Annotated in this window: 59 protein-coding genes and 2 tRNA genes (2 of these 61 only partly in view); 41 read left to right on the forward strand and 20 right to left on the reverse strand. The window is 41.7% G+C overall.

The window, feature by feature from the left end; genetic code table 11:
- Positions 1-1439, forward strand: the 3' portion of a protein-coding gene (locus MKO06_RS15915; RefSeq protein WP_241552250.1) for a M14 family metallopeptidase. The gene continues 316 nt to the left of window position 1, outside the view; only the last 1439 of its 1755 coding nucleotides appear in the window; the start codon falls outside the window, past its left edge; its stop codon occupies positions 1437-1439.
- Here the strand turns inward: MKO06_RS15915 and MKO06_RS15920 are convergent.
- On the reverse strand, positions 1407-2030 hold the full coding sequence (locus MKO06_RS15920) for an NUDIX hydrolase (RefSeq protein WP_241552251.1): 624 nt from the start codon (positions 2028-2030) through the stop codon (positions 1407-1409). The two genes, MKO06_RS15915 and MKO06_RS15920, sit on opposite strands and share 33 nt — an antisense overlap.
- A gap of 8 nt (positions 2031-2038) precedes the next feature.
- On the opposite strand from MKO06_RS15920, the gene pyrE reads away from it, so the two are divergent.
- On the forward strand, positions 2039-2686 hold the full coding sequence (pyrE, locus tag MKO06_RS15925; protein WP_241552252.1) for an orotate phosphoribosyltransferase: 648 nt from the start codon (positions 2039-2041) through the stop codon (positions 2684-2686).
- Positions 2683-3075, forward strand: a complete 393-nt coding sequence (locus MKO06_RS15930; protein ID WP_241552253.1) for an SRPBCC family protein — start codon at positions 2683-2685, stop codon at positions 3073-3075. Before pyrE ends, MKO06_RS15930 begins: the two co-directional genes overlap by 4 nt.
- 40 nt (positions 3076-3115) lie before the next feature.
- Here MKO06_RS15930 and MKO06_RS15935 read toward each other — a convergent pair whose 3' ends face one another.
- The gene (locus MKO06_RS15935; RefSeq protein WP_241552254.1) at positions 3116-3847 is read right to left on the reverse strand and encodes a biotin--[acetyl-CoA-carboxylase] ligase; all 732 of its coding nucleotides are present in this window, start codon (positions 3845-3847) and stop codon (positions 3116-3118) included.
- Between the two features lie 93 nt (positions 3848-3940).
- On the opposite strand from MKO06_RS15935, the gene rsfS reads away from it, so the two are divergent.
- The 6 genes from rsfS to MKO06_RS15965 all read left to right on the forward strand — a co-directional run bounded on the left by rsfS (position 3941) and on the right by MKO06_RS15965 (position 8878).
- Positions 3941-4312 (forward strand): ribosome silencing factor, encoded by a 372-nt coding sequence (rsfS, locus tag MKO06_RS15940; protein ID WP_156284012.1) that lies wholly within the window; start codon positions 3941-3943, stop codon positions 4310-4312.
- A gap of 22 nt (positions 4313-4334) precedes the next feature.
- Positions 4335-6395, forward strand: coding sequence for an ATP-dependent zinc metalloprotease FtsH (gene ftsH / locus MKO06_RS15945; RefSeq protein WP_241552255.1), 2061 nt, complete (start codon positions 4335-4337; stop codon positions 6393-6395).
- A gap of 98 nt (positions 6396-6493) precedes the next feature.
- Positions 6494-7105 carry an LUD domain-containing protein gene (locus MKO06_RS15950; RefSeq protein WP_241552256.1) on the forward strand — a complete coding sequence of 204 codons (612 nt, stop codon included), beginning with the start codon at positions 6494-6496 and terminating at the stop codon, positions 7103-7105.
- Between the two features lie 3 nt (positions 7106-7108).
- Positions 7109-7945, forward strand: coding sequence for a phosphatidate cytidylyltransferase (locus MKO06_RS15955; RefSeq protein ID WP_241552257.1), 837 nt, complete (start codon positions 7109-7111; stop codon positions 7943-7945).
- A complete protein-coding gene (locus MKO06_RS15960) occupies positions 7935-8591 on the forward strand; it encodes a phosphatidylserine decarboxylase family protein (protein ID WP_241552258.1) in 657 nt (218 codons plus the stop codon). The genes MKO06_RS15955 and MKO06_RS15960 overlap by 11 nt, the downstream gene beginning before the upstream one ends.
- 11 nt (positions 8592-8602) lie before the next feature.
- Positions 8603-8878 carry an acyl-CoA-binding protein gene (locus MKO06_RS15965; protein ID WP_241552259.1) on the forward strand — a complete coding sequence of 92 codons (276 nt, stop codon included), beginning with the start codon at positions 8603-8605 and terminating at the stop codon, positions 8876-8878.
- 74 nt (positions 8879-8952) lie between these two features.
- On the opposite strand, the gene MKO06_RS15970 is transcribed toward MKO06_RS15965, so the two are convergent.
- A complete protein-coding gene (locus MKO06_RS15970; protein WP_241552260.1) occupies positions 8953-11583 on the reverse strand; it encodes a valine--tRNA ligase in 2631 nt (876 codons plus the stop codon).
- A gap of 133 nt (positions 11584-11716) precedes the next feature.
- On the opposite strand from MKO06_RS15970, the gene MKO06_RS15975 reads away from it, so the two are divergent.
- The 3 genes from MKO06_RS15975 to murB all read left to right on the forward strand — a co-directional run bounded on the left by MKO06_RS15975 (position 11717) and on the right by murB (position 14538).
- Positions 11717-12109, forward strand: coding sequence for a DUF1573 domain-containing protein (locus MKO06_RS15975; protein WP_241552261.1), 393 nt, complete (start codon positions 11717-11719; stop codon positions 12107-12109).
- Positions 12110-12328: 219 nt separating this feature from the next.
- The gene (locus MKO06_RS15980) at positions 12329-13525 is read left to right on the forward strand and encodes a pyridoxal phosphate-dependent aminotransferase (RefSeq protein ID WP_241552262.1); all 1197 of its coding nucleotides are present in this window, start codon (positions 12329-12331) and stop codon (positions 13523-13525) included.
- Entirely contained in the window at positions 13525-14538 is a 1014-nt protein-coding gene (gene murB, locus MKO06_RS15985) for a UDP-N-acetylmuramate dehydrogenase (protein WP_241552263.1), read from the forward strand. Before MKO06_RS15980 ends, murB begins: the two co-directional genes overlap by 1 nt.
- A gap of 55 nt (positions 14539-14593) precedes the next feature.
- On the opposite strand, the gene MKO06_RS15990 is transcribed toward murB, so the two are convergent.
- Positions 14594-15217 carry a fasciclin domain-containing protein gene (locus tag MKO06_RS15990; RefSeq protein WP_241552264.1) on the reverse strand — a complete coding sequence of 208 codons (624 nt, stop codon included), beginning with the start codon at positions 15215-15217 and terminating at the stop codon, positions 14594-14596.
- Between the two features lie 164 nt (positions 15218-15381).
- Here MKO06_RS15990 and MKO06_RS15995 point away from each other — a divergent pair, with 164 nt between their 5' ends.
- The 6 genes from MKO06_RS15995 (at position 15382) to MKO06_RS16020 (ending at position 21515) form a co-directional block, all read left to right on the forward strand.
- On the forward strand, positions 15382-15585 hold the full coding sequence (locus MKO06_RS15995; RefSeq protein WP_241552265.1) for a membrane or secreted protein: 204 nt from the start codon (positions 15382-15384) through the stop codon (positions 15583-15585).
- Between the two features lie 14 nt (positions 15586-15599).
- A complete protein-coding gene (locus MKO06_RS16000) occupies positions 15600-16703 on the forward strand; it encodes a glycosyltransferase (protein WP_241552266.1) in 1104 nt (367 codons plus the stop codon).
- Positions 16694-17266 (forward strand): RNA polymerase sigma factor, encoded by a 573-nt coding sequence (locus MKO06_RS16005; protein WP_241552267.1) that lies wholly within the window; start codon positions 16694-16696, stop codon positions 17264-17266. The genes MKO06_RS16000 and MKO06_RS16005 overlap by 10 nt, the downstream gene beginning before the upstream one ends.
- A gap of 73 nt (positions 17267-17339) precedes the next feature.
- Positions 17340-18221 carry a lipoyl synthase gene (gene lipA / locus MKO06_RS16010; RefSeq protein WP_241552268.1) on the forward strand — a complete coding sequence of 294 codons (882 nt, stop codon included), beginning with the start codon at positions 17340-17342 and terminating at the stop codon, positions 18219-18221.
- 7 nt (positions 18222-18228) lie between these two features.
- Positions 18229-19236 (forward strand): type I glyceraldehyde-3-phosphate dehydrogenase, encoded by a 1008-nt coding sequence (gap, locus tag MKO06_RS16015; protein WP_241552269.1) that lies wholly within the window; start codon positions 18229-18231, stop codon positions 19234-19236.
- A 41-nt stretch (positions 19237-19277) separates the two neighbouring features.
- Entirely contained in the window at positions 19278-21515 is a 2238-nt protein-coding gene (locus MKO06_RS16020) for a tetratricopeptide repeat-containing hybrid sensor histidine kinase/response regulator (protein ID WP_241552270.1), read from the forward strand.
- A 109-nt stretch (positions 21516-21624) separates the two neighbouring features.
- Here the strand turns inward: MKO06_RS16020 and lpxK are convergent, their stop codons facing one another.
- Positions 21625-22623, reverse strand: a complete 999-nt coding sequence (gene lpxK, locus MKO06_RS16025; RefSeq protein WP_241552271.1) for a tetraacyldisaccharide 4'-kinase — start codon at positions 22621-22623, stop codon at positions 21625-21627.
- Positions 22624-22730: 107 nt separating this feature from the next.
- Between lpxK and MKO06_RS16030 the strand changes: the two genes are divergently transcribed.
- From MKO06_RS16030 to msrA, 4 genes are all read left to right on the forward strand, one after another.
- Positions 22731-23825 carry a Nif3-like dinuclear metal center hexameric protein gene (locus MKO06_RS16030; RefSeq protein ID WP_241552272.1) on the forward strand — a complete coding sequence of 365 codons (1095 nt, stop codon included), beginning with the start codon at positions 22731-22733 and terminating at the stop codon, positions 23823-23825.
- A gap of 1 nt (position 23826) precedes the next feature.
- On the forward strand, positions 23827-24606 hold the full coding sequence (locus tag MKO06_RS16035) for a zinc ribbon domain-containing protein (protein ID WP_241552273.1): 780 nt from the start codon (positions 23827-23829) through the stop codon (positions 24604-24606).
- Between the two features lie 197 nt (positions 24607-24803).
- Positions 24804-25367, forward strand: coding sequence for a hypothetical protein (locus tag MKO06_RS16040; protein ID WP_241552274.1), 564 nt, complete (start codon positions 24804-24806; stop codon positions 25365-25367).
- Between the two features lies 1 nt (position 25368).
- Positions 25369-26031 carry a peptide-methionine (S)-S-oxide reductase MsrA gene (gene msrA / locus MKO06_RS16045; RefSeq protein WP_241552275.1) on the forward strand — a complete coding sequence of 221 codons (663 nt, stop codon included), beginning with the start codon at positions 25369-25371 and terminating at the stop codon, positions 26029-26031.
- A 27-nt stretch (positions 26032-26058) separates the two neighbouring features.
- Here the strand turns inward: msrA and MKO06_RS16050 are convergent, their stop codons facing one another.
- Complete coding sequence (locus MKO06_RS16050; RefSeq protein ID WP_241552276.1) at positions 26059-27402, reverse strand: FAD-dependent oxidoreductase; 1344 nt, start codon at positions 27400-27402, stop codon at positions 26059-26061.
- A gap of 201 nt (positions 27403-27603) precedes the next feature.
- On the opposite strand from MKO06_RS16050, the gene MKO06_RS16055 reads away from it, so the two are divergent.
- From MKO06_RS16055 to MKO06_RS16095, 9 genes are all read left to right on the forward strand, one after another.
- Positions 27604-28716, forward strand: coding sequence for an alkene reductase (locus MKO06_RS16055; RefSeq protein WP_241552277.1), 1113 nt, complete (start codon positions 27604-27606; stop codon positions 28714-28716).
- Positions 28717-28804: 88 nt separating this feature from the next.
- Positions 28805-29050, forward strand: coding sequence for a hypothetical protein (locus MKO06_RS16060; protein WP_156283954.1), 246 nt, complete (start codon positions 28805-28807; stop codon positions 29048-29050).
- A 75-nt stretch (positions 29051-29125) separates the two neighbouring features.
- Positions 29126-29779, forward strand: a complete 654-nt coding sequence (locus tag MKO06_RS16065; protein ID WP_241552278.1) for a flavin reductase family protein — start codon at positions 29126-29128, stop codon at positions 29777-29779.
- Positions 29776-29904, forward strand: a complete 129-nt coding sequence (locus tag MKO06_RS16070; protein WP_241552279.1) for a DUF2256 domain-containing protein — start codon at positions 29776-29778, stop codon at positions 29902-29904. Before MKO06_RS16065 ends, MKO06_RS16070 begins: the two co-directional genes overlap by 4 nt.
- A complete protein-coding gene (locus tag MKO06_RS16075; RefSeq protein ID WP_341849966.1) occupies positions 29901-31193 on the forward strand; it encodes a DASH family cryptochrome in 1293 nt (430 codons plus the stop codon). Before MKO06_RS16070 ends, MKO06_RS16075 begins: the two co-directional genes overlap by 4 nt.
- Positions 31178-32725 (forward strand): cryptochrome/photolyase family protein, encoded by a 1548-nt coding sequence (locus MKO06_RS16080; protein WP_241552280.1) that lies wholly within the window; start codon positions 31178-31180, stop codon positions 32723-32725. Before MKO06_RS16075 ends, MKO06_RS16080 begins: the two co-directional genes overlap by 16 nt.
- Before the next feature lie 130 nt (positions 32726-32855).
- Positions 32856-33011, forward strand: a complete 156-nt coding sequence (locus tag MKO06_RS16085) for a lmo0937 family membrane protein (protein ID WP_131397891.1) — start codon at positions 32856-32858, stop codon at positions 33009-33011.
- A gap of 78 nt (positions 33012-33089) precedes the next feature.
- The gene (locus MKO06_RS16090; protein ID WP_241552281.1) at positions 33090-33848 is read left to right on the forward strand and encodes an SDR family oxidoreductase; all 759 of its coding nucleotides are present in this window, start codon (positions 33090-33092) and stop codon (positions 33846-33848) included.
- A gap of 82 nt (positions 33849-33930) precedes the next feature.
- Entirely contained in the window at positions 33931-34596 is a 666-nt protein-coding gene (locus MKO06_RS16095; protein ID WP_241552282.1) for a hypothetical protein, read from the forward strand.
- A gap of 12 nt (positions 34597-34608) precedes the next feature.
- On the opposite strand, the gene kynU is transcribed toward MKO06_RS16095, so the two are convergent.
- Entirely contained in the window at positions 34609-35910 is a 1302-nt protein-coding gene (gene kynU / locus MKO06_RS16100; RefSeq protein WP_241552283.1) for a kynureninase, read from the reverse strand.
- A gap of 91 nt (positions 35911-36001) precedes the next feature.
- Between kynU and MKO06_RS16105 the strand changes: the two genes are divergently transcribed.
- Positions 36002-36643 (forward strand): O-methyltransferase, encoded by a 642-nt coding sequence (locus tag MKO06_RS16105; RefSeq protein WP_241552284.1) that lies wholly within the window; start codon positions 36002-36004, stop codon positions 36641-36643.
- 3 nt (positions 36644-36646) lie between these two features.
- On the opposite strand, the gene MKO06_RS16110 is transcribed toward MKO06_RS16105, so the two are convergent.
- The 6 genes from MKO06_RS16110 to MKO06_RS16135 all read right to left on the reverse strand — a co-directional run bounded on the left by MKO06_RS16110 (position 36647) and on the right by MKO06_RS16135 (position 42235).
- Positions 36647-37204, reverse strand: a complete 558-nt coding sequence (locus MKO06_RS16110; protein ID WP_241552285.1) for a phosphatase PAP2 family protein — start codon at positions 37202-37204, stop codon at positions 36647-36649.
- 13 nt (positions 37205-37217) lie between these two features.
- Positions 37218-37499, reverse strand: coding sequence for a Sec-independent protein translocase subunit TatA/TatB (locus MKO06_RS16115; protein WP_241552286.1), 282 nt, complete (start codon positions 37497-37499; stop codon positions 37218-37220).
- An 84-nt stretch (positions 37500-37583) separates the two neighbouring features.
- Entirely contained in the window at positions 37584-39887 is a 2304-nt protein-coding gene (locus MKO06_RS16120; protein ID WP_241552287.1) for a M1 family metallopeptidase, read from the reverse strand.
- 66 nt (positions 39888-39953) lie between these two features.
- Positions 39954-40454, reverse strand: a complete 501-nt coding sequence (locus MKO06_RS16125) for a DUF6702 family protein (protein WP_241552288.1) — start codon at positions 40452-40454, stop codon at positions 39954-39956.
- A 90-nt stretch (positions 40455-40544) separates the two neighbouring features.
- Positions 40545-41402 (reverse strand): carboxypeptidase-like regulatory domain-containing protein, encoded by an 858-nt coding sequence (locus tag MKO06_RS16130; RefSeq protein WP_241552289.1) that lies wholly within the window; start codon positions 41400-41402, stop codon positions 40545-40547.
- 20 nt (positions 41403-41422) lie between these two features.
- Complete coding sequence (locus MKO06_RS16135) at positions 41423-42235, reverse strand: carboxypeptidase-like regulatory domain-containing protein (protein ID WP_241552290.1); 813 nt, start codon at positions 42233-42235, stop codon at positions 41423-41425.
- 113 nt (positions 42236-42348) lie between these two features.
- Between MKO06_RS16135 and pepE the strand changes: the two genes are divergently transcribed.
- Together pepE and MKO06_RS16145 are read left to right on the forward strand one after the other, a co-directional pair.
- A complete protein-coding gene (pepE, locus tag MKO06_RS16140; RefSeq protein WP_241552291.1) occupies positions 42349-43053 on the forward strand; it encodes a dipeptidase PepE in 705 nt (234 codons plus the stop codon).
- Position 43054: 1 nt separating this feature from the next.
- Positions 43055-43969, forward strand: coding sequence for a glutaminase (locus MKO06_RS16145; RefSeq protein ID WP_241552292.1), 915 nt, complete (start codon positions 43055-43057; stop codon positions 43967-43969).
- 68 nt (positions 43970-44037) lie between these two features.
- On the opposite strand, the gene rpsT is transcribed toward MKO06_RS16145, so the two are convergent.
- From rpsT to proS, 4 genes are all read right to left on the reverse strand, one after another.
- Positions 44038-44286, reverse strand: coding sequence for a 30S ribosomal protein S20 (gene rpsT / locus MKO06_RS16150; protein WP_156273977.1), 249 nt, complete (start codon positions 44284-44286; stop codon positions 44038-44040).
- A gap of 31 nt (positions 44287-44317) precedes the next feature.
- Positions 44318-44389 (reverse strand) — tRNA-Glu (locus MKO06_RS16155).
- Between the two features lie 70 nt (positions 44390-44459).
- A tRNA-Glu gene (locus MKO06_RS16160) sits at positions 44460-44531 on the reverse strand.
- 77 nt (positions 44532-44608) lie between these two features.
- The gene (proS, locus tag MKO06_RS16165) at positions 44609-46087 is read right to left on the reverse strand and encodes a proline--tRNA ligase (RefSeq protein ID WP_241552293.1); all 1479 of its coding nucleotides are present in this window, start codon (positions 46085-46087) and stop codon (positions 44609-44611) included.
- Between the two features lie 107 nt (positions 46088-46194).
- Here proS and MKO06_RS16170 point away from each other — a divergent pair, with 107 nt between their 5' ends.
- Both MKO06_RS16170 and MKO06_RS16175 read left to right on the forward strand, forming a co-directional pair.
- Positions 46195-47283 (forward strand): hypothetical protein, encoded by a 1089-nt coding sequence (locus MKO06_RS16170; RefSeq protein ID WP_241552294.1) that lies wholly within the window; start codon positions 46195-46197, stop codon positions 47281-47283.
- Positions 47284-47354: 71 nt separating this feature from the next.
- Positions 47355-48860 (forward strand): OmpP1/FadL family transporter, encoded by a 1506-nt coding sequence (locus tag MKO06_RS16175; protein WP_241552295.1) that lies wholly within the window; start codon positions 47355-47357, stop codon positions 48858-48860.
- A 12-nt stretch (positions 48861-48872) separates the two neighbouring features.
- Here MKO06_RS16175 and MKO06_RS16180 read toward each other — a convergent pair whose 3' ends face one another.
- Positions 48873-50714 (reverse strand): T9SS type B sorting domain-containing protein, encoded by a 1842-nt coding sequence (locus MKO06_RS16180; RefSeq protein ID WP_241552296.1) that lies wholly within the window; start codon positions 50712-50714, stop codon positions 48873-48875.
- Positions 50715-50861: 147 nt separating this feature from the next.
- Between MKO06_RS16180 and folE the strand changes: the two genes are divergently transcribed.
- The 5 genes from folE to MKO06_RS16205 are packed head-to-tail and all read left to right on the forward strand — an operon-like array spanning position 50862 to position 54665.
- Positions 50862-51539 carry a GTP cyclohydrolase I FolE gene (folE, locus tag MKO06_RS16185; RefSeq protein ID WP_241552297.1) on the forward strand — a complete coding sequence of 226 codons (678 nt, stop codon included), beginning with the start codon at positions 50862-50864 and terminating at the stop codon, positions 51537-51539.
- Positions 51540-51561: 22 nt separating this feature from the next.
- Complete coding sequence (gene cysS / locus MKO06_RS16190) at positions 51562-53046, forward strand: cysteine--tRNA ligase (protein ID WP_241552298.1); 1485 nt, start codon at positions 51562-51564, stop codon at positions 53044-53046.
- Between the two features lie 10 nt (positions 53047-53056).
- Positions 53057-53305 carry a membrane protein insertion efficiency factor YidD gene (yidD, locus tag MKO06_RS16195; protein WP_241552299.1) on the forward strand — a complete coding sequence of 83 codons (249 nt, stop codon included), beginning with the start codon at positions 53057-53059 and terminating at the stop codon, positions 53303-53305.
- A gap of 44 nt (positions 53306-53349) precedes the next feature.
- A complete protein-coding gene (lgt, locus tag MKO06_RS16200; RefSeq protein ID WP_241552300.1) occupies positions 53350-54171 on the forward strand; it encodes a prolipoprotein diacylglyceryl transferase in 822 nt (273 codons plus the stop codon).
- Positions 54168-54665 (forward strand): DUF192 domain-containing protein, encoded by a 498-nt coding sequence (locus tag MKO06_RS16205; protein ID WP_241552301.1) that lies wholly within the window; start codon positions 54168-54170, stop codon positions 54663-54665. The genes lgt and MKO06_RS16205 overlap by 4 nt, the downstream gene beginning before the upstream one ends.
- Here MKO06_RS16205 and MKO06_RS16210 read toward each other — a convergent pair.
- Together MKO06_RS16210 and secDF are read right to left on the reverse strand one after the other, a co-directional pair.
- The gene (locus tag MKO06_RS16210; RefSeq protein ID WP_241552302.1) at positions 54662-55093 is read right to left on the reverse strand and encodes a hypothetical protein; all 432 of its coding nucleotides are present in this window, start codon (positions 55091-55093) and stop codon (positions 54662-54664) included. The genes MKO06_RS16205 and MKO06_RS16210 overlap by 4 nt on opposite strands.
- A gap of 354 nt (positions 55094-55447) precedes the next feature.
- Positions 55448-57149 carry the 3' portion of a protein translocase subunit SecDF gene (gene secDF, locus MKO06_RS16215; RefSeq protein ID WP_241552303.1) on the reverse strand. 1295 nt of this gene lie beyond the right edge of the window, so only the last 1702 of its 2997 coding nucleotides appear in the window; the start codon falls outside the window, past its right edge; its stop codon occupies positions 55448-55450.

Genomic DNA, 57149 nt, shown 5'->3' on the forward strand with positions numbered 1-57149 from the left:
TACACCCCGGAGAAAGCGACGGCATAGACGCCACTATGATGCTTTTCAGGGACATGGCGGGTGATTCCATTAGCTCACCTAAAAATACAATAGTCGCCACTATTCCTATCTACAATATTGGTGGTGCGCTTAATCGAAACTCAACTAGCAGAACGAATCAAAATGGCCCGGCAGAATATGGTTTCCGCGGTAATGCCCGAAATTACGACCTGAACCGGGATTTTATTAAGGCCGATACCAAAAATGCCTTCGCATTTTACGAGATCTTCCATCACCTGGATCCTGATGTTTTTATCGATAACCATGTAAGCAATGGTGCCGATTACCAGTATACCCTTACCCACCTTTTCACCCAGCATGACAAACTGGGAGGAAACCTGGGTGAATACCTGGATAAGAAATTGATGCCGGCCCTGGAGGATTCTTTAAAAGCTAAAGACTGGGATATCACTCCTTATGTGAATGTCTTTAATGAAGTCCCTGAAAAGGGATTTTCTCAGTTCATGGATTACCCCAGATATTCCACAGGTTATACCACGCTTTGGAACACACTGGGCATGATGGTGGAAACCCATATGCTGAAACCTTATAAACAACGGGTAGAAGGCACTTATGAGCTTATGCGTTCCATGATCGACATCACAGACGCCGAAACCAGCATTATCAAGGACCTGAGAAACCAGGCCCGAAGAAAATACCTTACAGACAGGCATTACAATATTAAGTTTGAAGCTGATAGGAATAACCCGAGTATACGTGAATTCAAGGGCTACGAAGGTGAAATGGTCACCAGTGAAGTGACCGGCCAGAAACGCCTTAAATATGATCGGGAACAGCCTTTCACTAAGGAAATCGAATATTACAACAACTTCGTTGTAACCGAGGAAATCGAGATTCCCAGGGCTTATTTAATACCCCAGGGATGGTGGCAGGTAATAGAAAGACTTGAAAAGAACAGGATCAAAATGGAACCCCTGGAGCAGGATACCATCATAGAGGTGGAAGTTTATCATATAGATGATTATGATACAAGCAACCGGGCTTACGAAGGGCATTACCTTCACAGTAATACCAGCGTAACGAAAAAGGTTGAAAATGTAGAATTCAGAAAGGGTGACCTCATGGTTACCACCTTCCAGGACGGAGCGCGTTATTTAATTGAAACCCTGGAACCCACTGCGCCCGATTCGTTCTTCAACTGGAATTTTTTCGATACGGTACTTCAGCAAAAAGAAGGCTTTTCACCCTATGTTTTTGAAGATATTGCTCAAAAATTGCTGGAGGACAATGAGGAACTTAGAAAGGAATTCGAAAATAAGAAACGGCAGGATGCCGATTTCAGAAACAGCTGGTATGCCCAGTTAGACTGGCTGCACAAACAATCAGATAACTACGAAGAAGCGCACTTACGCTACCCAATTTTCCGACTTCCCCGCTAGGAACTTTTCAGGGAACAGCATTTTTATGTTTGCATAGGATTTTTGAAGGGCTTTCTGGCTCTTCTCGTTATTTTTCCACTTCACTTTTTTGATGCCCTCGCTAAGCTCAGGAGTAAGTTCACCATCATAATCAGTATACATCTCGTACCAGTAGGTTTCCTTCAATCTTAATTTCCCTTTTCTGCGAAAAACATGATAGGTCCTGGTGATAAATCTTGTGATCTCCAGATCTTGAACCCCTGTTTCTTCTTCTACCTCGCGAATGGCGCAGGTTTGCAGATCCTCGTTCTTTTCGGTCTTCCCTTTTGGAAGGTCCCATCTATGATTACGGTAAATGAACAGGATCTCTTTTTTAGAATTCAGAACCAAACCACCAGCTGCAGTGATTACCTTCATTTTCTTGAATAGAAGTTTAAGGTGTTTGGTTTCATCTGGATGATACAAATGCACAAAAAGCAATTCTCCTTTCAGGATCTTTTTGATAACCTTCTTTAGCCGAACGGTCTTTAGCGGGAAAGATGTATATTTCTCCCCAATTTCTTTATCTGCAGAAATTATTATGGGAATATCATTCACAAAAACTTTATACATTTGCAGCTATGATTTTGAATAAAGAAACAGCAAAAAAGACTGCTGAACTTTTATTGCAAATTAAAGCAATAAAATTAGAACCGCAACAGCCCTTTACCTGGGCAAGCGGATGGCATTCTCCTATTTATTGTGATAACAGGATCATTCTGTCATATCCTATGATCCGAAATTATGTTCGTGAACACTTCGCCAAACAAATCGAGGAGCATTACGGGAAACCAGATGTGATCGCTGCTGTAGCTACAGGCGCTATAGGAATAGGAATGCTGGTTGCAGAATACTTGAGCCTTCCATTCGCTTACGTAAGACCCGAGCCAAAAGGTCATGGCCGTAAGAACCAGATCGAAGGCAACCTGGAAGAAGGCCAGACGGTGATCGTGATCGAAGATCTTATAAGTACCGGCAACAGTAGCCTAAAGGCTGTGGAAGCCCTTCAGGCGGCCGGCGCCAACGTAAAGGGCATGTTCGCCATTTTTACCTACGGTTTTGACCAGTCGGTAACTAATTTTCAGAAAGCCGGTGTGGAATTGAATACCCTGAGCGATTATGAAAACCTGCTGGATACAGCCCTGAAAACCAATTATATCAATACAGACGAAGCAGAAACCTTAAGAACCTGGAGAAAGGATCCTGCAAACTGGAAAGTAAAAGCATGAAATTAGAAAGCCCAAAAGTAACTGCTGGTAAGAGTCAGCAGGAAATGTTCGAATTCCTTACCAATGTTGAGAATTATGAACAAATCATGCCTTCAAGCAAGGAAAAATTCGTAGCCACCAGCCAGGATACGTTTTTATTTCAGCTTAAAGGTATGCCCGAAATAAAATTAAAGATCGTTGAGACCGTAGCACCCGAAAAAGTGGTACTTGGTTCCACCGCAGAAAAATTCCCTTTCAATTTGAATATTTTCATCAATGATGCTGGGGAAGGTAGAAGCGAAGTCTTTATGAATTTTGAAGGCAAATTTAACCCAATGATGAGCATGATGATCAAAGGGCCGCTTCAAAAATTCATCAATACCTTAAGCGAGAACGCCTCAAAATTATAAAAACACCAGGGCCGGAATTCGAAAATTCCGGCTTTGTTTTTTAATAATGCAACTGAATCTCTTTAAGGTGGAAAGTTTTGAAAACACCCTCCTCGATCTCGACATTCAGTTTCCCTTCCATGGTTACCCCGCGAATGATCCCGTTGAAATGGGAGTCTTTAGCCGTTGAAAAAACAGAAACCTTGTCGAGCCGAAACATATTTTTAACGTACTCTTCGAGAATAGAAGCTTCAGACGCAGAAGAGAGCTTTTCAAGGTTTTCTTCGATCCGTTCCACGATTCGTTCCAACAGACTATCAAGATCGTAATGCTTACCGGTAATCTTAAATATGGATGATGCCTGTGGCAGTCCCTCGAAATCCTGCTGATTCACGTTTATTCCAACCCCTATGATACTGGCCACGATATCTTCGGCTTTAATGATATTTTCAATTAAAATACCTCCAATCTTGAATTTTGCTGACAGAATGTCGTTAGGCCATTTAAGTTTCAAGTCAGGTATGCCTTCGGCTTTAAGGCCTCTATGCACAGCAAGCGCAACGCTGGCACTCAACAGGAAATGACGGGAAATGTTCAGTTTTTTCTGAGGATACAGGATGCTAAAAGTTAGGTTATCACCCGGTTTTGATAGCCAGTTAGCCCCTCTCTGCCCTCTTCCATTGGTTTGAGAAATCGCCCGGATGCAAACCGGTTCAAAATCCCGTTTTCCCTCGTAAAACTTTCTGGCTAAGGAATTAGTAGAATCAATGGCATTAACTTTGATTATACGCATAAAGAATACAAATGATACTAGGCGTTAATTCTTATAAAAACTAGCTCATTAAGAGAGCAAAAAATGATAAATTTGCGTAAATAAATTAATTTAATGTCGAAAAAGGAAAAAAACAGCGATCAACTTATTGCACATATTATAAAAGGGATAGAGGAAGTTAAGGGGAATGATATTGATATCCTGGACCTTAGAGAAATTGAAAACACAGTTTGTGATTATTTTATTATCTGCAACGGTACTTCCAACACGCAGGTTAACGCCATAGTAAATTCCGTACAAAAAACAGTTAGTAAAAACCTGAAAGATAAGCCATGGCATATTGAAGGTAGCGAAAATGCCGAATGGGTTCTTTTAGATTACGTGAATGTTGTTGTTCACGTGTTCCAAAAACATATCAGGGAATTTTACGATATTGAAAGTCTGTGGGGTGATGCTAAGATCACATCCATAGAAACCAGTTATTAAGAACAAAACATAGCACGAGATAATGGCGAATCAAAAACCAAAGAAAAAATTAGATCCCAAAAAACCTAAGTTCAGCGCCTACTGGATTTACGCGGTGATCATCATCATATTTTTAGGAATCAACTTTTTTGGTGGAGGCGGTTTTTCTGAACCCGCTAAAACCAACCCTGCCGAATTCAAGGATTTTCTGGAAAACGGTGATGTGAAGAAGGTTGAGATCATCAACAGGAACCTGGCCAGGGTTTACCTCACCGATGAAGCAAAGCAAAAGGATATCCATAAGAAAAACATGGATCCTGAGCTTTTCTCTACGGGAGAAAGCCCCACATATACATTCCAGTTTGGTGATCTTCAGAATTTCGAAAATGACATTAACGAAATAAAAAAGGAGAACAACCTGGATACGGTTGTAACCTATGACACCTCAAGTGATGTGCTGGGAGAACTCTTCTGGGCACTGTTGCCATTTATCCTCATCATCGGGGTATGGATCTTCATCATGCGAAAAATGAGCTCAGGTGCTGGCGGAGGTGCCGGAGGGCAGATCTTCAACATCGGGAAGTCTAAAGCTAAATTATTTGATCAAAATACCGATGTAAAGACTTCTTTTAAAGACGTTGCCGGGCTTGAAGGTGCTAAGGAAGAAGTACAGGAAATAGTTGATTTCCTCAAGCAACCAGAAAAATATACCGCTCTAGGTGGTAAGATCCCAAAGGGAGCTCTTTTAGTAGGCCCTCCGGGAACCGGTAAAACCCTTCTGGCAAAAGCCGTGGCAGGGGAAGCAAAAGTTCCGTTCTTTTCTTTATCTGGTTCAGATTTCGTAGAGATGTTCGTGGGAGTTGGAGCATCGCGTGTTCGTGACCTTTTCAAACAGGCAAAGGAAAAATCGCCTTCCATCATCTTTATCGATGAGATCGATGCGATTGGTAGAGCCCGTGGAAAAAGCAATTTTTCAGGCTCGAACGATGAACGTGAGAACACCCTGAACCAGCTGCTAACCGAAATGGATGGTTTTGGAACCAATACCAACGTGATCGTGCTTGCAGCAACTAACCGTGCAGACGTACTGGATAAGGCATTAATGAGAGCCGGACGTTTTGACCGTCAGATCTACGTAGACCTGCCAGACCTAAGAGAGCGAAAAGAAATTTTTGAAGTTCACCTGAAACCACTTAAAAAGATTTCAGATGAACTGGATATAGAATTTCTGGCAAAGCAAACTCCAGGATTCTCTGGTGCCGATATCGCGAATGTTTGTAACGAAGCGGCCCTGATTGCAGCCCGAAAGGGAAATAAGGCCGTGGGGAAACAGGACTTCCTGGATGCGGTAGACCGTATCGTTGGTGGTCTTGAGAAGAAGAACAAGATCATTACTCCTGATGAGAAGAAAGCCATCGCCTTCCACGAAGCCGGACATGCCACCGTTAGCTGGATGCTCGAACATGCAGCTCCACTGGTTAAGGTAACTATCGTTCCAAGGGGACAGTCTCTAGGAGCCGCCTGGTATCTTCCAGAGGAGCGTCTAATCGTTAGACCAGAACAAATGCTGGACGAAATGTGTGCCGCACTGGGCGGAAGGGCAGCCGAAAAAGTGGTGTTCAACAAAATTTCGACGGGAGCATTGAGTGACCTCGAAAAAGTTACCAAACAGGCCAGGGCCATGGTTACCATCTACGGTTTAAACGATGCTGTTGGAAACCTTACCTATTACGATTCTTCCGGGCAAAGTGAATATAATTTTACCAAGCCTTACAGTGAGAAGACTTCCGAATTAATAGATAAGGAGATCTCCAACCTTATTGAAGCGCAATACCAACGAGCTATTGATCTTCTTGAGCATAATAAGGACAAACTCACCCAGCTGGCCGAGATCCTTCTGGACAAAGAGGTTATATTTAAAGATGATCTTGAAAAGATCTTCGGAAAAAGACCTTTTCAAAAAGAAACAGAGGAAGGTCAACCCATAAAAGAAAAAAACACCCTGGAAGAATCCACTAAAAACGGTACGGAATCTTCTTCTGCCACGGAAAAAGGGAAGGATAACGAAGAGGAAATAACCGAAGAAGATTCGGTTAATAAGTAGTGTAGAAGTTCCAGTTAAAAAGTCTCAAATTAAACAATGGTTAATTTGAGATTTTTTAACTTTGGTAAAATGACGTTAGAAATCATACCCTAAACTCTATGAATCTATTCAAGAGGTTTCTAAATCCTAAGCCGAAATCAGAACAGGAAAAAGACTCCCCTGAAAATGCTGAACGAGGCAAATATATGCCGGAGGTAAAACTGCCTACCGACGAACGTTTCATGATCAATTTTAAAAATAATGGGGGTAAATTCCTCTATTGTATCGATGATTCTGAAATACAGGAAGCTTTCGATAATATACTTCTGGAAAACGACTGGTATGAAAAGCAATGTTGTTGTTTTGACGAAAACCTAAAGAACAAATTCAACGGATTCAATCTCGAATTCAATAAAGCAGCCAGTGCCGAATTCTTTCTGTGTACCTGTGAATTCCTAGTAGCCAACGATGGTTCAATATTGATCTCTTCCAACCAGATCAAGGAACGCAAACTGCACGACCTGCCACCAAATTTCATAATTTTATCCTCAACCAGCCAGCTTATTGACACTATTGGCGAAGGACTTAGAGGTATAAAATTCAAGAACAAACAGCAAATTCCTTCCAATATTACCACCATTAAAAATTTCGGAAACCAAAAAGAGGGTGATTTTATGAGCTATGGAAGTAGCACAAAAAACCTATATTTGCTCCTGCTGGAAGATCTGTAATATATGAGGGAAACCATAATACGTGCTGTATCAGGCTTGTTGTATACATCCATTTTGGTTGCTTCAATTCTGTCTTCAGAACTTATCTTTATCCTGCTTTTCTACCTTTTAAGCCTTGTTTGCCTGGTAGAAATGCAAAAATTGCTTAGGCTTAAAAGCTACGCGCTTTATCTACTACAAGCCATCCTGTTTTATTTGTTCAGCTTTTTAAAGTTTAACCAGGACGCAACAATTTTGCTTTTATTTATAACGATCTTCGTAAACCTTTTCCTGGTTAAGGACCTGATAGTGGTAAAAAAGATCCCGGTATTTGAAAAGAAGAAATATATCATCATCATTTTTTATCTTATTTCGTCTACCATATTTCTCACCCTGATCCCAACGATAGAAGGCGTCTTTATCCCAAAACTGGTAATAGGTATTTTCTTTCTTATATGGACAAACGACACCTTTGCTTACCTGGTTGGAAAAAACTTTGGAAAGCGCAAGCTATACGAAAAAATATCTCCTAATAAGACCATTGAAGGTTTCCTGGGCGGCCTCGTCTTTAGTTTACTTATGGGATATGCCATCTGGTATTACAGCCCGCTGTTACCAGAAAGCATGTCTGAACACAGCCGATTTAACACCCCGGTGATATGGCTGGGAATGGCTTTTATTCTAAGTATATTCGGAACACTTGGAGATCTTATTCAATCCAAATTCAAACGGCAGGCCGGAGTTAAAGACAGTGGAAAGTTAATGCCTGGGCACGGCGGATTGTTTGACAGGCTGGATAGTATTATCTTTGCAAGTCCTTTCGTTTACGCATATTTATATATATTGAATTATGTTTCATAAAGAAGGCTATAAAATAATGATAATCACCGCGATCATCCTTATCGCGATCAATATCATCACTTATAATTTAATTAATATCTACTGGCTGAAATTCGGGATTCTTATCCTGTCCCTGCTTCTTTTCATTTTGATACTTCAGTTTTTTAGAAACCCGAAAAGAAACACACCTAAAAATAATGAGCATATCCTTGCACCTGTAGACGGCAAGGTTGTCGCTATTGAAGAGGTATACGAAAAAGAATACTTCAAGGACAAGCGGATTCAAATATCCATTTTTATGTCACCTATTAACGTGCATGTAACACGTCATCCCGTTGGAGGAACGGTGACCTACAGCAAATATCATCCGGGAAAGTTCCTTGTGGCCTGGCATCCAAAATCCAGTGAGGAAAATGAAAGAACCACTGTAGTGGTAAAAAATGAAGTTACCGGCGAGATCCTTTACCGACAAATTGCAGGAGCACTTGCAAAAAGAATCGTAAATTATGCTGAAGTTGACGCTGTTGTGGAACAGGGTAGTGACAGCGGTTTTATTAAATTCGGAAGTCGTGTTGACGTTCTGGTCCCTGTTGGAACCAAAATACAAGTTGAATTGAACCAGAAGGTGAAAGGCGGTATTAGCGTGATCGCCGATTTTGAGAGATAAAATAATTCAAGATGGAACAAGGAGTAAATTCAAAATTCCTGAAAGCATATGAAATGGCCAGCCGCACAGAAAGGCAGTTCCCTCCAGATGTGCTTTTGCATTTTTACGCGCTCTACAAAAGAGCCACCGAAAAAAACGGATTCTATATACCCACCACGAATCGCGGAGACCTAAGATCGGCCTTTAAAGTGAATGCACTGGTACAGGTAAAGGATCTAAGCAAGGAAGAAGCAAAACAAAAATATATCGAACTGGTTGAGTTACATATTGGCAACATCAGGGAATAAAAAAAGTAAAAACATCAAACAAAAGAGGGCCTTCTGGCCCTCTTTTTATTTATACGATTTAAAATCCTATTCGTCTAGTTCAGGTTCTTTAAGCTGGATTTCAAAGCTTCGATCTTAGCCTCCGCGTCGGCCTTTTTTGCCTTTTCGATTGCCACGACCTTTTCTGGTGCGTTATTTACAAAGCGTTCGTTTGAGAGCTTTTTATTAACCGAATTCAGAAATCCTTCGGTGTAAGCGAGTTCTTCTTCGATCTTTTTCTTTTCGGCCTCAACGTCTATAGCGCCGGTTACCGGGATAAAATACTCATTGGAACGCACACGGAAGGACAGAGCCCCGTCTACTGAACCGTCAACGTATTCTAGGTCAGCGATATTTCCCATTTTCGCGATGGTTGAATCGAACCTTTCTGAAACATTCTCGTTATTGAGAATACTCAGCCCTATCTCATTCTTAAAACTGATGTTTTTGTCCTTTCTGATCTTTCTTATTCCTGCGATCACTTCGGCGGCATGGGAAAATTCCTTGATAATGTTCTCGTCAAAATCCTTTTGCTCAGGCCATTTCGCTACGATTAGCGCTTCTTCAGGACTACGCTCGGTGATCTCATGCCAGATCTCTTCGGTCACGAATGGCATAAACGGATGAAGGATCTTCAGATTATTTTCAAGGATTTCTATAATAGCATTGTATGTCTTCGAATCGATAGGCTCTCCGTAACCCGGCTTCACCATTTCCAGGAACCAGCTGCAGTAATCATCCCAGATAAGCTTGTAGGTCGCCATTAGCGCATCGCTTATCCTGTACTTTGAGTAATGATCTTCGATCTCCCTGAGGGATTTCTGAAATTTTGAGGTATACCAGTCGATCGCGATCCTGGCGGTCTCCGGCTGCTCAACATCCTCAGAAATTTCCCAGCCTTTCACCAGGCGAAAAGCATTCCAGATCTTATTGGAAAAGGCACTACCCTGTTTACAAAGATCTTCGTCAAACATCAGGTCGTTACCAGCAGGAGAACTCAATAGCATTCCAACCCGTACACCATCAGCTCCATACTGCTCGATAAGACCGATTGGATCTGGTGAATTCCCCAGGGATTTAGACATTTTTCGTCTTTGTTTATCCCTTACGATCCCGGTTAGATATACATTTTTGAAAGGTTTTTCTCCACGGTATTCATAACCTGCCATGATCATCCTGGCAACCCAGAAGAAAAGGATCTCGGGTGCTGTTACCAGGTCATTGGTAGGATAATAATATTGAATTTCCCTGTTTTCAGGCTCCAGGATTCCATTAAAGACACTTATTGGCCAAAGCCATGACGAAAACCAGGTATCGAGTACATCTTTATCCTGGGTAAGGTCGCTAGCCTGAAGCGCATCATTTCCTGTAATCTTTCGGGCTTTTTCCAAGGCCTCTTCAGGAGTTTCGGCTACTACGAAGTCATTCTTTCTTTCTCCGTAATAATAAGCTGGGATCTGATGTCCCCACCATAATTGACGAGAAATGTTCCAGTCACGAACATTTTCCATCCAGTGCTTATAGGTGTTCAGAAACTTATCTGGGACCAGGTTGATATCATCTCCAACAACTGCTTTCAGGGCAGGATCGGCCATTTCTTTCATTTTAAGAAACCACTGGTCACTTAATTTTGGTTCGATCACAGCACCGGTTCGTTCACTGGTTCCTACTTTATTCAGGTGATCCTCTACTTTTTCAAGAAATCCTGATATTTCCAGCTCCTCCACTATTTCGGCACGTACCTGGAAACGATCCTTACCTTCGTAATGCAATCCATAACTATTCAAAGTTGCATCGTCATTGAAGATATCTATCACATCAAGATTATGCTTATCTCCTAAATTCTTATCATTCTCATCATGAGCCGGCGTCACCTTTAAACATCCTGTTCCAAATTCCATATCTACATACTCATCCTCGATGATCGGGATGACTCTGTTACAAATAGGTACGATGGCTTTCTTACCCTTAAGATGGGTGAACCGCTCATCATTTGGATTGATACAAATTGCCGTATCCCCCAGAATGGTTTCCGGCCTGGTGGTCGCGATGGTCAAAGAATCATCACTGCCTTCAATTTTATATTTTAAGTAAAAAAGTCTTCCGTTTCTTTCTTCATAATTCACCTCTTCGTCTGAAAGGGTGGTCTTAGCCTGGGGATCCCAGTTAACCATTCGGTAACCGCGATAAACAAGCCCTTTTTCATAAAGATCAACGAAAACTTTAATTACAGATTCAGACATTTTTTCGTCCATCGTGAACTTGGTACGATCCCAGTCACAGGAAGCGCCAAGTTTTTTCAATTGCTGAAGAATGATCCCACCATGTTTATGGGTCCAGTCCCATGCATGCTGTAGAAATTCTTCGCGGCTCAAAGTTGACTTATCGATACCTTCATCTTTAAGCTTAGCAACCACTTTAGCTTCAGTAGCGATAGAAGCATGATCTGTACCAGGAACCCAGCAGGCGTTGTATCCTTTTAGCCGGGCTCTTCTCACCAGTACATCCTGTATGGTGTTATTTAACATATGGCCCATATGCAAAACCCCGGTCACATTTGGTGGAGGGATCACAATGGTATAAGGCTCTCTTTCATCGACTTCAGAATGAAAATATTTGTTCTTCATCCAGTAGTCGTACCACTTATCTTCTACTCTTTTTGCATTGTATTGTGAAGCAATTGCCATATGATGGTCTGATTTTTGAAATAATGGCAAAAGTAATTATTAATAGAGGAATTTGAAAGCTGCTGAAATGATTAAAATTTTGAGAATTGAAGTATTTCGGCTTATCTTTACTTTTCCGCTAAAAACTAAGAACATGAAAAAATTATTTGCAATAGTTATTTTAATCTGGGCTGGGATGACGACCACCCAGGCACAAAAGACCGCGAAGATGGAATTCAAGGCTGAAACCATCGATTACGGTGAAATCAAGAAAGGAAGCGATGGCGTTCGGGTCTTTGAATTTACCAATACAGGTGAAGTTCCGCTTGTAATTGAAGATGTGAAGTCCAGTTGTGGGTGCACGATCCCTAAAAAGCCAAAAGATCCTATTATGCCAGGTAAGACCGGCGAAATAGAAGTGAAATATGACACCAAAAGAGTTGGGCCTATAAGAAAGACCGTAACGGTCTATTCAAATGCCGAAGAACCGGTAAAAGCTCTTAAAATTAAGGGAGTCGTCATTGAAGAAGACTCAGGTGACAGTTAATGAATAAAATTTTTAAAACTTTAAAGGCCTTCCATTTGGAGGGCCTTTTTTTATTGAATAAAAAAACACAATAACAGCTTCTGAAACTGAAAATCTTTCAGATGTTTTTAATTTGCTGGAACTAAATCAACTTCGAAAAAAATATGATAAGAAATAGGCATATATAATTATTGATTAAAGGGATATTTTTGCAATTTTGCAACCCATAAAATTAATGCGATGCCGAAAATTTCACATAAAGGGCAGCAAATGCCCGAATCACCTATCAGAAAGCTGGTACCTTTTGCTGAAGCAGCGACAAGAAAAGGAAGAAAGATCTACCAGTTAAACATTGGTCAGCCAGATATTAAGACTCCGGAAGTAGCTCTTGATGCTGTAAGAAATCATGATATTGAGGTTCTCTCCTACAGCCATTCGGCTGGTTTTGAATCGTACCGTGAAAAACTTGCCGGTTATTACCAGCGTAGCAATTTACCGGTAGAAAAAGATGATATTATTATCACTACCGGAGGTTCTGAGGCATTGCTTTTCGCAATGGGAAGCATAACAGATCCTGGAGACGAAGTGATCATCCCTGAGCCATTTTACGCTAATTACAACGGATTCGCCACAGCTTCGGGAGTAACGATCAAACCAATACAGGCCAGCATTGAGAACAATTTTGCCCTGCCTCCTATTGCTGAATTCGAAAAACTAATCACAGATAAGACCAAAGCCATCCTGCTTTGTAACCCGGGAAACCCAACCGGCTACTTATACACCAAAGAAGAAGTAAAACAACTGGCAGATCTTGCCCTGAAACATGACCTTTTCGTATTATCAGATGAGGTTTACAGAGAGTTTGCGTACGACGGAGCTCAACACCATTCCATCATGAGCCTGCCTGAACTTGCCAACAACGCAATTATGGTAGATTCGGTATCCAAACGCTACAGCATGTGTGGAGCACGTGTGGGATGCCTGGTTTCAAAAAACAAGGAAGTGATCGCAACTGCCATGAAATTCGCCCAGGCGAGATTAAGCCCTCCTACTTTTGCCCAGATCGCAAGTGAAGCTGCACTGGATACGCCACAGTCTTACTTTGACGATGTTATCGAGCAATATACCTTCAGAAGAAATCTACTGGTTGAGGGACTTGAAAAAATTGAGGGAGTTAAGGTTGCCAAGCCTAAAGGCGCATTTTACTGTATCGCGGAGCTTCCTGTAGAGAACGCCGATGATTTCGCGAAATGGCTACTGGAAAGTTTCGAGGATGGTAACGAAACCATTATGGTGGCCCCGGCAGCAGGCTTCTACTCTACTCCAAACACCGGACTAAACCAGGTTCGTATTGCATATGTCCTGAAAAAGGAAGATCTCGAGAGGTCTATTGAAATTCTTGAAAAAGCCTTAAAGCAATACAAGCAGGAAAACTAATGCAATTTCTTCGGAACTTTTCCCTGAAAGAATATAACAGCTTTGGCATTGATGTAAAGGCCCACCGGTTTGTATCGGTGAGCAGCATCGATGAACTGAAATCTGTTCTCAGGAACAACTATGCTGAAGATCTGTTTATTCTGGGTGGCGGAAGCAATATGCTGCTCACTGGCGACCTGAGAAAAACGGTGGTTCACATTGGACTGAAGGGAAAAAAGATCATTTCTGAATCCGAAAATGAGGTAATCATAGAAGTGGCTGCAGGTGAGAACTGGCATGAACTGGTATTATGGACGCTGGAACAGGGATTTGGAGGACTTGAAAATCTTTCATTAATTCCGGGGAATGTGGGGACGGCTCCAATTCAGAACATTGGCGCTTACGGGGTGGAGTTAAAAGATCACTTCGTTAGTTGCGAAGCACTGAATATACAGACGCTCGAAGAGAAGGAATTCAACCTGGAAGCATGCGAATTCGATTATCGAAATTCGGTCTTTAAAAACCAGTTGAAAGGCCAGTTTATCATAACCAGTGTTCAGTTCAGGCTAACCAAAAAAGAGCATCAACTTCGTACCGATTATGGTGCGATTCAGGCTGAGCTTGAATCGGCAGGCATCGAAAAGCCAGGCATCAGGGATATTTCGGATGCTGTGATTCGCATTCGCCAGTCAAAATTACCAAACCCAAAGGAATTGGGTAATAGCGGGAGTTTCTTTAAAAACCCCGTGATCGACTTGGAAAGTTATCAGGAGCTTGTGCATAAGTTCCCGGAAATGCCGTCTTACCAGGTTTCAGAAACAGAGGTAAAAGTACCAGCAGGCTGGCTTATAGACCAGGCTGGAATGAAAGGTTACCGTGAGGGTGATGCCGGCGTTCACCAAAGACAGGCACTGGTTCTTGTAAATTACGGAAGCGCCACAGGAGAAGAAATTCTTCAACTTTCAAAAATGATCCAGGAAAAGATCAGGGCCAGGTTCGGAATAGAATTGGAAGCCGAAGTCAATATCATATAAAAAAAAGAGATCGCCAATCGCGATCTCTTTTCATTTTTATTAAACTGCTCGGTTCTTATCCTTTCTTCATTAATACTCCATCGATAATATGTACTACCCCGTTAGAGGCATTAACATCGGTTTGCACGACAGTAGCTTTATTTCCAGCTTCGTCAGTAAGTACAACTTTACCATCTACCACGCGGGCAGTAATATTAGTACCTTCCAGGGTGGAGATCACAAACTCTCCATTATTTTCCTGAATTTTCTGAACAAGGGCCTGTGAAGTCACTTGGTCTTCCACAACGTGATATTCCAGGATAGTACTTAACTGTTCCTGATTTTCAGGTCTTAGAAGATTATTCACCTTTTCTTCGCCTACCTTATTGAAGGCAGCATTATTGGGAGCAAAAACGGTATAAGGTCCTTCACTCACCTTTAAAAGGTCTGCCATATTTGCGGCTTTAAGTGCGGTTACCAGAGTACTAAGTGTATCGGTCGCGGTTGCTTTCGCGGCAATACTGTTTGACTCCATTTCCATTCGCTCTCTTTCAGCCTGGGCCTCCATTTCAGCCTGTTTTTCGGCTTCCATTTGCTCCATACGTTCTTTTTCTTCCTGCTCCTTTTTCTTATTATCTTCGCAAGAAGTGAAGCTAATTGCTGCAAGAGCAAATACAGTGATCAAATACTTAAATTTCATAATTGTAGTCTTTTTGATTAACAGTGCAAGATATTGTGCAATAGCCTACTATCGCTTAGTATTCGTATAAACTTTAGTTAAATATTGTAAAGGTTATACTAATAGCCACAGCTATTTTCACAAGCTTTTTTTTATTCTTATTTTTGCAAAAGATATTCATTGCTATGAAATTATTAATAATAAGTATTATTTTGCTAGGACTGGCTTTCGCAGGAATTGCCATTAAAATATGGGGTAAAAAAGATGGAAAGTTCGCAGGAACCTGCGCCAGTCAGAATCCCTATTTGAACAAATCTGGAGAACCTTGCAGCTTTTGTGGAAAAATGCCGGAAGAAAGAGATAATTGTACCGAACCTGCTAAGACCTAATACTCAATACCTGGATGGCAACAATTTTACTGGGAGCTTTCATTTTTGTCACTTTAGTCAACATTCTCTACTTTTTACTATTCCTATCGTTCGCCACGGCACGATATACCAATAAATTACACCCGGAAGTCCCGGTATCGGTTATCGTTTGCGCCAAAAACGAATCTGAAAATCTTTCAAATTTCCTCCCATCGATCCTGGAACAGGATTATCCCGAATTCGAGGTGATCATTATCAACGATGCCTCTGTAGACAACACCCTGGATGTTATTGAGGAATTCCAGGCAAGAGACCCCAGGATCAAGATCGTAAATGTTGAAAACAACGAGGCTTTCTGGGCTAATAAAAAATATGCCCTTACCCTGGGCATCAAAAAAGCAAGCTTTGAACACCTGCTATTCACAGATGCCGATTGTGCACCGCAATCCAGGAACTGGATACGGGAAATGGCCAAAAACTTCCAGCCCGGCACTTCGATAATCCTTGGGTATGGTGGGTATTTCAACCACAGTCGTTCTCTTCTCAATAAACTAATTCGGTTTGAAACCTTATTTACGGCCATACAGTATTTTTCCTATGCACGACTTGGGACCCCGTATATGGGCGTAGGTAGAAATCTCGCCTATACCTCTAACCAGTTCTATGAAATGAAAGGCTTTGCCAGTCATCTTCATTTGAGATCCGGCGATGACGACCTGTTCGTAAACGAGGCTTCCAATTCAAAAAATACGGCAATCTGTTTTAGTCCTGATTCCATAACCAGAAGTGTTCCGAAAAGCAATTTTTCTGAATGGTTTCAGCAGAAAAGAAGACATGTTTCAGTAGCCAAACATTATAAGCCGAAACATAAATTCATGCTCGGAAGCTTTTTTATTTTTAGGGTGCTGTTCTGGATAATGCTTGGCGTACTCCTGGTCCTGCAAATAAAACCGCAGATCGTGCTTGGAGCACTTGGAATAAAGCTGATCACTGAAGCCTTTGTTTATATAAAATGTGCCCGAAAATTGAAGGAAAGTGATGTCATCTGGTTTTTTCCGTTTTTCGACCTTTTTCTCATATTCTTTCAATTAGCTATATTTATCTCCAACCTCATCTCAAAACCCAAACATTGGAAATAAATCCTGCTGAATTGCTTGAAAAAATTCAAGAAGCAAAAGAAGGAAATCAATCGGCCTTTAACTACCTGCTCGATCAATTCTGGAACGACGTTTATGGTTTTCAGCTTAAGAAGACCAGGAATGAATATGAAGCGGAAGATATCACCATACAAACCTTTTCCAAGGCCTTTAATAAAATTGACACTTTTGATGAGAACTTTTCATTTCCCACCTGGCTGATTGCGATATCCAAGAATGTCAATATAGACCAGTTTCGCAAGAAAAGTGCCTCCATAAATTATAAAAACACCATTCAGGACCAGGACAGGGTTTACGAGATAGCCGATGAAACCCCGAGTATCGAAGACAAGCTCATCAAACAGCAGCACCTGGAACAATTGCTTGCAGATATCAAGCAATTAAAACCGCATTACCAGGAAGTGATCATGTTGCGTTTTTTCCAAGAAAAATCGTATAAGGATATCGCCAAAGCACTGGATGAGCCAATGAATAATGTCAAGGTTAAACTATTGAGGGCGAAAAAATTGCTGGCTGAAATAATCGAGACCAGAAAGACCCGGTAAGGTTTCCAAACATACGGAGTCTAATTTATGCAGTTCAGCATATTATTGTATCTTTGAACCTCAGATTTTTGCTATGAATACAGACGTTGCGCCTATAGAATCTAAAACCGAAAGAAAGCCAAAACCAAAATGGCTTCGCGTTAAACTTCCTACCGGAAAAAAATACACCGAACTTCGCAGTTTAGTAGACAAATATGATCTACATACCATATGCACCTCGGGAAGTTGCCCTAATATGGGAGAATGCTGGAGCGAGGGTACGGCTACATTTATGATCCTGGGAAATATCTGCACCCGTTCATGCGGATTTTGTGGGGTGAAAACCGGTAGACCAGAAACCGTAGACTGGGATGAGCCTGAAAAAGTTGCCCGGTCTATCAAGATCATGAAGATCAAACATGCGGTGGTCACCAGTGTAGACCGTGACGATCTAAAAGACATGGGGTCTATCATCTGGGCCGAAACTGTCAAGGCCATTCGCCGAATGAATCCTGAAACCACTCTTGAAACACTTATCCCCGACTTCCAGGGAAACGAAAGAAATATCGACAGAATTGTTGAAGTAATGCCCGAAGTTGTTTCTCATAATATGGAAACCGTGAAAAGGCTTACCAGGGAAGTTAGAATTCAGGCGAAATACGACAGAAGCCTGGCTGTTCTTAAATACCTTAAAGATAATGGTGTTAGAAGAACCAAGTCTGGAATCATGCTTGGCCTTGGTGAGCAGGAAGAAGAGGTAATACAAACCCTTCACGATCTTCGTGAAGCTGGTGTTGATGTGGTCACCATTGGTCAATATCTGCAACCCAGCAAGAAGCACCTGCCAGTGAAACAATTCATCACTCCAGACCAGTTCAAGAAATATGAGGAAATAGGTCTTGATCTTGGTTTCAGACATGTTGAAAGCAGTGCCCTGGTGAGATCTTCGTATAAAGCACAAAAGCATATTAATTAATCCAGGAATGGCCGCAGCTATTAGAATCGGCATTAATGGATTTGGCCGGATAGGAAGAAATCTGTTCAGAAGCCTCCTGGGAAACCCGGCGATAGAGGTCACCGTTATCAACGATATCCACGACTCAAAAAGTCTTGGTCATCTTCTAAAATATGACAGCGTTCACCGAACGCTTAAAGCCGAGGTATCTTCGAATGAAGCCGGGATATTTGTAGATGATCGCCATATTCCCCTGCTCAACCATGACTCTCCAGAAGACATTCCATGGCATGAACACCAGGTGGATATTGTAGTTGATTCTTCAGGAAAATTCAAAAAAAAAGAGGAACTACAAAAACATCTGAAACCCGGAGTGAGCAAGGTAATTCTTACAGCTCCTCCTCAGGATGAAACTATAAAAATGGTGGTTCTTGGAGTGAACGAAGGGATTTTAGATGGCAGCGAAACCATCATTTCAAATGCTTCCTGCACCACCAACAATGCAGCTCCCATGCTAAAGGTTATTCATGATGAATATGAAGTTACCCAGGCATACATCACCACGGTCCATTCTTATACCTCAGACCAGAGCTTACATGACAAACCACACAGGGACCTTAGGAGGAGTCGTGCTGCAGCCCAGTCTATAATTCCCACAACCACTGGAGCCGCAAAGGCTTTAACAGGAATTTTTCCCGAATTAAGCGCCGTAATTGGCGGGTGCGGGATAAGAGTACCGGTTCCCAATGGATCCCTAACCGATATGACACTGAACGTAAAAAAGGAAACCAGCATTGAAGAGGTGAACGCCTTGTTCAAGAAAGCTTCTGAACACAGCATGAAAGGCATCATTCAATATACCGAAGATCCTATCGTGAGCGTGGATATCCTGGACAGTCCTTATAGTTGTGTTTTCGATTCTCAAATGACATCGGTAATTGACGGAACACTCATAAAATTAATTGGCTGGTATGATAATGAAATTGGCTATTCTAACCGACTTATCGATTTAATTTCCCACATTAACGATATTTAGCTATATTTAACACATAATAAGCTATTTGCTATTTTCCCCGAATGAAGAATCTAAAGCTACTTTTACTAACCTTTTGTTGCTTTATCACGTTCGGCTTTCAGGATTCGCAGGTTAAAAGCGAATCTGAGCCTACAGCTGAGGAAATTGGACAACTTCTTTCTGAAGCCGAAAATTCTATCGATATGATGGAATTCGATAAAGCCCGAAACGAACTCACCAAATCCCTGGAGCTGGCGAAACGGATCAATCATGAAAGATACATCGCTCTTTCGAGCAGCATTCTTGCCAGGATGTACCAGGTAAGGCATGAGTTTGATAAGGGAATTACCGAACTGCAGCGTGCTATCCAGATCCAAAGAGACATAAACGACCAGGTTGGATTAAACTATTCCTACATTCTATACGGAAAGATCCTTAATTCAAAGAATGAATACCAGCGTTCCTTGAAATACTTCGATCTGGCTGAGCAGTACTATCAAAAAGAAAAGAATAAGGAACAACTGGGAATTATCGCCCTGAATAAGGCTATCGTCTATAGAAATCTTCCCGATAAAAAAGACCAGGCAAAGTCCCTGCTAAATAATGCCGAGGTTTATCTTAAAAATTCCGAGAACAAATACGAGTTATCAAGACTTTATTATTACATGGCCCGCGCCAATCTCACCCAGAATGAAATGGAGCTGGCTAAGGAAAATGCCTATAAATCGCTGGAAATTTCAGAAGAAAAAGGTTTCATGGGTATGAAAATGTATACTTATGGCCTGCTGAGTCAAATTGAAGAGGCTCAAAATGACCTCGCTGCAGCCCTGGAATTGCTTAAAAAAGCCAATGAAATCCAGGAAACAATATTTAGCCTGAACAAGGAAGCGCTGGCAAGTGCTACCTATGAAAAGTTCGGGATGGAATCTTTGAAATCTACTGTAGACGAGCTTACGCTTCAAAATGCCGAACAGGAACGCACTCTCAAGGTCAACAAGCTTACTACTATCCTGAGCGTTGCATTGATAACGATCTTATCATTACTCACGCTTTCATTGTATAAGAACAATAATCTAAGGGCCAGGGCGAATGAGTTGCTTCAGAAAAAGAATTCGGAATTGACACTGGCCAAGGAAAATGCTGAAAAAGCCTCCATGGCGAAGGCACAGTTCCTTTCTACCATTACCCATGAACTTAGAACACCCCTATATGCTGTAACGGGACTAACGCATCTATTGCTTGAGGAAAGTCCTACCGAAAGCCAGAAAGAACATCTGAATTCACTTAAGTTTTCAGGAGAATACCTGCTTTCACTTATCAACAACATACTGGACCTGAACAAACTTGAAGCAAATAAGGTCGAGATCGTTAAATCTTCTTTCAATCTTCATAAAAGAATTTCAGATGTACTGGTGGCTTTAAAGAATTCGGCTGACGAAAAAAATACCAAACTTCATTTCGAATTCGATGAAAGCATCCCTAAAAAATTAATAGGTGATCCGCTTAAGATCTCCCAAATTTTGATCAATCTTATTGGTAATTCCATCAAGTTCACCGAAAATGGGGATATCTGGATCTCGGTTAAAAAGGCTTCCCAGGAAGACAAGGAGTTGAAGTTATTATTCGACATAAGAGATAATGGCGAAGGCATCAGCAAGGAGAAACAAAAGGCTATTTTCGAGAACTTCACCCAGGGCTCCACTCAAATCAATCGTAAATTTGGCGGCACCGGCCTGGGGCTTTCTATCGTTAAAAACCTGCTTACACTCCTTAACAGTGAGATCAACCTGGAAAGCGATCTTGGCAAGGGATCAAGGTTTAGTTTCGAACTTGATTTTGAGGTTCCGGAAGCTGAGTTAAAATCGGCTGCTGTAGCCAATGCTACTCCAGAAACTGTAGAAGCCATTTCTAATGAGGTCATGGCCGGCAAACATATTCTGGTTGTAGAAGACAATAAGATCAACCAGATGATCACCAAAAAGATCTTGGAAAAGAACAAGGTGGTCTGTGATGTTGCCGATAATGGCTCCGTCGCTGTGGAAAAAGTAGAAAAGAAACAATTCGATCTTATACTAATGGATATTCATATGCCGGGAATTAGCGGGATCGAAGCTACCATACAGATTAGAAAGTTCAACCAGGATATTCCAATTATCGCACTTACCGCAGTGACCCTGGACGATAACCTCGATGAATTCTACCTGAACGGGTTTAATGATATCATTCCAAAACCCTATAAAACCGAAGAATTCTTCAATAAAATAAACAGGCATTTAATAGCCAGCGAAACCGCCGTTTAAGTTTTGGCATGGGCTTTGTAAAATACAGGCAAGTAGAATTATATAGAGAAGAAATCATATAGTTTGAATTAGCCAAAGATAAAATGAGGTGTTCCCCAACACCTCATTTTTATTTGATATAATCCATTATTATCCTGTCAAATTCAGCCTTAGCGCTCCCCAGAAATTTAGTCCTAATTGGCAAATAACCCAGTTTTTCTCCGGGTAAAGAATGCTTGAGCCTCATATAATCCTTTTCGGTGGTGAGGATAAACGGAGCGGTTTCCAGTTCACGAATTTCCTTTTCTGTAAAATTATGATGATCTGGAAATTCAAAATGCTCTAAAACTTTATTTTCGGCAATTAGATAATCCAATAAAGGTCTCGGGTTAGCGATCCCGGTCACCAGAATGGCCTTTTCCGGAATTTCACTCAGAGAAATCTTACAGAAATTCGAATGAACCACCTCTGAATATTCGATTCCCGAGAAAAAGACCCGCTGATCTTCCTTTGGTTTTAACTCCAGGATTATTTTGCTTTTCTCTTCTTCGGAAAGCTGCGGCGGACATTTAGTAACGATCATAACATTGGCCCTGGAAGCTCCGCTGGCCGACTCCCTAAGATTTCCAGCAGGAAGCAAAAGATCACCTGTAAAAAGATCGCCGTAAGCAGTGAGTAGAATATTGAATCCGGCTCTTACTTTTCGATGCTGAAAGGCATCATCGAGGAGTATCACTTCAGGTTCAAATTCCTGCAGCCTTGAAATCCCTTCACGCCTGTTGGCTTCTACAGCCACCAGAACATCTGGAAATTTGGTTTTAAACTGAAGCGGCTCGTCGCCCACTTCTGCCACGGTATCTCCCGTTTCTACCAGTTTGAAACCTGTGGTCTTTCGTTTGTACCCACGACTAAGTACCGCAACTTTGCACTGATCCTGCAGTAGCGCGATCAGGTATTCGATCATCGGTGATTTTCCGGTTCCGCCAACGTTAAGATTTCCCACACAAATAACCGGGAGATCATATGACTCCGATTTCAGCAAGCCCATATCATACATCCAGTTCCTCACACCGGTAATAAGATGATAACCACCTGAGAAGGGAAAAAGTATTTTTCGGAGTTTAGACATGAAAGGCTTTCTATAATATTTATATTTGAGATCCCACGATTTTGGAATGTGGAAAATAGCTTCAGTTCTGAATTCAGAAACCAAACTGCAGGCTAAAATATTAAAATATGATCATACAGGAAGTAATTAAGATTATTGAGGAATTTGCTCCTCTCCCCTATGCCGAAGATTTTGACAACGTAGGTCTTCTTGTTGGGGATTCTACAAATGAGGTAACTAAAGCATTGATCACCCTGGACACTCTTGAAGCCACGGTAGACGAAGCTATAGAAAAGAGGTGCAATTTGATCATCAGTTTTCACCCTATCATTTTTTCGGGTCTTAAAAAACTTACAGGCCGGGATTATGTTGAAAGAACCGTTCTAAAGGCTATTAAAAATGACATTGCCATTTACGCGATACATACGGCGCTGGACAATCAGCATAAAGGAGTGAATGACATGATCTGCGAAAAACTCGGTCTTTTAAACAGAAAAATACTCATCCCTAGAAAAGACTCAATTAGGAAATTAACCACTTTCGTACCTACTCAGCATGCCGACCAGGTGAGAAAAGCCATGTTCGAAGCAGGAGCCGGAAGTATTGGAAATTATAATGACTGCAGCTTTAATATTACCGGTAAGGGAAGTTTTAAGGGCAACGAAGAATCCAATCCGGTAATTGGGGAAAAAGGCAAAATACATTTTGAAGAGGAAGTACAGATAGGCCTCACTTTTCCTAAACACAGGCAATCGGCAATATTAAAAGCATTGTTCGATACACATCCTTACGAGGAGGTGGCCTATGAGATACATTCACTGGAAAATGAAAACCAGCATTTAGGCATGGGTATGATAGGCGAACTTGAAAACGAAAAGGACGAAGCAGAATTTTTGAACGAAGTAAAAAAGACCTTTGATTCCGGTTGCATCAGGCATTCCAAATTGAAAGGAAAGTCGGTAAAAAAGGTAGCCGTATTGGGCGGAAGTGGAGCATTTGCGATCAACCAGGCCAAAAGTGCTGGGGCTGATGTCTTTATTAGCGCAGATTTTAAGTACCACGATTTCTATAAAGCCGAAGGAAAACTGGTGCTAGCCGATATTGGACACTATGAAAGCGAGCAGTTTACAAAAAATTTACTATATTCTTTTCTTAGCAAAAAAATTAGTAGTTTTGCATTTATTTTAGGAGATACAAATACCAATCCAATACACTATTTATAATATGGCGAAAAAAAACGATGTTACTGTAGAAGAGAAGTTAAGAGCTCTGTACGATCTTCAACTGGTAGATTCCAGAATCGATGAAATTAGAAACGTACGTGGTGAACTTCCCCTTGAAGTAGAAGATCTGGAAGATGAAGTAGCAGGTTTGAACCGACGCCTGGAAAAACTGGATGCCGATATCGAGGTCATTGAAAATGACATCAAGAATAAAAAGAACCAGATTGAGGAGTCTAAATCTACGATCAAAAAATATACAGAACAGCAAAAGAATGTTCGTAACAATAGAGAATTCAACGCTCTAAGTAAAGAAATCGAATTCCAGGAGCTTGAGATAGAACTTTCGGAAAAGCATATTAAGGAATATAAGGCTAAGATCGAGCAAAAGAAAGAGGTGATCGCTCAAACCAAAGAAAAACTTTCTGAAAGAGAAGAGCACCTGAAGCATAAAAAAGGTGAACTTGACGAGATCCTTAAAGAGACCGAGAAGGAAGAACAGGCCCTGATCGATAAATCCAAGGAATACGAAAAGAATATCGAAGACAGATTGGTTAGCGCTTACAAAAGAATTCGTTCTAACGTAAGAAATGGTCTTGCAGTGGTACCAGTAGAAAGAGGTGCCTCCGGTGGATCATTCTTCACGATCCCTCCACAGGTGATCATGGAGATCGCTGGTAGAAAGAAGATCATTACCGATGAACACAGTGGACGTATTCTTGTAGACGAAGAACTGGCTAAAGAAGAGCAGGAAAAAATGGCAAATATGTTCAAGAAGTTCTAAACTTCTTGCTTACTTGAATTAAATAGCAAACTGCCTGGGGATTAACAGTAAGATCATCAAGATCTGAAGCAAAATTTCTCCAGGCAGTTTTTTTTGTGCCTTCACCCACCCTTCCTGATCAAGGGATTAACAAGTATTTTACATTTTACCGGTTTTTATAAATTATCTTTAGCCAACCCAATTCTTAAACTATGAGAATGCTATTGATATTTAGTTGCCTTTTGCTAAGCTTTACTTCCTGCAAGGATGCAGAGAACAGCAAAACCGAAACTTCTGATGCTATCGAGCAACAGCAGAAGTCTGAGAAAAAAATAGACCGGTATTCCTCATCAGAAAAGAATGATCCAGAACCATCCACTGCCGATGAAGAACCCGAAGCTGAAACGAACAATAGCATTCTGGCTGGCCGGTATAAAAAAGACGGGCACCCAGAAGACGCTAACTGTAATTGTTATTGCCTGGATATTCAACTGAACGCGACTTCAGAATTATGCCTTGCTGACGGTGAACTTTATGTAAATGGTCGTTTTGAAAAAGACGGAGATAAGATCAATATTTATTACGCCGGGAAGTCAGCAAGAACTGAGAATTCAGATATTCCCTGGGATCAGTTCGAAAAAAATAGACCCATCGCTATTTTAAGCCCTGAAGCAAATGGCATGTCACTGGACTGGATTGGGTTCACCATTAATGGTGAGATCGCTGTAGACTACGCATTGTACGGCAAAAAAACATTAGAAGGAACCTATAACAAATTATAAGATGAAGTTGATTCTATTAAACCTGATTAGCATAGTTTTATTAGCCTGCGGAAATAAGGCTGAAAAAACCACCGTTACCAAACCAGAGATCGCGAATGCCGAACCTGTTGAAGTAAAAGCCCAGGACGGCATGGAAAGAGCCTATTTTGCCAGCGGTTGTTTCTGGTGCGTCGAGGCGATCTATGAAAGTATAGAAGGAGTGGGCGAAGCTATTTCAGGTTATTCTGGCGGGCACACTAAAAACCCTACTTACGAGTCAAGTAATACAGGAACAACGGGCCATGCTGAGGCAGTAGAGGTTATTTATGATCCGGAGGTGGTAGATTTTAGAACGCTAGTAGAGGTTTATTTCGGATCCCAGGACCCAACCCAGGTTAATGGGCAGGGACCAGACCGTGGATCGCAATATCGATCGCTTATTTTCTACCAGAATGAAGAACAGAAAAAAATAATCGAGGAAGTTAAGGCCGAAGTTGCCAAAAACTATGAAGAACCTATAGCCGCTGAAGTTTTGCCTTTCCAGAAATTCTGGAAAGCCGAGGATTACCACCAGGATTACGAAGAGAACAATCCAAACAACCCGTATATCCAGAATGTATCGATACCGAGGTTAAATCGTTTCAAAGCAAAATTTCCTGATATTTTAAAGGAAGATGCTCATTAAAAAATTAACGGCCGATTGGCCGTTTTTTTATTCCTTCAACAAATCGATGATCCTGTTCTGAACCTGTGGTGAGTTCCAGTTCTTGGCGATATCTGGCATTTCCATGATCTCATCCATGATCGCTCTTTGACGATCTCCTATTTGAAGGGCTTCAGAATAGGCTTTATCAGAAAACGTGACTCTTGAATATAAGGGTGTCCATAATTCCGGGTGATCACTCGCAAACTTCTTTTCGATCTTCTTTCTCAAGAGAAACATGGGGTCTGCCGTTTTACTACTCATCTCAAGAAAATTGCGGTAACTAAGTTCGGCAATGGCATCGCCATTAGGTTTACGCTCCGTTTGATATTCTTCGAAGATCTGCTGCCAGTCATTTCCGTATTTTTCCATCTTCTGGTCCAGCACATAGATGTCTTCAAAACCTGCATTCATGCCCTGACCGTAAAATGGAACGATCGCATGAGCCGAATCCCCCACCAGGGTGATCTTATCGTAATAAGACCATGGAAAACACTTGATGGTCACCATGGCACTGGTTGGATTCTTAAAAAATTCTTTCTTCAAATTAGAAATTTCTCCCTTGATGTCCGGAAAATAGGATTCGAAAAAGGCATCGGCATCCTTTTCAGTTTTGATACTTTCAAAAGAGATATCGCCTTCGAAAGGCAAAAACAGCGTACAGGTAAAAGACCCATTAAGATTTGGCATGGCGATAAGCATGAATTCACCTCTTGGCCAGATATGAAAAGAAGAATTATCAAGCTTATGACTTCCGTCTTCATTGGGAAGGATGGTTAATTCTTTATATCCTACATCAATAAAATGCTGGGAATAATTGAACCTGCTCTGCCGTTGCATCTTATGTCGTATCCTGGAAAAGGCACCATCGGCACCAAATATCAGGTCAAACTGATATTCCTGCCAGGGGCTTTTTTCAGATTCACCCGTGTAAAGCCTGGCGTTTTGCATATCAACATCCCAGACCTTCTCCTCGAACCTAAAAACCGCTCCGGCATTTTCGGCAAGATCGATCATTTTTCGGTTCAGGATTCCGCGGGAAATGGAATAGATCGCTTCGCCATCTTCACCATACTTTTGAAAATAGACCTCCTGCCCTTCCACATGCATGGCTCTTTTATCCAGTGGTAACGCCAGTTTCCTGATCTCGTCTTCGATCCCAACTTCCCTTAATGCCCGCCATCCCCGGTTAGACATCGCCAGGTTGATAGACCTTCCTGAAAATTCCACTTTTCTAACATCGGGCCTCCTATCGAAAACCGTGACCTTATGTCCTCTCTTCCGAAGGAAAATAGCAAGTAAAGAGCCTACAAGCCCTGAACCAACTATTGCTACATCTTTTTGTTCTTGCATGAATAGAATTGAAAGTAAATCCCGGCAGTGGTTAATTTCGCCTGAAGATCGAAGTTAAATTATACTGCGAAATTAATTAATAAATATGAAACAGCTTTTATACCGCCAAATAATAGCCGGAAGGATGCTATAAAGTTCCCAATTATAAATTTATTAACATCGAGGCTAGATCATAACCGGTAATTTTAAAAGAAAAATAATATGAGCAAAGAAACTCAGGCCCTGCTGCAAGCCTACCAGATGGGTGATCTTAACCTTAAGAACAGGGTGATCATGGCACCCATGACGAGAAATAGGGCCGATAACGCAGACAACGCGCCTACCCAGATGCATGTGGAATACTACTCACAGAGAGCCGGTGCGGGGCTGATCATTACTGAAGGTTCCCAGGTTTCTGAAAGAGCTGTTGGCTACATCAACACCCCGGGGATCTATACCCCAGAACAGGTAGAAGGCTGGAAAAAGGTTACCAAAGCCGTTCATGAAAAGGACGGGAAGATATTTATTCAATTATGGCACGTAGGCAGGATGTCCCATCCTAAATTTCATTCAGGCGAAAAACCGCTGGCACCAAGTGCTATTAACCCAAATGCTAAGGTATATACCCCTGAGGGCTTTGAACAAACAACAGCTCCAAAGGAAATGAGCATACAGGAGATCCAGGAAACCATCCAGGAATTCAGGAATGCAGCCAAAATGGCCAAAGAGGCAGGATTTGATGGCGTGGAGATACATTCTTCAAATGGATACCTTTTTCACCAGTTCTTTAATAAGAACGCCAATCAAAGAACCGACGATTATGGAGGGAACATCCCTAACCGGGCCCGGTTTTTCTTTGATGTCCTTGAGGCGATCAGCGAAATATGGCCAGAGAATAGAATAGGCTGCAGATTCAATCCTTCACTTCATAAATCCTTCGGAATTGTGGCGAGCGAGGAAAGCATTCCAACCTTCGATTATATCATCGAAAAATTGAACGCCTACGACCTGGCCTATGTTCATCTTTCAGAACCTTTTACCGATGTAAGTGAGGTGCCATACCTCGAAACCCAAATTGCCAGACATTATCGTGAGATCTACAAGGGCACCTTATTGATCAACAATAATTTCGACCAGCAATCTGGGAATAAGGTGATCGAAGACGGTGATGCAGACCTGGTCGCTTTTGGAAAATTATTCATTTCTAACCCCGATCTTCCGGAACGGTTCAGGAATAACTGGCCTCTGGCAGAATACGATGAAGATACCTTTTACACCTCGGGTAAAGCTGGATATATTGATTATCCTAAGTATCAGGAAGAAAAAGTTTCCTAATATTTTTATAAAGCTGTTTTAAAAGCTGTTAAGAATTTTTGCCTGGGTTACCGGTTGATTTAACTTAGAAACACTAAAACTTAAAATTATGGATCAGGCGAAACTGGACCACATGCGGTCTATGCTTAACAAACTGGAAGATATCAAGAACACTCAGAGCAGTCTTATTGATAAGATCAATCATGTGATCACAGATCTATTTCAGCATCCAGATAAAAATCTGGAAAAAGTAATGGAAGAGGCACATCAAAAAGCTTCAGATAATATAGACGCGGTACGAGATGCCATGGAAGAATATGAAATGGCGATCAATAAAATGGAAAATCAGAATTAATTTAAAGATCCGTTAACAGCCTATTATAGCTGCAATTTCTAAATTGAGGTCAGTCGAAAAAACTGACCTTTTTTTATGAAACATATCACAGCAGATAATATCAGGAAGATGGAAAAGATCTTCCGCCTGAACCTTATTAATAGTTGCACGGGATATAAATCTGCCAACCTAATAGCCACAAAATCGAAATCGGGTAATCCCAACGTAGCAGTATTTAGCTCGGTAACCCATATAGGAAGCGATCCTGCGCTACTTGGATTCGTGACGCGTCCTTTAAGCGTAGCCCGTAACACCTACAATAACATAAAGGAAACTTCAGTTTTCACAGTAAATCATATCCACGAAAAAATGATCGAGAGGGCTCACCAGACGGCCGCCAAATACGAAGAGGATATTTCCGAATTTTCAAAAACCGGTCTTATTGAGGAATATCTCGGTGATTTCCATGCTCCTTTCGTTCAACAATCTGAAGTCAAACTGGGATGCAGATATGTCAATGAATATGAGATAAAAGAAAATGACACAGTGCTGGTAATTGCGGCCATTGAGCATATTTATTACGATGAAGGCATTCAAATGCCAGATGGCTGGTTAAGACTGGACGATGCCGGAACTGTCGCCGTTAACGGACTTGACGGCTATTCCCTTCCCTCCCTTTTGGACCGGTTTCATTATGCACGCCCCGGGCAGGAAGTAAAGTCCTTTTTTTCAAAATCAAAGGATGAATGAAAAAGGAGCATTTACCGGAGAAGATCTGCCCGGTTTGCGGAAAGCCTTTTAAATGGAGAAAGAAATGGAAAAAAGACTGGGAAAACGTAAAATATTGCAGCAAGAAATGCCGAAGAAATAAATGATGGGAAACGCACTGGTATGGTTTAGGAATGACCTGAGAATTCATGATCAGGAAGCCCTTGCTTCAGCTTGTAATCAAAATGAGCGGGTTCTGGCCGCTTATTTTTTTGATCCTCGTCACTACCAGGTGACCGAATACGGGTTTAAGAAAACCGGAAAGTTCAGGGCCAGATTTCTTATCGAAAGCATTCACGAATTAAAAAAGAATCTGGAAAAGCTCAATATCAACCTGATGATTTTTGAAGCCGAACCTGAAGAGAAGATTCCGGAACTGGTTTCAAAATTTGAAATCTCTGATATTTATTTTCAGAAGGAATGGACTTCGGAAGAAAAAGAGGTGGAAGACAGTTTGAAAGACAGGCTTGAAAATGTCCAATTCCATTCTTATTTCCAGCAGTTCCTTTTCCATCCCGAAGACCTGGCTTACGACGATTACCAGGAAATCCCGGAAGTGTTTACCGAATTCAGAAAAAAGCAGGAAAAACAGTCGAAGGTTCGGGAATTATTTCCAGTTCCTGAGGCCAGGCAGGAAAAGAATATGGATTCCGAAAAAACAGAAATTCCCGGTCTTAAAGAACTTGGACTTGAAGAATTCGAACAGGATGAACGTACGGCTTTTCCATTCCAGGGAGGTGAAGAACAGGCAAAAAAACGGGTTAAGGAGTATTTCTGGACTTCCAGGAATCTGCTTGAATATAAAAAGACCAGGAATGGTTTAATAGGTGAGGAATACAGTTCCAAGTTATCTGCCTGGCTGGCTAACGGAAGCATTTCCCCGCGATATATCTACCACGAAGTGAAGAAATTTGAAAACAAAATCAGGAGCAACGAGAGCACATACTGGTTGATCTTTGAGCTGATCTGGCGAGATTATTTCAAGTATATGTCATTAAAACATGGCAACGATTTCTTCAAATTAGGTGGAATTAAAAAGAAGAAGTTAGACTGGAACAATGATAAGGAAAGCCTGGACCGCTGGATCGATGGAGAAACTAAAGAGGCATTCGTAAATGCGAATATGAAAGAGATCGCGGCGACCGGTTTTATGAGCAACCGCGGAAGACAGAATGTTAACAGCTTTTGGGCTAAAGAATTGAAACAGGACTGGCGCATAGGAGCTGCCTATTTTGAAAGCCTGTTGATAGATTATGATGTGCACAGCAACTGGGGCAACTGGATGTACAATAGCGGGGTGGGCAATGATCCACGCGATCGAAAATTCAATATCAAAAGCCAGGCGAACCGATATGACGCCGATAACGAATACCAGGATCTATGGCTGAAAAACTAAAGACACTCCGCCTTATTTTAGGTGACCAGCTCAATCACAAACATAGCTGGTATAATGGTGAACAGGACCACATCACCTACCTATTTATGGAAATGAGGCAGGAAACCGATTATGTAAAGCACCACATTCAAAAGATCGTGGCCTTCTTTAGCGCAATGCGGAATTTTGCTGAATATCTGCAGGAACGCGACCACCAGGTGATCTATCTGAAAATAGGTGATAGTGAAAATGAACAGACCTTACCAGATAATCTTAAAAAATTGATCTCCGATCATAATTTTGAAAAATTCGAATACCAGTTACCCGATGAATACCGGCTGGACGAGCAGCTGAAGGATCTCTGCAAGGAGCTGGATATCGAATCAGAAGCTTACGACACCGAACATTTTTATACATCACGAACCGATCTCGAGAAATTCTATGAAGGCAAGAAACAGCTCACCATGGAATATTTCTACAGGGATATGCGGAAAAAGCATAACATCCTGATGGTTAACAAGAGTAATCCGGAAGGCGGAAAATGGAATTTCGATAAATCAAACCGAAAGAAATGGAAAGGTGAAGCGGAGATTCCTCATGAAAAAGGATTTCGAAAAGATGTTTCCTCACTGCTGGAAGAGATCGAAAAAGCCGGCATAGAAAGCATGGGATCTATACAGGCCAACAATTTCAACTGGCCCACCAGCCGTGAAGACTCCCTGAAAGTGCTCAATTATTTCTGTAAGAATCTGCTGGTTCATTTTGGAGATTTCCAGGATGCGATGCACACAGAGCAGGAATACCTTTTTCATTCCCGTCTCTCTTTTTGTATGAACTCAAAAATGTTAAGTCCGAAGGAGGTGATCGAATCGGTTTTAGATCATTATTACGACAACAAGAATGAAATTGATATTAGCCAGGTTGAGGGTTTCGTGAGGCAAATTCTTGGCTGGAGAGAGTATATGCGCGGAATTTACTGGAAGGAAATGCCCGGCTACCGAAGAAGTAACAAGCTGCGTAATCAAAATGAACTACCCGGCTTCTATTGGGATGCAGATACAAAGATGAACTGTTTGCATCATAGTATCAAAAACAGCCTTGAAAATGCTTACGCCCATCACATTCAGCGCTTAATGATCACCGGAAACTACGCTCTTCTTACTCAAACCCATCCAGATGAAGTGGACGCCTGGTACCTGGGAATCTATATAGACGCCATTGAATGGGTTGAAATCACCAATACACGTGGAATGAGCCAGTTTGCCGATGGCGGTATCGTGGCGACCAAGCCGTATGTATCGAGTGGAAGTTATATCAATAAGATGAGCAACTATTGCTCGAACTGTCATTATGATGTAAAAAAGAAAACCGAAGAAAATGCCTGTCCCTTTAACAGTTTGTACTGGAACTTTCTTGACTCCAAAAGGGAAGAATTTGCCGATAATCAGCGAATGAATATGATGATGAGCCTTTTAGATAAAAAGAATCCCGATGAAATGGATAAGATCAGGAAACGCGCTGCACAGATCATCAAAGAGCCTTCTAAGTTTTAAAAGTCAAAGTTAAATCAAGGTTAAATGCAGACTCTCAGGTGATTTGATTCTATAACTTAGTATAAGATTTCAACCTTCAACAGTAAACTATTAATCAATTGCAACGCGAGTTGTTTAAAATCAACCTGACATGAGAGATTTAATTTGGCTTATTATTGTCCTACTAATTATTGGATGGCTTGTAGGATATTTTGCATTCCCAGACCTGGGAAGTATTATCCACATCCTGATAGTGCTTGCTGTAATTCTTGTACTTTACAAGCTACTCACAGGAAGACGACTCTAAAATTTTGAAATTAAAGCAAAACCCTTTGAGCGATCAGAGGGTTTTTTTATTTTTTATCTTAACTGAAATAATACTAAAATGTGGAAACTGGAAAAAAAGAAGGCACTTGTAACCGGCGGAACCAAGGGGATTGGAAGGGCAGTCGTGATTGAATTCCTGGAGCTGGGAGCTGAAGTTCTTTTTACAGCCCGTAATGAAAAGGATGTCAAAAAACTTGAAGCAGAGCTTGAAGATGAGGGTTATAAAGCAACCGGAGTGGTTTCTGACGCCGCTATAGCTGAAGATCGTGAAGCAATAAGGAACTGGGTTGCCAATCACTGGGGCCGCCTGGATATCCTGGTTAACAATGCTGGGATCAACATTAGGAAAAAAGCAAATGATTATAGTGAAGAAGAATTTCGGAAAGTGGTGGAAGTAGACCTGATCGCTCCCTTCGAATTAAGCCGAATCCTTTTTCCCTATCTTAAAAATTCAGGGAAAGCCTCGGTGATTAACATCGCTTCTTCAGCAGCCATACAGGATGTAGGCACTGGTGTTCCATATGCCATGTCGAAGTCGGGCCTATTACAACAAACCAGAAGTCTGGCTGTGGAATGGGCAAAAGAAGGGATTCGTGTGAACGCGGTATCACCCTGGTTCATCAAAACCCCACTAACCGATGGGTATCTTCAGGATGAAGAAAGGATGAAATCGATACTTAACCGTACACCAATAGGAAGGGTTGGAGAACCTGAAGAAATTTCGGCTATTGCCAGTTTCCTGGCCATGAATAAATCGTCATTCATCACAGGACAAAATATCATAGCAGACGGCGGTATGAGCGTAAAGGCTTTATAAGCGTATTATCCTTCCTAAATTAGCAGGGAATTGATTGATTTTAGTAATTTTCGGGATAATAACACCAACTAACATTTAAACTATGAACAAATACCTTCTAATTTGCCTCCTGGCTATTTCGTTTACGGCCTGTAAAAATGAAAGCAGGGAACAGGAAAAAGAACAGAAAGAACTTGCGGTTCACGAGGAGATCGCGATGGCTAACGGGTTTAAAGAATTCGACAGTATTGACCAGCTCAATTTTACCTTCAATGTCAAGGTGAACGACAGCCTGCGCTCGAGCAGGCGCTGGGAATGGAATACCGAAACAGATGAAATCAGCCTCACCGAACGAGATACTACACTCACTTACACCAGAACCGATTCCATCGCTGAGGAAAACAAAAGTATCGACCAGAAATTCATTAACGATACCTACTGGTTGCTTTTCCCGTTCCAGCTGGAGTGGTCTAATGCCAATTTCAGCGAGGTAAAAACCGCTGCAGCTCCTATAAGCGGAAAAGAACTGAAAATGATCACGGTGAGCTATCCTTCAGAAGGAGGCTACACGCCGGGGGACAGCTATGATATCTATTTTGATGATGATCACATGATCCAGGAATGGGTTTATAAAGCTGCTGGAGGTAATCGGCAAATGGCTACCACCTGGGAAGATTACCAGAATTATAAAGGCGTTAAGATCGCGAAGTCACATAAATCTGCTGATGGCAGTTTTGAACTTTATTTCAGTGACATTTCAGTAGAATAAAAAAAAGGAGGCTTAAGCCTCCTTTTTCATTTTATGTTGTTTTTCCAGAATACCTTTTTTAAGGATCTGGCCAAATTCATACATATCCTCGAACGAGCAGTAAAAAGGTGCCGGCGCGAGCCTGATCACGTTAGGCTCACGCCAATCTGTAATCACTCCGTGATCCATCAGGTATTTAAAAAGTTCCCTTCCCTCTCCATGCAGAAAGACCGATAGTTGTGTACCCCGCTCATCCTGGTTAGAAGGAGTAATGACCTCAAAGGTGCTTTCTACCTGCTTATCGATCTCGTGTAGAATAAACTCAAGATAAGCTACGATCATATTCCGCTTTTCTATCAAAGCGGGCATTCCCACCTCTTCAAACATTTCCAGGGAGGCCAGGTAAGGCGCCAGGGCAAGAATAGGTGCATTGCTTATTTGCCAGGCATCGGCGGTTGGTTCCGGCTGGAATTCGGGCTCCATCAAAAACCTTCTTTCTTTATTATGCCCCCACCAGCCTTCAAAGCGCGGAATGTCTTTTTTGTTATGATATTTTTCGTTGATAAAGCATCCCGAAGCATTCCCGGGACCGGAATTCATATATTTATAACTACACCAGGCCGCGAAATCTACATTCCACTCGCTCAATTTCAACTCTATATTCCCGGCCGCATGAGCCAGGTCCCAACCTACGAAGGCTCCTATTTCATGTCCTGCCTTCGTGATAGTTTCCATGTCAAAAACCTGGCCTGTATAGTAATTCACCCCTCCAATCAATACCAGGGCGCACTCCTCTCCTACTTCTTTTATGGTCTCCAGAACATCTTCTGTTCTAAAATTGTTTTCTCCATCCCTTTTTTTGATCTCTACGATCGCTTCTTCCGGGTCATAGCCATGAAACCGTACCTGGCTGGCGATCATATACTGGTCACTTGGAAAGGCCTTTTCTTCACAAATGATCTTAAACCTTTTGCTGGTTGGCCTGTAAAATGAAACCATCAACAAATGTAGGTTTACGGTAAGCGTATTCATCACGGTAACTTCAGCAGGTTTTGCCCCCACTACCCTGGCCAGTTTTTCTGAGAATCGCTCATGGTAATCCCACCAGGACTTTTCAGCATAAAAATGACCTTCAACACCCAGTTCAGCCCAGTCTTTCATCACCTCATCTACATACTTCCGGGCTCTTTTTGGTTGCAATCCCAGTGAATTTCCAACAAAATAGATGACATCCCGACCATTTACCCTGGGGAAAATAAATTCATTCCTATAGCCTGCCAGTTTATCCTTTCTATCCAGTTCCCGGGCAAATTCCCTGGAGTTTTCAAACCGCATATCTTTAATTTTTGGTAAAAATACAATTTCGTTTTTAATCGATAGGTCACAAAACGCCGGCGAAAATCTTTAAATTCGCAAAAAAAGATCAATGCATTTTTTACCCGAAAAAATAGACGACTATATCATTGCACATTCAGAAAAAGAACCTGAACTGCTTTCCAGGCTGAACAGGGAGACCAATCAAAAAATGTTGCAGCCACGCATGTTAAGCGGTCACTACCAGGGAAGGGTACTCAGCTTGCTTTCTAAGATAAAAATGCCTGGTTCCATTCTCGAAATTGGAACTTATACGGGTTATTCGGCTTTATGCCTTGCCGAAGGTTTAACAAAAGACGGAAAACTTCATACCATTGATGTTAATGAGGAATTAGTTGATTTTCAGAAAAAATATTTCGATCAGTCTCCTTACTCAGCACAAATTCACCAGTATCTGGGTGACGCTACAGAGATCATTCCGCAGATCCCGGAAAAGTTTGACATGGTCTTTATCGATGCGGATAAACCGAATTATCCTGCATATTTTGATTTGATAATCGACAAGATGAATCCTGGCGGGATCATCCTTTCAGATAATGTATTATGGTCTGGTAAGGTGGTGGAAAAAGTAAAAGAAGATGACGAATCTACCCAGGCGCTCCTGGTCTACAACAAAATGCTGGCAGAAGATCCACGTGTAGAGACAGTGATCATGCCGCTAAGGGACGGACTTACGATTAGCAGGGTCAAATAATGCTTAATAAAGGCGTCTCCCGGCCTTTAGATAGATTTCATAAAAGATAAGGGCCATTATAATACCTACCACAGTTCCAACAAAAATATCACCTGGGTAGTGGACTCCCACATAAATGCGACTCATCACGAAAAGTATAGGCCAGATATAGGCCAGGTAGATCCAGCGTGTTTTATTCTGAAGCACCAGAACTACGAAAGTAGTGGCAGCGAACGACGTTGAAGCATGTCCCGAAAAAAAACTATAATTGGTAGGCTCCTGTAATATCCTGATCAGATCTGCCAGGTCTGGCTCATTATTGGGACGCAACCTCAGTGCAATACTTTTTACCAGGTTGGTAAAGCCCCAGGTGGTGAATACAGTTGCAAGTAAAAATAAGGTAGAAAAACTGGCCTTTTTCCAGTGATAAGCCAGGAAAAAGAATAAAAAGAATAGTAGATAAAGTGGAATCCAGTGTCTTGGATTAGTTACGAAGATCCAAAAAGCATCATATCTTTCAATCCCGAGATTATTGAGAAAAACGAACAATTCCCGATCCCATTCCTGAATCTGCTCCCACATTCCTTATATACTATTAGAGTCGACGTTTAACAGATCCGGTGATCTCATCAATATCTTCCTTAACCTTGTCAATCTCTCCTCTAACATCCTTCGTGAAATCGGTATCTATTCCCTGTTTCTCGGCGCTTTTCTGAATTTCACTTTTAATATCATTAGATGCATTCCTGATGGCCTTCATGCCCTTCCCTAAGCCTCTGGCAATTTCCGGGATCTTATCGGCACCAAAAACCATTACCAGGATAAACATGATAAAAGCTATCTCAGCTCCACTAATAAACAAAGGTATCATATGCATAGCAAGCAAATATAACTACAAATCTAAGCATAAAAAAAGCCGACTCGTTAAAGTCGGCTTAAATATTTATTGGCTTTTAAGCCCTTATTCGTCAGTGCCTTCCTTGTATTCTTCGAACTCGTTTTTGTTCTCGGTTTTAGGCCAGCTGTTGTTATTTACATCCACATCGGCGGTCTCAAGATCTGGATCTACCACGATCTTTGTAATCTCTTTGTTAGATGGAATAACCTTGCTTACTACCTGGTCGTTCTTTCTCCAAATCTGAACCGGATAGGTAATCTTTTCTGAAGTACCATCGGCATAGCTAACTTCAACGATCAGTGGCATTACCAATCCACCTGGCTTTTCAAAAACTACCTGGTAGAAGTATTTAGGAGCCTTTAGATTCTTTCTTTCCTCCTCGCTAAAATTATCCATTACATAAGCCTGAAGGGTTTGAGAGCTTTCCATCAAAGACTTTTCTTTCATGTCTTCGCTAAACTCCTCATCATCTTCTGTCACCACGTAAAGAGCATCTACCTCTTCTGGAGAAGCTCCGTAACGCTCCAATAGATCCTTACCAGCTTTGGTAGGTTTATCGGTAACATAATATTTATTTACTTCCCTGATCCCTATGTCCACATTGTCTGTAGTGTAGAACCATCCTCTCCAGAACCAGTCAAGGTCTATACTTGAAGCATCTTCCATAGTTCTGAAGAAATCTTCAGGGGTAGGATGTTTGAACATCCATCTTTGAGAATAGGTTTTAAAAGCATGGTCGAACAGGTCACGTCCCATCACTGTTTCTCTAAGGATGTTTAGCGCTGTAGCAGGTTTTCCGTAGGCATTATTTCCTAACTGATATACCTCTTCAGGATTAGACATGATTGGTGCGATATAATCCTGGTTACCTTTCATATAAGGCACAATTTTACTTGGTTCTCCACGTCTGGATGGATATTTATCTGCCGGTGCGATCGCTTCTGGATACTCAGTTCCAAACTCCTGCTCTGCAACGTACTGAACAAAGGTATTGATCCCTTCATCCATCCATCCCCACTGGCGCTCATCAGAATTCACGATCATCGGGAAGAAGTTATGTCCAACCTCATGGATGATCACACTTATCATTCCGAATTTCACACGATCGCTATATTCGCCATTCTCATCAGGACGTCCATAGTTCCAGCAGATCATTGGATATTCCATCCCCTGGTTCTTCGCATGAACGGAAACTGCTTTATGATAAGGATACTGGAAGGTCATATCTGAATACGACTTTAAAGTACTTGCAACAGCCCTGGTTGACCACTCTTCCCAAAGAGGATTTCCTTCTTTAGGGTAAAGTGAAACCGCCATAACTTTTTTACCCTGAACATCGGTCGCCATCATATCAAGGATGAACTTTCTGGATGTTGAGAACGCAAAGTCACGAACCATATCTGCCTTATATTTCCAGGTCTTGGTCTTGGTTGCAAAACCTTTCTCAGCAGCTTCGGCTTCTTCCTGAGTTACAATAAGAACTGGCTTATCATACGATTTCTGAGCCTGTTCGTATCTTTTCATCATATCTTTTGAATAGACATCTTTTCTATTCTGAAGTTCCCCGGTAGCTTCCATTACATGGTCTGCAGGAACGGTGATATTTACCTCGTAATCTCCAAATGGTAGTGCAAATTCACCACTGCCCCAGAACTGCATGTTCTGCCATCCTTCAACATCGTTGTAAACAGCCATTCTTGGGAAGAACTGGGCAATTACGTATGCCTTATTCCCATCTTCAGGGAAAAACTCGTATCCAGATCTTGCACGGTTGGTTACGTGGTTGTTGATATTATAAGACCATTTGATATCGAATTCATAGCTCGCTCCTGATTCAAGTGGCTGAGGAAGATCGATCCTCATCATTGTTTGATGTATGGTATACTTCAAAGGCGCTCCATTACTGGAAACCTCTTTGATATTGAATCCGCCATCAAAAGGCTCCTCCATATATTTATTGGCAAAATTTGCAGGTGTGGTCACGGGAGCCATTCCGTCTCCATCCTTCTGAAGGGAAGGCGAATCCTTTTTCCTGATATTTTGATCCAGCTGAACCCAAAGGTATTCCAGGTTTTGTGGGGAGTTATTGTGATAGGTAATGGTTTCTTCACCGGTAAGCACCGAATTCTTATCGTCTAGGACGATATCCATTACATAATCGGCCTCATTCTGGTAATAAGCAGGGCCTGGAGCTCCAGAGGCTGTACGATATTGGTTAGGAGTGGCAAACTCCATATACATTTGCCTGAATTTGTTCTGGTTTGTGTGCCCTTCCTGCCGCACTTCCTCCTGCTCATTCTCCTGGGCTGATAGTCCCGCAAAAATGAACATAAGAAATACAGAGGTCAACAGTTTTAGTCTCTTCATTTATGTAGTTTTAATTTAAAAATTCGCTAAAAATAAAAATTTTACTCGCCATAATAGAATACCTTGCTAAAAAGTTACGGTCTTATTTCCATTACCTTTTACCAGCAGCATACTTTCAATAGTTTCACCTTTCTTTACATGAACCACGTTTTTCTGAGAATCGAAAAGATCGGTGAGGATTAGATTTTCTACCCGGATCTTCTTAAAATCCTCTACCTTCTCCACTTCGATAAAAAGAACGACCTGGTCTGCATCAAATTTACTTCCCAGTAAATTCAATGTGGCTGGTTTTCCATTGACACTGATCTTTAATTTTTGATCTATATAGCGAGCCATCAGATCTTTATTTGATTCCAGGTCCTTCTCATAAGAAAGGCTAATTTCCTTCTGGTATCTTTTGCTTAACACGTCCTCCATATCGTCTATAAAGACACGTGAAACGATTTGCAAGGCCCTGTCTTCCTTATCATATTCGATTTCGGTAACACTTAAGTAAAATTCGTGGTCTGCCGAAGTAAAGGAAGTGAATATAGTAAAGGCAAAAAAGAGAAAGAAAATCTTCTTCATATTCAGTTTTTGAAAAATAGAGCAAATATTGAACCAAGCCTGGCTCGCTCTTAAAACTAAGACCTTCAAATTCATTAATGGTTTAATCATCTAACCGGGTATTTGTCCTCCCTGGTTCAAAAGTTTTCCCCGCCTATCCCTGAACTCTTCAATTCGGGTTTCGAAATATTCAATAAGTACAAGGGCATTGTTGTTAAGAACAATATTTTTGAATTTAGGCCTGTCTTCACTGCAGAAATAAAGGAAATTACTTACCTCGTTTTCAGTCAGCCCGAGTTGCTTTTCGAAGAACTGGTATCCCACCAGCTGCAGGCTCTTATCCATGATATCCTTTTTTGAAAAAACCGGCTGTTGTTTTTTATCTTCTGAAAGTTTATCTGCCAGTTTTCTGGCAAGGATATCAAACCGGACACCTCCGCCCGCGAAGGCCTGTTCATAAGGATTCAGTTCCCTGTCCCTCGCTATAACAGCCCCAAGATCACTTTGAAGACGATAATTCCTTTGGAATTTTTCGGTTGAAATCTTAGCAATATCGTTAGCGAGATAACCGGAAAGATTAATATCATCGATCACCACTTCAGCCAGTTCGTTCATTCTTTCTGAAAGCTCTACCTCTAATTTTCCGTTTTTGAACATTTCAGTATTTACAACAACCGACCTGTTCTCAAATTGAACTGAAGAAAAATAAAGTGTGTCATTAAGCCGAACCCTTAAATCAAATTCTCCGTTTTTGTTAGTCACACTCCCCTGCTCCAGGTTCATATTGATAACGTGGATCTTTTCCAGGTCATTATTTGCCGCTTCGATCTTACCTTGTAGAAGAACGGCATCCTGGGCAAAACCCGTAAGGCCGGTAAAAAGGAAAAGCAAAATAACCAGGTTTCGATTCAGAATGGTGTTTTTGATTGTTGAATTCAATTTGGAAGAGTTCTCGATGATGATTTTCATAGTTTTACAAAAAAAGCAATTTATTCCAGTTCGCGCAATTCTTTGAAAGAAACTATTTTAGATTCAAAGAGTTCGATCAATTGAAAATGATCTTCAGATTCTATTAATTCAGAAAAAACAGGACCTTCTGAACAGTAATAAACAAAATTCTCGATCTCTCTTTCAGGAAGTCCAAGTTCGCTTATAAAAAAGTCCTGCCCGAAAACCTGGATGCCTTCCTGTATCTTCTCCCGCATCTGCTCCAATTTCAGCTGATTTTGCAGTGCCCTGGTCCTTCCGTTGATGTCATTCATTACCGCGTCCAGGGGAACGCCGCCCAGCAACACTCCAATATATTGCCAACGGTTCTCTATACCTGCACTGGCAGTATAAAGTCTCCTTTCGGTCTGGGTTTTATGCTTTCTGGGATAGGGAATTCCATATTTTCCACGATCAAAAATTTTAATTTTTTCTGAATCCTGGTCCAGGACACCGCTTAAGTTAAGATCGCTAATACGAACCTCATCCAGTTCATTCCTTGCCGGATATAGAAATATCTCCAGGACTTCAGTATCTATCTGTTCCCGTTTCAGGATGATGATTCGGTTTTCAAATTCTACAGAAGAAAATAGAATACTGTCATTAAGCCTTCCTCTTAAATAAAAATTTCCAGCCTCATCACTGGTTGTCCCTTCTTCCAGCGAAAGGTTCACAATATGAATATTAGCGGGAGGGAGACTATCGGAAAACACCCGACCCTTTAATAATTTGGATTCCTGTGCGAAGACTTCTAAATTATTAAAAGCACAGGCTGTAATAAACAGAAGAAGGCCTATTCTCTTTAATTTTCTCAATAATATTGGTTAGCAGTTGTCATTAAACAACGAAATATTTAAACTTTTTGCGCCCTTAGTACCGGATTAACTTTATTGGAAGTCATTGTTTCCGTAAATTTACCATAAAAAGTATGCACGCGATACTTGCAAGCACCTCAACCCTGTTCGGGCAGGATTACCTTGAATACCTGCTTCCGGTGATCCCTGGCCTATTTAAAGATCTTGAGGAGATCCTTTTTATTCCCTATGCCCGTCCAGGCGGAATCACCCACGAAGAATATACCAGTCATGCAGCTAAAGCCTTCGAAAAGATTGGCATAAAGCTTCGTGGAATTCATGAGTTCGACGATCATCAATTGGCTGCAAGGGAAGCTAAGGGAATATTTACAGGAGGTGGAAATACATTTTTGCTGGTCTCGGAACTCTACCAGAATAAGGTCATGCCTGTTTTAAGAGAGGTGGTTTTAGAAGGAACGCCCTATATGGGCACCAGTGCCGGGACTAATATTGCCGGTTTAAGCATGCAAACCACCAATGATATGCCCATAGTTTACCCAGCTTCCTTTAAAACCCTGGGGCTGGTTCCAATTAACATTAATCCGCACTACCTGGATCCTGATCCTGATTCAAAACATAAAGGTGAAACAAGGGAGACCAGGATAAAAGAATTTCACCGTTTGAATTCACAACCTGTTGTTGGGCTTAGAGAAGGCAGCTGGCTGGAATTGACGGATAATAAAGTTACGTTAAAAGGCACTTTGAATGCCCGTATTTTCGAAAAGGATAAGGTACCTTTCGAAGTTGAAACCGGAACCGACCTAAGCGATCTGAACTAAAATGGACTACCAGGAAATTCTTGACACTATCTATGACGAAATGAGCTACCGGGATGTAAAGGGCAAAGTAGCCTCATATATTCCCGAATTAGCCAAAGTAGACCGAAAAAAGTTCGGGATGCATGTCTATTGCGGGGATCAGCAGCATTTTTGTTTTGGCGACAGTGATGAGAAGTTCTCCATACAGAGTATTTCCAAAGTCTTTACGCTAGCCATGACCATGAGGATCATGGGTGAACATCTCTGGGACCGGGTATCGGTGGAACCTTCAGGAGACCCCTTTAACAGTCTAACCCAGTTGGAATATGAACATGGAATCCCCAGGAATCCGTTTATTAATGCAGGAGCGCTGGTTATTTCGGATATCCTGGTAGACCAACTTGACGACCCAAAGAAGGAATTACTGGAATTTGTAAGGAAAATAACCGGTGATGAAAATATCGATTATGACGAATCTGTAGCGCAATCAGAAAAAGCCACCGGTTACAGAAATATCGCACTGGTTAATTACATTAAGGCTCTTGGAAATATTAAATGCGATGTGGAACCTATCGTAGATTTCTATTTTTACCAATGTTCTCTCGCCATGTCCTGTAAACAGCTTTCCCAGGCTTTCATGATCTTCGCGAACAGAGGTAAGATTCTGAACACCGGAGAAAAGATCCTTAAACCTAAAACCGTCAAGCGTATCAATGCATTGATGCAAACCTGTGGTTTCTATGATGAAGCAGGAGAATTTAGTTTTCAGGTAGGTTTACCAGGGAAAAGTGGAGTTGGCGGTGGTATCGTAGCCATTCATCCAGCCAACTATTCGGTGGCGGTTTGGAGCCCTATCCTGAATGAAAAGGGCAATTCCGAATTAGGCATGAAAGCGCTCGAACGCTTTACCACCCTTACCGGAGTTTCGGTTTTCTAAAATGTATCAATAAAAAAATGCTTCCCGAATTTCGAGAAGCATTCTTTATAAATTGAACACTGCTAAAATTAAAGTGCTGCGACGTGCTTAGTCAAATTTGACTTTAGGTTAGCAGCTTTATTATCGTGAATGATATTATTCTTAGCCAATTTATCGATCATAGAAATCACAGAAGGCAACATTCCCTCAGCCTCTTTCTTATCGGCATCACGCAATTTTTTGATTGCGTTCCTTGTAGTTTTGTGCTGGTAGCGATTTCTTAGACGCTTAGTCTCATTGCTACGAATCCTCTTCAACGCTGACTTATGATTTGCCATTACAATTATTATTTAAAAAGTTTTTCAAAAGTAGTCCGTAGGGGAATCGAACCCCTGTTACCAGGATGAAAACCTGGCGTCCTAACCCCTAGACGAACGGACCATAATCTATTTCAATTTGCAACTATCTTCGTTGCTTTAAACCTTACACCTTTACTAGTGTTTCTGCTTTGTAGTCCGTAGGGGAATCGAACCCCTGTTACCAGGATGAAAACCTGGCGTCCTAACCCCTAGACGAACGGACCATTTTGTTTCAAATGCGGATGCAAAAATACAACTATTTTTCAATGCCGCAAATCTTCCACAAAAAAATTTAAAAATTTTAATATGCCTTTGCGAAAAGCACTCGTCCTTCTGAATGTTTTCCAGTTAGAACGCAGGCTCCGGCTTCTTCCTCCCTATCGAAAGGCACACATCGTATGGTGGCTTTTGTAAGCTCCTTGATCTTATTTTCGGTCTCCGGAGTACCATCCCAGTGAGCTGAAATAAAGCCTCCTTTTTCTTTTAGCACCTTCTTAAATTCATCAAATGAATCTACTTCAGTAATATGATCATTTCTAAAGTTCCTGGCTTTCTCATAAAGACTATCCTGGATCTCGGTCATCAACGCTTTCACTTTACCTACTACTTCATCCCTTTTTACGAATTCCTTGGTTAAGGTATCCCTTCTTGCAAGCTCAACCGTTCCCTTTTCAAGATCCTTTGGTCCTAGTGCCAATCTTACCGGTACACCCTGTAATTCATATTGAGCAAATTTCCAGCCTGGTTTCTGGGTGTCCCTGTCATCATATTTAACTGAAACCCCAACCGCTTTAAGCTCATCTACAAGTTGATTTGCTACTTCAGAAATTTCTGAAAGCTGCTCTTCTCCCTTGTAAATTGGAACGATCACCACCTGTGTTGGAGCAAGGTTTGGTGGCAACACCAGCCCATTGTCGTCACTATGAACCATGATAAGAGCCCCCATTAACCTTGTAGAAACTCCCCATGAAGTAGCCCAAACATGCTCAAGCCCACCTTCTTTGGTCGCGAATTTCACATCGAATGCCTTTGCAAAATTCTGCCCTAGGAAATGAGAGGTTCCGGCCTGAAGCGCTTTACCATCCTGCATTAAAGCTTCGATACAATAAGTTTCCAGGGCCCCGGCGAAGCGTTCACTTTCGGTTTTCGCCCCCTTTATCACCGGAATCGCCATGAAATTTTCAGCAAATTCGGCGTAAATATTATTCATAAGCTCGGTTTCTTCCAGAGCCTCTTCTTTAGTCGCATGAGCCGTATGCCCTTCCTGCCAGAGAAATTCAGCAGTTCTAAGGAACAATCTTGTCCTCATTTCCCAACGTACCACATTGGCCCACTGGTTCACTTTTATTGGGAGATCCCTGTAAGACTGGATCCAGTTCTTATACGTATTCCAGATTATAGCTTCAGAAGTAGGTCTAACAACCAGTTCTTCTTCCAGTTTCGCTTCGGGATCAACCTTCAGTTTGCCTGGATTATCTTCATCATTCTTGAGCCTGTAATGGGTTACTACGGCACATTCCTTCGCAAATCCTTCAGCATTCTTTTCTTCAGCCTCGAATAGACTTTTTGGAACAAACAGGGGAAAATAAGCATTTTCATGCCCTGTTTCCTTGAACATCCTGTCAAGTTCAGCCTGCATTTTTTCCCAGATGGCAAACCCATATGGCTTGATCACCATGCAGCCTCGAACTGCAGAATTTTCCGCCAGATTGGCTTTCACCACTAACTCGTTATACCACTTAGAATAGTCGTCTTTTCGCTTTGTTAGATTCTTACCCATTACTTATCATTTGGCATAAAACTTGTATCTTTATTGAAGTATTCAATACTAACCGTTTTGGCAAAACTAGGGATTTTTAGGATGCCCAACAATAAAAAGAATTACCAATGAAACTTTATTACATACTTAAAGATAAACTGAGCCTGCTGATGGTTCCGGTGGCATTTTTTGCCCTGGCTTCCTGTAGTTCATACCAGTATTCTGGATATGAGGCCGATGGTATTTACGGTGAGGCGCGACCAGGAATCTGGGAACAACAGGAGCCCCAGGAAGTGAAACCTAGTGGAAACAGCTCCTATTATAAAAATCTATTCGCCCAGCAATCTCAAATGATCGACGAGGCGCTTCAGGATGAAATTTTTACCGATGTAGACAGTTATACTTCCAATGATGGTTATGACGATTATAACGAAGAGGGTGGTGACATTGTATATGTTGGAGGAAATGCTCCCTGGGGAAATGATCCCGACACTTACACTGTAAATTATATTAACACCGGTTTTTATTCCCCATGGGGAATGGGCTGGGGAGGCTTCGGTCCTGGATTTGGAGGCTGGTATAATCCATGGTGGGATCCATGGTTCGATCCATTCTGGCCTGGTGGAGGATTCTGGCCCGGAGGAGGATTCTGGGGCGGTCCGTACGCATATGGTGGCTTTTGGAATGCCGGCTTTGGTTTTGGCTGGGGCTGGGGCTACGGAGGCTTCTATCGTCCATGGGGATGGGGCGGCGGCTTCAACAATCCCTATTACAATAATTATTATAACAATGTTGCCTATAACAACGGTCGTAGAAATGCCCGGGTTTACTCTAACAGCGGTGTAGACAGAAGAACTACCAGTGCGAGAAGCTCCTATTCCCGTAGTATTAGGGAAATTAGAAATACAAGATCATCAGATTATGGCACTTCGAGGGTTCGAAACAGCGTAAGCAGGGATGACAACAGACAAATCTATTCAAGAACCAATAGGAGAACCGAATCTGCAAGAAGTTATGATTATAGCAGAAATAGCAATAGATCTCCTGTTTATCAGCGTTCTTCAAACAGCAGAAACAATTCGTACTCTGCTCCATCAAGAAGAAGCTCTTCATCATCAGTGAGAAGTTCTGGTAGCTCCAGCCGTAGTTCAGGAGGTAGCAGAAGCTCTGGCGGAGGCAGATCTTCTTCCAGAGGTGGTCGCGGCGGTGGCCGATAAAATTTAAATGAAATTAAAAACAGCCTTACAGATTAAACCCCTGTAAGGTTTTTTTATAACCAAAATCAGCTATGAAAAAAATTCTATCAATTCTATTTCCAATATTCATCCTTTCCCCCCTGCTTCAGGCTCAGGATTTAAAGGATGCTTATCGCTATTCTTCGAATGAATTATCTGGTACCGCAAGATTTATTAGTATGGCCGGGGCATTCGGAGCACTTGGCGGAGATCTTTCGGCCATGTCTATAAATCCAGCCTCGTCAGCAGTTTTCATATCAAGTAATGCTTCGGTTAGCATGGAATACAGAGACCTAGAAAGCTCCATTCGCTATAATAATGGAATGTCTGGCAGTGAGCTTTCTGATATCGAATTGGGAAATATCGGCGGAGTTTTTGTTTTCAGCAATAATGGATCGAACGATTGGAGAAAATTCAGCCTTGGTATTAACTATAATTCCACTGCTATTTACGATGATAGCTTCAGAATCCAGGGAACCTCAGGCAACTCTATAGACCAGTATTTTCTTAATTATGCCAATGGTGTGGAACTTGAACTGCTACAAACAGGCAGAAATGGAAATATAGATGAGCGATATGCCGTACTGGGAGAACAATACGGATTTCCTGTTCAACAGGCATTTTTAGGTTACCAGGCCTATGTGATAGAACCCGAAAATGATGAACCCCAAAACCTGGATTATTTCTCGCTTATCGGGCCAGGAAGTTTCGATCAGCGTTACAATCAAATATCAACGGGGCTTAACGGAAAACTGAGTTTTAACCTGGGAACGCAGTTCAGGGATTTTCTTTATTTAGGACTAAACCTGAATTCGCATTTTATCAATTACGAGAATGTTTCAGAATTCAGTGAATTCAATAATAACCCCGGCAGTGCCACTACCGAGGTATTTTTTGGCAATAGCCTTTACACCAACGGCGATGGTTTCTCCTTTCAGCTTGGGGGGATCATTAAACTGGATGAACTAAGACTGGGATTGACTTACGACTCCCCTACCTGGTATTCTATTCGCGAAGAAACTACCCAGTACCTTGAAACCAACACTCCAGAAGATGATTTTGTAAGCGTAGCTCCAAATATTCTGAATATTTACCCAGCATACCGACTTAGAACCCCTTCCAGATTGGCAGGAAGTATCGCATATTTATTCGGGCGAAAAGGGCTAATAAGTTTTGATTACAGTTATAAAGACTATGGAAGCACCGAATTCAGACCAGAAAACGATCCCGCTTACCAGGACCTGAACAGCCAGATTTCCAGCAATATGAAAGCAGCCTCCACTTACCGGGTGGGAGGAGAATATCGAATTTCAAATTTTAGTTTAAGGGCTGGATACCGGTTTGAAGAAAGTCCGTTTGAGAACGAGAACAGGGTTGGCAATGTAACTGGCTATACCGGCGGAATTGGTTATAATTTTGGCAATATCAACCTGGATCTTGCCTACAGTTATATGAACCAGGAAGAGAATATGCCAATTTTCAATACTGGCCTTACCGATCCTATCAGTTTTGACCGGGAACTTTCTAAAGTAGTTCTTAGCGTAAGTTTCGGATTATAGTCTAAACTCTAATTACCTAATAAGTGTGAAATTAGACATATATTCCTGGTGGTTCCCGGTTTTGGAATCTACGAACTCAACCCTGAACCAGTAATCATCTGCAGGCATAGGCTGGCCGTTATAGGTTCCATCCCAGCCCTGGCCATTAACTGGATTAAGTTGCTTAAGTAGTTTCCCGTAGCGATCAAAAACAAATAACCTTTTAATTTCGATACTCCCGTTGTTGATCAATCTCCAGGTGTCGTTATATCCATCAGCATTCGGAGTGAAAAAACGCGGATATCCAACCAGGAAGAAACTTTCACTGCTAGCCTCGCCACAGCCGTTCACTTCCCTGACCCTTATCATATGACTGCCTGGTGGAACCTCATTAAAAACCGGGTTATCCCGCCAGGGACCATCATCCAGCCTGAATTCAAATTGGGCAAATTCCCGGCCAACGCCTCCCTCGGTTGAAACACTTACGGTATAACCTTCTCCAAAATCGGATCCCGAAATATCCAGGTTGACTATTTCTGGTCCTGATATGAGCACCGGCATGGTAGACACCTCTATCTCGCAGCCTGATTCTTCATGGAAAATACTCAAAACGATTTCATGGGATTGCGGAATATCTTCAAAACGAATAACAGCTTCGGTTCCTAGGACTGTATTTCCATCTCTCCATTCATAAGCATATCCAGCCCCTAATTCTTCACCAAGACTAACAGTACTTAGAAGATCCCCCTGCAAGGTGGTGCAGAAAATACTGGTTTCGGGAAGACTGATTTCTGGAAAGACGAAAGTGCCCAACTCGAATTCTTCAGCAGGTGAATAGCAACCGCTTTCAATATGCCTGATACGCGCATAGATCACTTTGCCATCCTCGAATTCAAAATTCTGAGGTGAAGTGATCTCATTATCTTCTTCCAGATCTTCCTGGCTTTCAAAATAAACTGCCTCGTAATCTACTGGATTCTGAACAGGGGTTAAAAGTTCGGCCTCGGTCCTGGTTAGATCTACAAATTCTAATCCTTCAGCACAAATTGAAAGATTCTCTGCTTCCCCTATTACGGGAACATCATAAAACCGAACAACCACTTCATCCATATCTGAACTATCACCCACCAGATCCCGTACGACCAGGCGGTAGTCGCCATCTTCGGTAACAAGATAAGTTGGTCCATCTTCACCAGGAATGATTTCGTATTCCTGGGTAGCGTCATTGAATACATACCATTCATAGATCTCGGCTTCATCGGTAGTACCGTCAAGCAAATAAGAATCTTCGCCACAAACGCTAACTTCATCCCCAAGGTCACTATCTAGGATCGAACAATCGGTTGAACCTCCATCACTATTCACCTGTCTCAAATTGATATAACCGGGCAATTGCTGAAAATTCGTGATCATAACCACATAGACCTCATTAGCCTGTGCATTGGGTATCTCCATAGTTTCGACTGCATCTGGCAAATAGCTGCAATCCACGAGTGATCCCGCATTTAGCTGGGATCCTGAACAATATTCCTCACCTCTCTCAAAAGGCCCCCAAACGATAAAATCAACATCAAGCGGCGCCCCGGTTCCGTCTTCATTTTCATATTGTGAAATAGTGAATGTTAGATTCCCTGTATCTTCAACCTGTAAAAAGAACCAAGCCGGAAAGGGTTGCTCTTCCAGGCAGCCGTAATCGATGCCCGGCTCCCCACTTGTTTGGTTGCTGTTAAGATAATTCGAGTTGGGAAAGGTAAGCTGTTGATCACCAGCACAAAAAGGTTCAATATCTGAACAAAGAGCACCCTGCGCCAGGGCAGAAACACCAAGTATAAGCCCGAAAACCAGGAATAAAATGTCTTTCTTAGATATTTTCATTTAGAATGGACAGCAAAATATATGCAAATTAGGAAATATACTGCAGAAGCTCCTTAAAGTCTCAATGATTTTGAATACGGTCAAAACCTTATAAATATGTATCTTTGCAAGCCAATACGGTTTTAACCGACTATTATTGCAAAAAGCATGAAAGTAGATAAGATATTGAACGAAATTGAAGAAATGGGCGATGCACATGCTTCAAGCAGCGCAAACACTCCACTTAGAGAGGACGCCTTTGAACTTAGTGACAGCGAAAAAATTGAGCTTATCAAGGAAGATGTGAAGCATATCATGGAAACCCTTGGGCTGGATCTAACAGACGACAGTTTAAAAGGCACACCTAACCGCGTAGCAAAAATGTTTGTTAGCGAGGTATTCTCCGGCCTACATCCAAAAAGAAAACCCAAAGCTTCAACTTTCGAGAACAAGTACAAATACGGTGAAATGCTGGTAGAAAAGAACATCACGGTTTACTCTACCTGCGAACATCACCTTCTTCCAATTGTAGGAAGAGCCCACGTAGCTTACATTTCTAATGGCACGGTAGTGGGACTCTCCAAAATGAATCGTATCGTTGACTATTACGCGAAAAGACCGCAAGTGCAGGAACGAATGACCATGCAAATAGTTCACGAACTTCAAAATGTTCTTGGAACACCAGATGTCGCCTGTGTTGTGGACGCCAAACACCTTTGCGTTAACAGCCGCGGAATTAGAGACATTGAGAGCAGCACGGTTACCAGTGAATTTGGCGGAGCTTTCAAAAAGAAAGAAGTTAGAAGAGAATTTCTGGATTATATTAAATTAGACACTTCGTTCTAAAAACCTAAAATCTTACAATTACATGGCGCTCTACCAGGAACAAAGCCTGAAACTTTATAATTCAATGACGGGTGAAAAGGAAGTTTTCACTCCCATTAACGAAGGAAATGTAGGAATGTATGTGTGTGGTCCTACCGTTTACAGCAATGTTCATTTGGGAAATTGCCGCACCTTTATCTCTTTCGACCTTGTGTTCCGTTATTTGAAACACCTGGGCTACAAAGTTCGCTATGTACGGAATATTACCGATGCAGGCCACCTGGAAAACGACGCCGATAGCGGAGAAGACAGGATCGCTAAAAAAGCGAGACTCGAGCAGATCGAGCCCATGGAGGTGGTGCAGAAATATACCGTTGATTTTCACAATATCCTTAATAAGTTCAATAACCTGCCACCAAGCATAGAACCTACGGCTACCGGTCATATCGTGGAACAGATCGAGATCATCAAGACCATAATCGATAATGGCTTTGCATATGAAGCTAATGGCTCGGTTTATTTTGATGTATTAAAGTTCAATAAGGAACATAAATACGGTAAACTAAGCGGCCGGGCGATCGAAGACATGATCGCCAACACACGGGAACTTGCTGCCCAAAGCGATAAACGGAATCCGCAGGATTTTGCTTTATGGAAAAAAGCTGAACCTCAGCACATCATGAGATGGCCTTCTCCCTGGAGTGACGGCTTCCCGGGTTGGCACCTGGAATGTACCGTGATGAGCACCAAATATCTTGGGGAAGAATTTGATATTCACGGTGGCGGAATGGACCTAAAATTCCCGCATCATGAATGTGAGATCGCACAGGGCGAAGCAGCTTCAGGAAAATCCCCTGTAAACTACTGGCTTCACGCAAATATGCTTACCCTCAACGGTAAAAAGATGGCCAAAAGTACCGGGAATTTTATTTTACCGGAACAGATCTTTACCGGTGAGAACGATGTGCTTGCCAAGGCATTTTCGCCAAACGTAGTAAGATTCTTTATTCTACAGGCTCACTACCGAAGCATCCTTGATTTTTCAAGCGAAGCATTGATGGGAACCGAAAAAGGATTCAACCGGTTGATGGATGCCTATCACTCAATTGAAGAATTACCAGAGTCAGATAAAACCAACTTTGATCTGGATGGCTGGATCCAGTCCTGCTATGATGCGATGAACGATGATTTTAACAGTCCTATCCTTATCGCCAAATTGTTTGATGCCGTTAAAACTATCAACAACCTTAAGGAAGGAAGTCTTGAAATTTCCAAAAGCGACCGGGAGAAACTAAAAGAAAGCATGAAAGCCTTCATGTTTGATATCCTGGGTCTTAAGGATGAAGCTTCGGAAGGCAACAATGACGGTGAAAAACTTTCCGGAACCATTGATCTTCTTATCAAATTGAGAGCTGAAGCCAGAACAAATAAGAACTTTGCTTTAAGCGACCAGATTCGCGATCAATTGCTTGAATTAGGCATTCAACTGAAGGATGGCAAGGAAGGCACCAGTTTCTCTTTAAAATAGACCACATTATATGCTAAAGCGATGGTTAAGCAACATATTGACCGCTTTGGTTCTATTCTACAGGAGATTCATTTCCCCCTTAACACCTGCATCCTGCCGCTATCATCCAACCTGTTCAGCCTACATGATCGAGGCTATAGATTTGCATGGGCCCTTTAAAGGTTTGTGGCTGGGCTTAAAACGCATTGGCAGGTGTCATCCATGGGGAGGCTCGGGCTATGACCCCGTACCGGGAAAATCGAAGTCTGAAAAGGCTTAAAAAAGCTACAAATACTTATATTTACCACACTCAAAAGACAAAACATGCTTATAAATGCCATTCGCTGGAATCCTTCTGAAGGACTGGATCTAGGAATAATCACTCTTCACTATTACAGTTTAATGTTCTTGATCGCCTTTGGACTTGGCTGGTATATCATGAAAAGCATTTTTACCCGTGAAAACATCTCGGTAGAAAAACTGGATTCACTTTTCATCTATACTGTAATTGCTACCCTGGTTGGTGCACGTCTTGGGCATGTGATCTTTTATGACTGGGATTACTTTCAGAATCATCTTCTGGAGATCTTTTTACCAGTTCGATTTGAACCCGAGTTCGAGTTTACCGGCTTTCGAGGCCTGGCCAGTCATGGTGCCGCTATTGGTATTATCGTGGCCATGTACCTGTACTCCAAACGAATCCTGAACAAGCCGGTATTGTGGATCCTTGATCGAATCGTTATTCCTGTGGCCAGTGGAGCTATTTTTGTAAGAATTGGAAACTTTATTAACTCCGAGATCATTGGTAAACCAACCAATTCAGATTATGGAGTGATCTTTGAGAAATTAGGCGAGGATTTTGCCAGGCACCCGGCCCAGCTTTATGAATCTGGATGTTATTTGGTCATTTTCCTGATCTTATGGTACGTATACTGGAAAACCGAAAAACGCTTTAAATTAGGTTATATATTTGGCTTGTTCCTGGCTCTGTTATGGACCGTTCGTTTCTTTGTTGAATTCGTTAAAGAACCACAGGTAGGAGAACGTGCCAACTGGTTATTGAATACCGGGCAATGGTTAAGCATTCCTTTTGTTATCGCGGGTCTGTATTTTATGTACCGGCCAGCAAAAAGAAGAACAGTATGAAATGTGGATATCTAAGCCTTATTAGCCTGGCTTTTTTCACAGGCTCTCTTTTCACTTCATGCGAAGATGAAAAAAAGCCGGATGAAATCGAAACCGAAGAGATCAGTTTCACAAAAGAAGCTGAATTATACCTTATAAAAGCCTCAGGTGACACCATAGAAAAGCTGGATGTTGAACTGGCCGAAACTGCCTACGAACATCAAACAGGCCTTATGTACCGCGATGGAATGGAAGATAATCAGGGAATGCTGTTCGTTTACGATGACGAGCGGGTACGCAGCTTTTATATGAAGAACACGTATTTCTCCCTCGATATTATCTATTTCGCCGGAGACAGCACCTATGTAAGTGTTCAGGAAAATACAACCCCTATGAGTGAAACTTCACTGCCTTCAGAAGGACCTACCCAGTTTGTACTTGAGGTGAACGGCGGACTCTCTGCTCCATGGAACCTGGCAGAAGGAGACCGGATAAGTTTTACCAGGCTGGATTAATCAATTCGAGTCGCTTCTCTTAATTCATTATTTAAAAAGCTCAGCCTGGTATTGACCACCAGAAAAACCTGGATTGTGATACAAAATACTATCCAGTAAACCGAATTGGATCCTCCCTGAATAAAAATTCCCAAAACAAAAAATAGAAACATAGCGGCAAGGTTTATCCAAATCAGGAAATTACACCTGGCGATTTTTCCACGCAATTGTTCGATATAGCCGGAGTTCATCAGCTTTTTAAATACTTCACCATGCGCACGGCCGGAATGAAATTGAGCTATTCGAACACCAAAATCTTTCAAAAATTCACTTTCAATATCTTTCCAAGTGAATATGGAAGGACGAAATTTCAGCTTTTCACCAGACTCGAGAATAAACACTAAAGTATCAGGTCCCCGATATCCATTTATATACTTCCACCTGAGCACTTCATTAAAATGAATTTTTCTATTGGGATAACGTCCTAAAACAGGCTTCTTAAGCCATTCTATATAGAGATACTCTTCAGCTCACCGAAGTTTTATCCTGCCTCTAAACAGAAAGTAAAATGGTGGTACAAAAAGAAAAATACCATAGATATATTCCGGATTGAAATCGACCAAATAATGAAGCAAACCTGCAAACAGGAAAAGCAAAAAATAGGCTGCTACAAAGCCGAAGATATTTAAGGTAGAGAATTCGATTCTCATTCTTCAATAGCTTACTAATCGTTCCACATGTCGAAATAAAAAAGGCTTTCCCTTGAGGAAAAGCCTTTTATTATTTCTTATCTCTTCTGAAGATTAAGCCGTAGCCGCTTCCTCAGCCTGAGGTTTCTTTTTCTTCTCGATAGAAGACTTTTTCTTTACACTGTCGAACATCACAGGAGTTGCAATGAATACAGAAGAATAAGTACCTACTATCACACCTACAATTAGCGCAAACATAAATCCTCTGATGCTTTCTCCTCCAAAGATGAAGATAGCGAGTAATACCACCAAGGTAGTAAGCGAGGTATTCAATGTTCTACTAATAGTACTGTTAATAGCCGCATTAACGGTTTTTCCAAGATCCCAGGTTGTATGCTCACTAACATATTCCCTGATACGGTCAAAAACAACCACGGTATCATTCAGCGAGTACCCAATCACAGTAAGTATCGCAGCGATGAACGCCTGGTCAATTTCCATGTTAAATGGCATCACTTTGTACAGCAATGAGAAAATACCTAATACCACAAGCACATCATGGAATACTGCGGCAACCGCTCCAAGACTGAACTGCCATTTACGGAAACGCAGCAGGATATAAAGGAATACTACAATCAAGGATCCAAGTACTGCCCAGAACGAAGCATTCTTAATATCATCGGCAATAGTTGCTCCAACTTTCATTGACTGCATCACTCCAACCGTCTTATCATCTGCTCCATCCACGAATTCATCGTAGCTTAGATCTGCAGGCAGGTAAGACTGAAGAGCCTCGTAAAGTGAACGCTGGATCTCTTCATCTACTTCTGCACCTTCCTGGTCTACCTTATATTTGGTAGTGATCCTCAACTGGTTATCAGGACCAAAGGTTTTAGCCTCGGCACTTCCGAAAGTTGCAACAAGATCATTTTGAACTTCAGATGGATTTACATCTTCAGCAAAACGAACTGTATAAGTTCTTCCTCCAACAAAATCAACCCCCTGGTTAAGTCCCTGAACAAATAGAGATCCAACACTAATGATGATAAATATTCCAGACACCACATAAGCGATCTTCCTTTTCTTAAGGAAATCGATATTCATATTGGTGAAAAGGTTCTTGGTTAAAGAAGTAGAGAAATCAAGAGATTTACCTTTTTTACCATACCCGTCTATAAATAATCTAGTGATAAAGATGGCTGTGAAAAGCGAAGTTGCAATACCAATCAATAAGGTAGTCGCGAATCCTTTAATAGGCCCTGTTCCAAGAATGAATAAGATCAAACCTGTAAGACCGGTAGTGATGTTCGCATCAAGAATGGAAGACAACGCGTTATTGAAACCATCTTTAATAGCGTCACGCTGCATCTTCCCTTTGGCAAGTTCTTCTTTGATTCGTTCGAAGATAAGTACGTTCGCATCAACCGACATACCAATGGTTAAAACGATACCGGCAATACCAGGCAGCGTTAATACCGCTCCAAGCCCGGCAAGAACACCAAAAATGAAAAGGATGTTCACAACCAATGCAACGTCTGCAAAAAGTCCGGCTTTTCCGTAATAAAGAATCATCCAGATCAAAACCAGGATCAAAGCGATTCCAAATGAGTTGATACCACTATCAATAGCTTCCTGTCCAAGAGAAGGACCTACCACTTCACTCTGAATGATATCTGCAGAAGCAGGAAGTTTACCGGCACGAAGTACGTTCGCTAAATCCTGACCTTCTGTAATTGAGAAGTCACCTGTGATCTCACTTCTACCTCCTGAGATGGCACCGGAAGATACACCTGGAGCTGAATAAACGATATTATCA

The organism is Christiangramia oceanisediminis, assembly GCF_022570735.2.
Taxonomy (GTDB): Bacteria; Bacteroidota; Bacteroidia; order Flavobacteriales; family Flavobacteriaceae; genus Christiangramia; species Christiangramia oceanisediminis.

Excerpts from the sequence above, each read along its gene's own strand:
- MKO06_RS15920 (WP_241552251.1), bottom strand. The coding sequence starts at position 2,030 with ATGTATAAAGTTTTTGTGAATGATATTCCCATAATAATTTCTGCAGAT.
- pyrE (WP_241552252.1), top strand. The coding sequence starts at position 2,039 with ATGATTTTGAATAAAGAAACAGCAAAAAAGACTGCTGAACTTTTATTG.
- MKO06_RS15930 (WP_241552253.1), top strand. The coding sequence starts at position 2,683 with ATGAAATTAGAAAGCCCAAAAGTAACTGCTGGTAAGAGTCAGCAGGAA.
- MKO06_RS15935 (WP_241552254.1), bottom strand. The coding sequence starts at position 3,847 with ATGCGTATAATCAAAGTTAATGCCATTGATTCTACTAATTCCTTAGCC.
- rsfS (WP_156284012.1), top strand. The coding sequence starts at position 3,941 with ATGTCGAAAAAGGAAAAAAACAGCGATCAACTTATTGCACATATTATA.
- ftsH (WP_241552255.1), top strand. The coding sequence starts at position 4,335 with ATGGCGAATCAAAAACCAAAGAAAAAATTAGATCCCAAAAAACCTAAG.
- MKO06_RS15950 (WP_241552256.1), top strand. The coding sequence starts at position 6,494 with ATGAATCTATTCAAGAGGTTTCTAAATCCTAAGCCGAAATCAGAACAG.
- MKO06_RS15955 (WP_241552257.1), top strand. The coding sequence starts at position 7,109 with ATGAGGGAAACCATAATACGTGCTGTATCAGGCTTGTTGTATACATCC.
- MKO06_RS15960 (WP_241552258.1), top strand. The coding sequence starts at position 7,935 with ATGTTTCATAAAGAAGGCTATAAAATAATGATAATCACCGCGATCATC.
- MKO06_RS15965 (WP_241552259.1), top strand. The coding sequence starts at position 8,603 with ATGGAACAAGGAGTAAATTCAAAATTCCTGAAAGCATATGAAATGGCC.
- MKO06_RS15970 (WP_241552260.1), bottom strand. The coding sequence starts at position 11,583 with ATGGCAATTGCTTCACAATACAATGCAAAAAGAGTAGAAGATAAGTGG.
- MKO06_RS15975 (WP_241552261.1), top strand. The coding sequence starts at position 11,717 with ATGAAAAAATTATTTGCAATAGTTATTTTAATCTGGGCTGGGATGACG.
- MKO06_RS15980 (WP_241552262.1), top strand. The coding sequence starts at position 12,329 with ATGCCGAAAATTTCACATAAAGGGCAGCAAATGCCCGAATCACCTATC.
- murB (WP_241552263.1), top strand. The coding sequence starts at position 13,525 with ATGCAATTTCTTCGGAACTTTTCCCTGAAAGAATATAACAGCTTTGGC.
- MKO06_RS15990 (WP_241552264.1), bottom strand. The coding sequence starts at position 15,217 with ATGAAATTTAAGTATTTGATCACTGTATTTGCTCTTGCAGCAATTAGC.
- MKO06_RS15995 (WP_241552265.1), top strand. The coding sequence starts at position 15,382 with ATGAAATTATTAATAATAAGTATTATTTTGCTAGGACTGGCTTTCGCA.
- MKO06_RS16000 (WP_241552266.1), top strand. The coding sequence starts at position 15,600 with ATGGCAACAATTTTACTGGGAGCTTTCATTTTTGTCACTTTAGTCAAC.
- lipA (WP_241552268.1), top strand. The coding sequence starts at position 17,340 with ATGAATACAGACGTTGCGCCTATAGAATCTAAAACCGAAAGAAAGCCA.
- gap (WP_241552269.1), top strand. The coding sequence starts at position 18,229 with ATGGCCGCAGCTATTAGAATCGGCATTAATGGATTTGGCCGGATAGGA.
- MKO06_RS16020 (WP_241552270.1), top strand. The coding sequence starts at position 19,278 with ATGAAGAATCTAAAGCTACTTTTACTAACCTTTTGTTGCTTTATCACG.
- lpxK (WP_241552271.1), bottom strand. The coding sequence starts at position 22,623 with ATGTCTAAACTCCGAAAAATACTTTTTCCCTTCTCAGGTGGTTATCAT.
- MKO06_RS16030 (WP_241552272.1), top strand. The coding sequence starts at position 22,731 with ATGATCATACAGGAAGTAATTAAGATTATTGAGGAATTTGCTCCTCTC.
- MKO06_RS16035 (WP_241552273.1), top strand. The coding sequence starts at position 23,827 with ATGGCGAAAAAAAACGATGTTACTGTAGAAGAGAAGTTAAGAGCTCTG.
- MKO06_RS16040 (WP_241552274.1), top strand. The coding sequence starts at position 24,804 with ATGCTATTGATATTTAGTTGCCTTTTGCTAAGCTTTACTTCCTGCAAG.
- msrA (WP_241552275.1), top strand. The coding sequence starts at position 25,369 with ATGAAGTTGATTCTATTAAACCTGATTAGCATAGTTTTATTAGCCTGC.
- MKO06_RS16050 (WP_241552276.1), bottom strand. The coding sequence starts at position 27,402 with ATGCAAGAACAAAAAGATGTAGCAATAGTTGGTTCAGGGCTTGTAGGC.
- MKO06_RS16055 (WP_241552277.1), top strand. The coding sequence starts at position 27,604 with ATGAGCAAAGAAACTCAGGCCCTGCTGCAAGCCTACCAGATGGGTGAT.
- MKO06_RS16060 (WP_156283954.1), top strand. The coding sequence starts at position 28,805 with ATGGATCAGGCGAAACTGGACCACATGCGGTCTATGCTTAACAAACTG.
- MKO06_RS16065 (WP_241552278.1), top strand. The coding sequence starts at position 29,126 with ATGAAACATATCACAGCAGATAATATCAGGAAGATGGAAAAGATCTTC.
- MKO06_RS16070 (WP_241552279.1), top strand. The coding sequence starts at position 29,776 with ATGAAAAAGGAGCATTTACCGGAGAAGATCTGCCCGGTTTGCGGAAAG.
- MKO06_RS16075 (WP_341849966.1), top strand. The coding sequence starts at position 29,901 with ATGATGGGAAACGCACTGGTATGGTTTAGGAATGACCTGAGAATTCAT.
- MKO06_RS16080 (WP_241552280.1), top strand. The coding sequence starts at position 31,178 with ATGGCTGAAAAACTAAAGACACTCCGCCTTATTTTAGGTGACCAGCTC.
- MKO06_RS16085 (WP_131397891.1), top strand. The coding sequence starts at position 32,856 with ATGAGAGATTTAATTTGGCTTATTATTGTCCTACTAATTATTGGATGG.
- MKO06_RS16090 (WP_241552281.1), top strand. The coding sequence starts at position 33,090 with ATGTGGAAACTGGAAAAAAAGAAGGCACTTGTAACCGGCGGAACCAAG.
- MKO06_RS16095 (WP_241552282.1), top strand. The coding sequence starts at position 33,931 with ATGAACAAATACCTTCTAATTTGCCTCCTGGCTATTTCGTTTACGGCC.
- kynU (WP_241552283.1), bottom strand. The coding sequence starts at position 35,910 with ATGCGGTTTGAAAACTCCAGGGAATTTGCCCGGGAACTGGATAGAAAG.
- MKO06_RS16105 (WP_241552284.1), top strand. The coding sequence starts at position 36,002 with ATGCATTTTTTACCCGAAAAAATAGACGACTATATCATTGCACATTCA.
- MKO06_RS16110 (WP_241552285.1), bottom strand. The coding sequence starts at position 37,204 with ATGTGGGAGCAGATTCAGGAATGGGATCGGGAATTGTTCGTTTTTCTC.
- MKO06_RS16115 (WP_241552286.1), bottom strand. The coding sequence starts at position 37,499 with ATGCATATGATACCTTTGTTTATTAGTGGAGCTGAGATAGCTTTTATC.
- MKO06_RS16120 (WP_241552287.1), bottom strand. The coding sequence starts at position 39,887 with ATGAAGAGACTAAAACTGTTGACCTCTGTATTTCTTATGTTCATTTTT.
- MKO06_RS16125 (WP_241552288.1), bottom strand. The coding sequence starts at position 40,454 with ATGAAGAAGATTTTCTTTCTCTTTTTTGCCTTTACTATATTCACTTCC.
- MKO06_RS16130 (WP_241552289.1), bottom strand. The coding sequence starts at position 41,402 with ATGAAAATCATCATCGAGAACTCTTCCAAATTGAATTCAACAATCAAA.
- pepE (WP_241552291.1), top strand. The coding sequence starts at position 42,349 with ATGCACGCGATACTTGCAAGCACCTCAACCCTGTTCGGGCAGGATTAC.
- MKO06_RS16145 (WP_241552292.1), top strand. The coding sequence starts at position 43,055 with ATGGACTACCAGGAAATTCTTGACACTATCTATGACGAAATGAGCTAC.
- rpsT (WP_156273977.1), bottom strand. The coding sequence starts at position 44,286 with ATGGCAAATCATAAGTCAGCGTTGAAGAGGATTCGTAGCAATGAGACT.
- proS (WP_241552293.1), bottom strand. The coding sequence starts at position 46,087 with ATGGGTAAGAATCTAACAAAGCGAAAAGACGACTATTCTAAGTGGTAT.
- MKO06_RS16170 (WP_241552294.1), top strand. The coding sequence starts at position 46,195 with ATGAAACTTTATTACATACTTAAAGATAAACTGAGCCTGCTGATGGTT.
- MKO06_RS16175 (WP_241552295.1), top strand. The coding sequence starts at position 47,355 with ATGAAAAAAATTCTATCAATTCTATTTCCAATATTCATCCTTTCCCCC.
- MKO06_RS16180 (WP_241552296.1), bottom strand. The coding sequence starts at position 50,714 with ATGAAAATATCTAAGAAAGACATTTTATTCCTGGTTTTCGGGCTTATA.
- folE (WP_241552297.1), top strand. The coding sequence starts at position 50,862 with ATGAAAGTAGATAAGATATTGAACGAAATTGAAGAAATGGGCGATGCA.
- cysS (WP_241552298.1), top strand. The coding sequence starts at position 51,562 with ATGGCGCTCTACCAGGAACAAAGCCTGAAACTTTATAATTCAATGACG.
- yidD (WP_241552299.1), top strand. The coding sequence starts at position 53,057 with ATGCTAAAGCGATGGTTAAGCAACATATTGACCGCTTTGGTTCTATTC.
- lgt (WP_241552300.1), top strand. The coding sequence starts at position 53,350 with ATGCTTATAAATGCCATTCGCTGGAATCCTTCTGAAGGACTGGATCTA.
- MKO06_RS16205 (WP_241552301.1), top strand. The coding sequence starts at position 54,168 with ATGAAATGTGGATATCTAAGCCTTATTAGCCTGGCTTTTTTCACAGGC.